This window comes from Mesorhizobium sp. WSM4847, from assembly GCF_055811335.1.
Genome location: NZ_JBVVPY010000017.1, coordinates 114,514 through 163,506, shown reverse-complemented (window position 1 = coordinate 163,506; position 48,993 = coordinate 114,514). Strand labels below are relative to the sequence as shown.

The following is a 48,993-nucleotide window of genomic DNA, read 5'->3' as shown; positions in this document are numbered from 1 at the left end:
CGAGGTGCCACGGTCGCCGACACGCTGGGCGGATCGGCCGATGCCACACACCAGCAGTCGCGTTCGGGCGAGCGCAACACCTAATGCGCAGATCTCGTGAGATCTCCGCGCAACTTCGCTTGGCGCAGATCACTGACATCGGCATTGGCGACGAAGTTGCAAAGACCTTGGGCAATGACAAGTCAGATCAGCGAGCAAATGAATACCTTCAGGCGCAGTCTCCATCCTGCTCAGGTTCGGCGAATGGCAAGCGCGACATGGCAGAGAACGGCGGCACATCAAGCTTCAGCCATGTCGGAATTCGCTTGCCATTCCCCCGTTTGCCTGCCGGCCGCGGTATCCCAGGCGATGACCCGGTAGGTCCCGCGAGCCAACCCGGGCAACTCCAAGGCGGCCGGAACCGACGCAGCATACCGTTTCGCCCGATCGTGTCGCGGCGAAGCAGCCAGACCTGGATGAGCACATGCGGGGTGCGGTTTGGCCACCGCATGCCGCCACCGGCGCCGCCGCTGCCAGGTGAGCCCATTGCAAATGGCGGAAATATTCTGTCGGCAGTTCCGGCGACGTGCAGATCGTCAATTTCGATTGGCAGAGACGGGATTTTGGTACAACGCTGTTGGAAAAAAGGTCGTGGCCGTGCAAAGTGACGCAAGGTTGACTGAACTCTCAGCAAGACGGCCTGTGTTGCCCATGGCTCTGCCGCTCCGTGACGCGGACTCGTCCTACTCCTGACATCGCGCAGCCGCTTCCAGCGGTGTCGGTGTCGAGCAAAGTGCATGACTGAGACTGAGGCTCCCACGCAAAGCACAGGCGACCAAGATGACATCAGATTCAGACAAGGCTGAGGCAGTTGAGCAATTGCTCGATACACCGGACCTTGCCACCGCGCTGGAAAGCGAGCAGTTCAAAAAATTTCTTGACCAGGTGCCGATCGCTATCGCCGTGTCGGACTTAGGCGCGAAGGAGCGCGTCGTCTATGCTAATCCAGAATTCGAAAAAGTGTCAGGCCTGAAGGCAGCCGAGCTTACCCGGCAAAACTGGGGAGCACTTTCCGGCATTGGCATCCACCAGCAGAAGGGCCGGCCTCTGCCCGAGGCCTTGGTCGAGGAAACCGATTTCGTCGGCACTTTCCGGCTGGAGCCCGTCGGGGCCAACCCGGCTCTTGTCGACGTTTATTCAAACATCATCGTGGACGATAACGGCACGAACTGCTTCCGACTGGTGGCTCTGGTCGACGTCTCATCCCATGGCGAATCTGAAGAAGCGCGCTTGGTGGAGGAGCGCGTCCGCGAGAAGGACACCCTGTTGCGCGAACTGCAGCACCGGGTGAAGAACAACTTACAGATGATCACCGCATTGATCCGTCTAGAAACCCGTAACGCGACCGAGCCCGACCAGAAAAGATTTGAGAGGCTCGCCGGCCGCGTCGACGCTCTGGCGATCCTCTACCAGACGCTATCGGCAGACGAGCAGAAGGATGAGGTCGATCTCGGCGTTTATCTTAGCCAGATCGCCTCCGCGGTGATGGGGTCGCATGCAGTTGAGGGGATCCGCCTCGACATGAAGGTGGATACCTATCCGGTATCGATCAACGTCGCCATGCCAACGGGACTGGTCGTGAACGAATTGCTCACAAATGCACTCAAGCATGCATTCCAAGGGCGTGAAGGCGGGACGATAACGCTGCACAGCATCGCCGATGGCGACGGCTGCCTGGTGATAGTTGCGGACGACGGTATCGGCCTGCCGGAAGGGGAGACATGGCCCAAGCCAGGCAAGCTCGGAGCCCTGATCGCGCGCTCGCTGACAGAGAACGCCAAGGCAAAGTTCAACGTCGCCTCGAGCGCCAGCGAAGGGACGAAGGTCACCATCGTCTTCACGCGATCGGCGGCAGCAAGCTGACAATTGCCAGAGGGCGGATGCTTCATGCTCCCGGCCTTTCCACCGCGGCCCCGGGGCGCTGTGCTTGGCACATTCACGTCGCCGTTCTTCAGGTATGCCGTACCGCGCGCGGCAAGAACGCCGCGTCGATCCCGCCGTTAGCACCTATGCTATCTTAGTGGGTCTGGCTAAAGCTGAGACTCAACCGGAAGGTGGCGGACCAAGGCCGCCAGAACCCGGCGAAAAATTCCGGCCTCTGGTTCGTGTGTGTATTCTTGGAGTTTGCCTTCTTCGCATCCATGCCAGTGCAGCACATTGTTCTTTAGTTCCAGCCGATAGCTGGTTTCTAGTGATATCTCCGCTTGAAAAAAGCGCCGAAGTTCACCGACTAATTCGGCATCCTCAAAGAGCACGCCCATCTCCGAGTTCAAAGACACTGACCGGGGATCAAAATTGAAGGAACCGACGAACCCAGCCCTGTCGTCAACCGTGAACGATTTGGTGTGCAGACTGGCACCCTTGGAGCCAAACACCGAAATTCCCTGACCGCGAGTGAAGGGCTGGAGCTCGAACAGTCTTACGCCATTCCTCAGCAATCGCTTGCGATAGTTTGCATAAGCCCCATGAACCGCGGCGACGTCTGTAGCGGCCAAGGAATTGGTCAAAACGGAAACGTCAACCCCATTGCTGACGAGGTCCATCAGGACCGCGGAGCCCCTTTTGCCAGGGATGAAATAGGGAGATACAATTTCCAGATTGTTGCGCGCAGACTTTATGAGGGGAAGCAACTCCTTGGTAAGCCAGCTGCGACGTCTCCAACCTCTCACCTTCTCTGGAGGATCGGAAATCACCCGAACTCGATCCACCCAATGCACGTCGTTGCTGGCCGCGATGAACTCTGCGATGGACCCTCGGTCACCGATCCCGTTCAAAAGCATTGATTCGGTTTCGAGATCGCTTCCCGAAAACAAATCGGAATGCTCGTTCCCCGCGGCTGGACCCAGGACACTGATTGATTTCGCGTCCTCGCAAGCCCAGAATGCCTCAAATATTTCGGCGGTTTGCTGCACGGCAGGACCGAGGAGCAGCACGTCTAAGTCGCGAAAATTGGTTTCTGCTGCGTCGAAATAGGCATCGCCAACGTTGCGCCCGCCTACGATAGCAACGTTGTCGTCAGCGATCCATGCCTTGTTGTGCATCCTCCGGGTCAACGCAAATAGTCGCAATACAATTTCCACAGCGCGCATGACGCTGCGTTGCCTGACGCCGCTCGGATTAAACAACTTCAACTCGATGTTTGGATGATTGCTCAAGGCCAGATAGGCCGCATCGTTCTTTCGCGGATTGGCGTCATCAAGGAGCATGCGAACTCGCACACCGCGCTCAGCGGCCCGGAAAACTTCCTGCAAGAGCAAGCGGCCAGTGTGGTCATCGTGCCAAAGGTAGTACATGAGATCGAGACTGCGAACGGCACTCCTTGCCGCCAGAACGCGCCCGGCGAAGGCGTCATAATTGTCCGGGACCAGCAGCAAGCCGCTCTTGCCTGCTTTGATGTTGTCGTGTGCAATCCGCGTAATGGATACTTCCATAAAATTTTCTACCCTTCAGCGATAGAAACCCGGCCTCGCTCAAAATCGTAGCAAGAACCCTTCAAAGGTAATCTGGTTGCAAATGTAGCTGTCGAATCCCCTGGAGACTTAATCGTGCCATGATCGGTAGATGATCGGAGGCGATCCGAGATAGCGATGTATGGTGCACTTCGAGGCTGGAAATCAGACTTGGTGGTTTGGCCAGGATCCAATCGAGCGCAAGCAAAGGGAATCGCGAAGGGAAACTGGACAGCACGGTGTGAATTGGACCAAAATGCAGCAGTAGCGCCAGCAACGAGGATCTGCTGTGCACCCGCCATTCGTTGAGATCGCCAAGCAAAATGGTTGGCCTTAGGACCGAACGCGTCGCCTCAAGCAGTGCGTTGGCTTGCTTGGTGCGCGACCGCCGGAGTGCCGAACCGATCGTCCTATATGCCAGAGGCGGCACGTCGACGGGCCGGATCAACCCGTGCGAACTCCGTCAGCGCTAGTGGGATCGATCTTCGTCAACCGCGATCTGGCCTCAATTACGCGCTGTTGCGCAGCCCGTATCCTGCTGCACAGCGCGATATTGATGCCGACACCGCAGTCATCATCCAGCATCTCGTTCGCACGCTCAAGGGAGCGCTCGGCCCGATTAAGCCGCTGTCGGGCTCGCGCCAGTTCCATATCTAAAAGTTCCATTATTCCGAATCCATTGCGGTCCCTTCGATTGGTAAACCGCTTGTGGTCGCCGTTGGTTCCGGCTGTTCGCGAGCGTGCAGCCCAGACGTAGATGTGGTTGGCAAAGTTCTGGAGCGAGAGTGGTGGCGCCGGTGGCCTGAAGGGCGCGACGAATGAAACGCCGGCCCAGTTCAACCCGCGCGACGTCCTTCAAAGCTGGGGGGATCGATCTTCACCAAGCGGTCTGCGGCCTCGACCGCAGTTCGTATCCTGTTGCGCAGCGCGAGGTTCTCGGCCAGCATTTCTTCAGTACGTTGAAGCGCGAGCTCGGTCCGGTGGATGCGCTGCCTGGCATTGGCAACTTCCGATGTCAAAATGTCGGCCACCGTCCCGTGGCCCTGGGGTTCCAAAGTGTCCATGGATTTCTAACACATGGGGGCCGATATCGTTCCCTGGTCAGTGACAAGTGCACTTCGGCCTGCTTCGCCGGCCGCTGCCGATTGCGGTGCGATCGGCAACGACGTCCTGCAGAAGAGCCGGACATTTCACATCCCCCTAATGTTGGGACAGCGCCCCTTCGCAACCGGCTAGCAGCATCGCGACTAGTTCCCAGTTAATCCGGCAGATCATCGATCGTCTGCCGACATATCCGCGCCATTGCCTGGACAACCGCCAAGGCTGCCATTGTGCGTTTGGTCCTGCCTCCGTTGCGATAGTTGCCGTTCCGCTTGCCTTCAGGTGCGCCACCGCCCGCACCGTGCATGCGACAGACTGCGCTGCCCCTCACCGCTGGCGATCGACACTGGCATCCTGTCCGCTTCGACCGAGCATGACACCGAGGCGCTAGGTTCATGAGGTTGACGTTATTTTTTTTCCGTCACCCTGCCCCCCATGCGAGACGTTGCCTACAATAGCTTGGCCGCCTTCGTTCACCGTGACGTGCTGCTGGCCGCCCGTGCGGTTCTTTAGGGCTTCCACCTGGGCCGCGAACGTCCTGGTGAGCTTCTTGAAAGCACGTTCGGCGCTGTCTTGCTGCGGGATAGTTTCGCAGTGAGCAAGGCGGCGGGCGAACGTCATGTCGCCATGTGCACCGCAGCCATCTGGGATGCCAGCATAGCTTCGATCTGATCCTGCGGTTCAATGCCTTTCACGATCGAGGCGACAAAGGCCGTGCCCTTATCGTCTGGCGTTTTGCCGTGGCTGCCGACATTCACCAGCTGGCGCAGGAGGCCATTGATGAATCTTCGTCCGATGATCCGAAGGCTTTCTGGGCTGCCGTATGGTCGATAGTGACGGTGCTTCCGTCGATCTTTAAGAGGCGCGACGGGTTCGATTGGTGCGCGTGATCGGGCGCGGCGAGGACTTTTGTTTTTGCCGTCATGGATTAGGCCGCCAATATTTCACGAATGCAATTCGCGGCATCGGAAGGCCAATCGATTTCATGCTGCACCATTGGTTTCGGGTTGACGGTAATTCCGGATTCGGCCGAAAACCTCGTCGGCAAACGCCCGAAGTTCCTGGTCAATGACCTCGTCGGCCAGGCCAGCGGACACCATTTGCGTCCGCATGCCCGCGATGACTTGTTTCCAATATTGGTTTCCGCCCTTTCCGGTTCGATCTGACAGCACTTCGACGGTCCGACGGATCTTCCCGACGCGTCGAACGGTCGGAAAAGGCAGAACGGTGCACACCGCATCGTCGATAGCATGAGGGCTCAGCCCGCGCATCGGTATCCCTCCAAGATATGTATAGGACTTCGGACTTTTCTGCTTCGTCGGCCATGCGGACCTTGAGGATGTGTGAAGCTTGACCGTAGTTGCAAAAAGTTAAACTTCAACTGGGCGCTGCATTCAAAACCCTCGTCCGTCCCTTCTCGGTATGATCAGGCTGCGTCGATAGCCGGCGCCGGGCCGATGCCGAGATAGGGGTCGCCGATCAGCTTGTCCGGGGCCAGGTCTCATCGGGTGCATAGGCCCCCAGAACTTCGCTGCCGTGATCGGCCAATCTCCAAATCCTAAGACTCAAAGCGAAGCGCTACTCTGTGACGTGAGGCTTATGCGCTTATACTCTACCCAACCGGAGCGGTTCATCCAAAATCCGTTTCGGGCGCAGACGCCGAGATCGAACAAATGCCTTTAGTCCGTCGGCATCCAACGCATGCCCGAAGGCATAACCCTGCAATATGTCGCAGCCCAAGCTCTTGAGTGTCTGTGCGTGCTCCATCGTCTCGACACCCTCGGCTACGACCTCGATACCCAGGGATTTGCCGATTTCAATGATCGATGAGACGACCTGCCTTCGTTGCGGCGATTTGACAATAGGAATGACCAATTGGCGATCTATCTTCAACCGGCGAGGCTGCAGCTTGAGCAAGCTGACTATAGAGGCGTAGCCCGTGCCAAAATCGTCTATTTCTATGTCAATGCCGAGCTCTTTTATCTGCTCAAGATTCCAGGTAACAAAATCATCATTTTCGTCAAGGAAAATTGACTCAACGAGCTCGAAGGCAACTGTTCCCTTCTTGATATTTAGTTCCCTAAGACTCTTTATGAGTTCCTCATCCTGAAGGCGGCGTGCCGAAACATTGACTGACACCCGCGGAATATGGAGATTCGCAGCAGACCACCCTTCGAGATCCAAAAGCGATTGCTCTAATATGTTTCGATCGATGATCGAGACGACATTCAATTCTTCCGCAATCCTTAGGAAGACGTCGGGCGCCAAAATGCCCTTCTCCGGATGCCGCCATCGCGCCAGCGCCTCAACCCCAACAATTTCAAGGGTTTTTGCGTCAAATTGCGGCTGGTAGAAGGGAATGAACTCGTTGCGCTCAAGGCCGCCGAGAATTTCGTCGGCAATCCGTTTTGTCTCGACGATCTCGCTTTGCATCGCCTCGGTGAAGAACTCGTATCGATTGCGCCCACGACTCTTTGCCCGGTAAAGCGCGATGTCAGCGTTGACCAGCAGGTGTTTGGCTTCGACATCTTTTCCGTTATCGACTGCAATTCCCACGCTCACGCCAAAACGGCATCGATGGCCCTGATAGTAGACCGGTTCCCGCATCTGGCTGATGACGCGGTCAGCGAGCAGCGCCAGTTGCTCGATATCGTCATGCACCGCGCACAGGACGATGAATTCGTCTCCTCCGATCCGAGCGACGAATCCCTCGCCATCGACCTTGGATCGGAGCACGGTCGAGGCGTGAACAAGCATTGCGTCGCCTGCGGCGTGGCCAAGCGTATCGTTAATGTGCTTGAACCGATCGAGATCTATGTGGAGCAGTGCGGCATACCCGCCGGTCCGCCTGGCGTTTGCCGCGTAGTCTTCCAGCACCCGGTCGAGGTAACGCCGGTTGGGCAAACCGGTCAGCGAATCGTGGAGCGCAATGTGCTCTATGCGCGCCTTGGCCGACTCGAGTTCTGCATTTTTCGACTCGGAAAGCTGTTTTGCGCGAACCAGGTCCTTGTTCAACAGGACATCGGCTGTCACATCCCATTCGGCGCCAATCATTTTTGGGGTGTCGTCTGCGGCCCGGTAAATTATCGCCTTGGATCGGACATGACGTATCTCGCCATCCGGCCGAATAATCCGGTATTCCGACAAATATGGCCCGCCGTCGGCCATCGCGCGGTCGAAATCGGCGTTGGCGCCAGCCAAATCATCCGGGTGGATTGCTCCCGCCCAGTCCAGGTAGCCGCGGCCCTCCCCAGCTGGTTTGCCGTATATTTCATTGACGCGGTCGTCCCACGTCAGTTCGTTGGTCGCGAGATCGTGTTCCCAAACGCCAATAGCCGACGCTTCCAGAGCGAGTTCCAGGCGTCTCGACAATCGACTCAGTTCCGCATAGTTGCGCTGTCTCTCGCCAATCAGGCGACCGGTCACCAGGAATGGGATCACAACCAATGCCCCGGCCACCGCCATGATGGCGCGCAAGAACCACGCGTTGTCGGGCGTCGAAGGCCAGCCGTTTTTGGGAATGGCTGCGATCCGCCACGAACCGGACGGGAGCAGAACGTCGGCTGTCACCGGATTGCTTTTGGCGACGCGCTCATTGCCGAAGAATTGCTCTCCGGTTGGACCGAGAGCGTCCTTACCGATCAGCGCTATGTCAATCCCGAGATCATCGTCAAGCAGGCCGCTCGCCTTATAGAGGCGCTGAACGTCGACGACGGCCGAAATGATGCCCCAGAACCTTTCGGTGTTGCCCGCACTGCGTACAAAGACGGGAATACGGCCGACGAAGCCTTGCCCTCCCTGCCTCAAGTCGACGGGACCGGCAAGAATTAGCTCGCGCTTGTCTCGCGCCCTGAGCGCGGCCAGACGCTGCCGCTCGTCCTTGCGGTAATCGAGGCCTATCGCCTTGTCGTTGCCATTCATCGGGTACATCAGAGAAATGACCAGATCGGGCGCGCCGGCAATATTCTTCAATTGCGAGCCCCTGCCAAACAGGTTGCTCGCCAGCGAGGCGAAGCGTTGCTGTCCCATATAGGGCTCAGTCACGACCGCCGCGACCAGTCCCTGCACCAGTTGAAGGTTTCCGTTGATGTTGCCTTCAAGCTTGGCGCGGATAAGATTGACCTTGGCCAGGACATCCGCTCGGGCGGCTTGATCCGAGACGACTTTGTTCTGGTGGTCCGCGAACGCTGCGCCAACGGCAATAACGATCACCGCCATTGCCGCCGGGATATTTGCCGACGAGAAAACGGCCTTCTTGATACCGCCGAACCTAGCGCGGAAAGGAGCCAATAGGCGATTCCTCAGATACTATTCAGGTTCTGGGCCAACCCGACCAAGGTATATTAGCTATCAATGTTTAATTTTGACCTTCACGGGTCCTAAAAAATTTTGCACCCTCCAACCGCCTGAGGTGGCCGGAGTGGCTGACACGGACCTGCGGCTCCGGCTGACGACTTAAAGCGCGTCGCGGCTGAATGGATTCATGCGACGCGCTTCAAGTTTTGTTTTATGCATGTCGTTACTGCAAAACCGCCGCACACCCTCGGTTCAAGCCCGATGGCATGCTTTTGCGCGACATGCATTAGTGGCCCTCAATCGCCTTGGCGGTAACCAGGTAGGGTATCTTGCCGACGCTACGCTTCGTCGCGCCAATGGAATAGGCCATTGGAATCTTGGGAGAGTTCTCTGGCAAGCCGTACATATCCTTGCCGGCCCTCACGGCAAATGAAAAGTGCTGCCACGAAACCGTGTCATGCTCATTGAGAAAATCCAGCGTCAGCCCAGCTGAAATCAGCGCGTTCACCACGTCGCTGACCGGATGAATCCACTCATAGTAGCGCGGATGTTTCAAGATGCGGTCGTCGCCGGTATAGGTGAGTTCTTCGTTCCATGCGAGTGGTCGAGCTATTGGCGTTCGCCAGTCATGCTTGAACTCCAGCGCCGCAGCCTTGCGGTCACACTGGAACATCAACGGATGGCCCTCGGCGAGATAGAGCCGGCCGCCGGGCCGCAGGAGATCGGCAACCACCCGCGCCCAGCGGAACACGTCGTCAAGCCAGTTTACCGAACCCCAGGTAACGTAAGCGATGTCAAAGGTCCGGCCAAGCGCTTCGACTGCCTCGAACAGTGGCGCCTCCACGAAGCGCACGTCAGTGCCTGCCTTTGCAGCGAAATCCCGCGCCGCTGCGATCGCCGTCGGTGAAAAGTCGAGGCCGGTCACGCTGCCCGCGCCCAGATTCTTCAAGCTGATTGTGTCGAGCCCGATATGGCATTGCAGATGGACGATATCCTTGCCGACAATGTCACCGACCTCGCGCGTTTCCAGCTCATAGAGATTGGATCCGCCAGCCAGTACATTTTCTATGTGGTAGCTGCCCGTTGTGTCGGTCGAATGCAGCTCGGCTCGATCATCCCAATTAAGGCGGTTCGCGCCCAGAAACGGTTCCAAATTGCCCCCTCAAGTCCCTGCCGAGACCAATATATATGGTAAACAGAACGTTAATATACCTTGCAGCTAAAGTGTCGCGCGTCAATCCGTGGCGGTACGGTGCACCACCGGGGCTGATCGATTGGTCAGCGAATTCGGCAAGCCTCTCCTTTCATCGCATGATGAGCGGGCCAGGCCGGTGCTCTCGAAGCGATGCACCTGTCATCGAACGCGATGCCAGATCAAAGCTGCTGCCTTACTGCGCGGCTTCGGCGAAGGGGGTCGGCACATAGTTGAGTATAGGGCCGAGCCAGCGCTCGACCTCGGCGAGCGGCATGGCCTTGCGGCGCGCATAGTCCTCGACCTGGTCGCGCTCGACCTTGGCCACGCCGAAATAATAGCTTTCGGGATGCGACAGGTAGATGCCGGACACGGAGGAGCCCGGCCACATCGCAAAGCTCTCGGTCAGGCTAACGCCGGCGTTGCGCTCGCCGTCGAGCAGGCGGAACAGCGTCGCTTTCTCGGTGTGGTCGGGCTGCGCCGGATAGCCGGGCGCCGGGCGAATGCCGCGATAGGGTTCGCCGATCAGCTCGTCCGGCGCCAGATCCTCATCCGGCGCATAGGCCCAAAAATCCTTGCGCACGCGTTCGTGCAGGCGCTCGGCAAAGGCCTCGGCGAAACGGTCGGCCAGCGCCTTGACCATGATCGACGAGTAGTCGTCGTTGGCACGTTCGAAGCGCTCGGCGATCGCCGCTTCCTCGATGCCGGCGGTGACGATGAAGCCGCCGAGATAGTCGGCCTTGCCGCTGTCCAGAGGCGCGACGAAATCCGACAGCGCGACGTTCGCCTTGCCGTCGCGCTTGGTCAGCTGCTGGCGCAGCGTGAAGAAGGTCGCCAGTTCCTGCGACCTGGCATCATCGGTGAACAGCCTGATGTCGTCGCCGACGGTATTCGCCGGCCAGAAGCCGATGACGCCCCTCGGTGCGAACCATTTTTCCGCGATGATCATTTTCAGCATCGCCTGGGCGTCCTCGAAGAGCTGGCGTGCCGCCGGCCCTTGCGCCTCGTCCTCGACGATTTTGGGAAAACGCCCCTTCAGCTCCCAGGTCTGGAAGAACGGCGTCCAGTCGATATAGCGCGCGAGCTCTGCCAGATCCCAGGCTTCGAAGGTTTTCAGGCCAAGGAAGGACGGTTTTGGCGGCGCGTAGGCCGACCAGTCGATCCGGTGGGCGTTGGCCCGCGCCTTGGCCAGCGGCAGGCGCTGCTTGTCGGCTTCGCTGCGCGCATGCGCATCGGCGACCTTCTTGTATTCGGCGCGAACGTTGTCGACATAACCGCCCCTGGTCTCGTTCGACAAAAGTGCCGACACCACGCCGACCGCGCGGCTGGCATCGGCGACATAGACGGTCTGGCCACTGATATAGCGCGGATGGATCTTTACTGCGGTATGCACGCGGCTGGTCGTAGCACCGCCGATCAACAGCGGAATGTCAAAACCCTCGCGCTCCATCTCGGCGGCCATGTGCGCCATCTCGTCGAGCGAGGGCGTGATCAGGCCGGACAGGCCGATGATGTCGACCTTTAGCTCGCGCGCCGTCTGCAGGATCTTTGCCGCCGGCACCATGACGCCGAGGTCGATGATCTCGTAATTGTTGCAGGCCAGAACCACGCCGACGATGTTCTTGCCGATGTCGTGGACATCGCCCTTCACCGTCGCCATCAGGATCTTGCCGGCGGTCTGGCGCTCGCCGGTGTCGACGCCTTTGGCGGCATTCGCCAGCTTCTCCGCCTCCATGTGCGGCAGCAGGCCGGCGACGGCCTGTTTCATGACGCGGGCGGATTTCACCACTTGCGGCAGGAACATCTTTCCCGCGCCGAACAGGTCGCCGACGACATTCATGCCTGCCATCAGCGGACCTTCGATGACGTGCAGCGGACGCTCGGCGGCGCGCCGCGCCTCGTCCGTGTCCTGGTCGATGAATTCGGTGATGCCGTTGACCAGTGCGTGCGAAATGCGCTGCTCGACCGGCCAGTCGCGCCAGGCGAGATCGCGTTCCTGCGCTTCCTTGCCCGCCGTGCCCCTAAAACGTTCGGCGAGTTCCAGCAGGCGTTCGGTCGCGCTGCCGCCGCCCTTCGGCTGGCGGTTGTTGACGACGTCCTCGCAGGCTTCGCGCAGTTCCGGATCGATGGTGTCATAGACGGCAAGCTGTCCGGCGTTGACGATGCCCATGTCCATGCCGGCCTGGATGGCATGGTAGAGGAACACGGCATGCATGGCCTCGCGCACCGGCTCGTTGCCGCGAAACGAGAAGGAGAGGTTCGACACGCCGCCCGATATGTGGACATGGGGAAGCGTCGCGGTGATCTGCCTGGCGGCTTCGATGAAGTCGACGCCGTAATTGTTGTGCTCGTCGATGCCGGTGGCGATGGCGAAGATGTTCGGATCGAAAACGATGTCCTCGGGCGGGAATCCGGCCTGCTCGGTCAACAGTCTGTAGGCGCGGGTGCAGATTTCGGCCTTGCGCGCCTGGGTGTCGGCCTGACCGTCCTCGTCGAAGGCCATTACGACCACCGCCGCGCCATATGCGCGGACGAGCTTCGCATGGTGCAGAAAAGCCTCCTCGCCCTCCTTCATCGAGATGGAATTGACCAGCGGCTTGCCCTGCACGCATTTCAGGCCGGCTTCGATGATCTCCCATTTGGAGCTGTCGATCATCACGGGAACGCGGGCGATGTCCGGCTCGGCGGCGATCAGGTTGAGATAACAGACCATTGCCTGCTTCGAATCGATCAGGCCTTCGTCCATGTTGATGTCGATGATCTGCGCGCCGTTGGCGACCTGGTCGCGGGCGATTTCGAGCGCGGCGGCATAGTCGCCCGCGGTGATCAGCTTCCTGAATTTCGCCGAGCCGGTGACATTGGTGCGCTCGCCGACATTGACGAACGGAATCTCGTCGGTCAGCGTGAACGGCTCGAGCCCGGAAAGGCGCATCTTCGGCTCGATGTCGGGAACAGCGCGCGGCGGATGTTTCTTCACGGCCTGTGCGATGGCGCGGATGTGGTCGGGCGTCGAGCCGCAGCAGCCACCGACGATATTGACCAGGCCGTCGCGCGCGAAATCCTCGATCTGCGCGGCCATGAACTCCGGGCTTTCGTCATATTGGCCGAATTCGTTGGGCAGGCCGGCATTCGGATAGGCGCAAACAAAGGTGTCGGCGACGCCGGATATTTCATCCAGATGCGCGCGCATGGCTTTGGCGCCCAGCGCGCAATTGAGGCCTATCGTGAACGGGTTGGCGTGGCGGACCGAATGCCAGAAAGCCGTCGGCGTCTGGCCCGACAGCGTGCGGCCCGACAGGTCGGTGATCGTGCCGGAAATCATCACCGGCAGATGCACGCCCTTTTCGATGAAGATCTCGTTGCAGGCGAAGATTGCCGCCTTGGCATTCAGCGTATCAAAAATGGTCTCTATCAGAATGATGTCGGCACCGCCGTCAATGAGACCGCGCAGCTGCTCGCCATAGGCAAGGCGCAATTCGTCGAATGTCACGGCGCGGTAGCCGGGATTGTTGACGTCGGGCGACATCGAGGCGGTGCGGTTGGTCGGCCCCAGCGCACCGGCGACGAAACGACGCTTGCCGTCCTCCTGCTCGGCCCTTGCCGCTGCCCTGCGCACGAGCCGTGCACCGTCGCGGTTCAGAGCGTAGACCGCGTCCTCCATGCCATAATCCGCCTGGGCGATGGAGGTCGAGGAGAAGGTGTTGGTTTCAAGAATGTCCGCCCCGGCGATGGCGTATTGATAGTGAATCTCCTCGATCGCCTTGGGCTGCGTCAGGATCAGCAGGTCGTTGTTGCCCTGCTGATAGCAGGCGCACTCTGCGAATTTGTCGCCACGGAAATGGTTCTCGTCGAAGCCCAGGCCCTGGATCTGCGTGCCCATGGCGCCATCGAGGATGAGGATGCGTTCGCGCGCCGCCGCCGTCAGCGCAGCAAGCACTTCCGAACCGTCGGGCTTGGCCGCGACGGGGCCGAACAGGTCGTCCAGAGACGATGGGTTTTGCGACATATTTCGTCCTCATGGCGACGGTCGCGCTTAAGCGACATAAAGACATCTTTATGTGAGTATACGGGATTTGTCTGCTGCTGTCACCCCTGCCGCCGGGAATGCTACCCGCCGGCACTACAACGCCGGCTGCGCAGTCTTCGCCGATGCCGCCCTGAGCAGCATCCCGAACAGGTCGCTCGGCTCGTCGGGGTCATTTCCGACAGCAGCACGGTAATCGTTGTGGACATCGGCGAGAGAGGGCGCGGCCATCGTCGATCAGGCAATCGCCGACGTGAGCGCCGGCAAGGTCTCCGACGCGGATCGGTTCGTTCATGATGTGGTAGGCGACCTCTCGCGTCAGGAGAAGATCTCCGCCAGTTCGTCGACGCTGGTGCCTTCCCTAACCTGCCGCAGCTCGACATAGCTGACTGCGGTGGCGATCGACATCACCATAGACGTTACACTCGTCACCAATGCATCCACCACCGCACCCACTATCCCCCCTCCAAACAGCGCGGTTGCAGTGCCGAGCGCCAACTCGATGGCAATGGCGATAATGATCAGGATAATGAACAGGCCGAACAGCGCCCAGCGGCTTCCCTTGGTCAGATCGTGGCTGCGGGCCATCGAGCCGAATACGCCGAGCCGCTCTTGCACCAGTGCCGGCACCGCGACCGACCAACGGAGCGCCAACATGATGCCAGGCACAATCAGCAGGATAAAACCGAGGCCCACGCCTAAACCAACCAACAGGGCAATGGCGAACGTCGGCAGGAGGAAGGAGACTGCTCTCGCGATGCAGTCACCGAACGAAGGCTGCTTGCCGTTCAGGTCCTCGATGGTGGCGCGCACCAGTGACGCCTGAACGGCGTTACGGCCGATGACGGCAAGCTGTCGTTGAAAACCCTGCCGATGCGAAACTTGTCTGGTCGTTCCAGTGTCGTTGAAGACATGATGTAACCCGTCCAGTCCAGGCGGATCCTGATGCGATGAACGCGGCCTTGCCGCTATGAGAAGATTTCCGCCAGTTCGTCGACGCTGGTGCCTTCCTTGACCTGACGCAGTTCGACATAGCTGACCGCCGTGGCTACCGACAGCACCATAGAAACCACGGTCGACAGCATGGTTGCCGCCACATCGGCGACAATTCCGTCTAGCAGGAGAACGATAGCCGCCATCACCGACTGAATGACCATCGTGATGATCATAAGGATAAGGAAAAGACCAAATAGCGCCCAGCGGCTGCCCTTGGTCAGGACGCGGCTGCGCGACATGCTGCCGAGCACACCTAGGCGCTCCTGTATCAGAACTGGAATAGCCACCGACCAACCAAGCCATAATATGATTCCGGGGACCAGCAGAGCTAATGAAGCAAGGCCCGCCCCCAGCACTACGAGCAGGCCGATCCCCAGGGTTGGGAGCAAATAGCGGATGGCTATCTGGATGCAGTCGCCAAAGGACGGCCGTTTGCCGTTCAAATCCTCGATCGTCGCCCGCACGAGTGCCGACTGGAGCAGCAGCGACAGGATAAAGGATACTAATCCGGCGGCAATGCCGACGGAAGAATTCCAAAACATCATACTAGGATCGGCCACCGCGGTCGGGTCGCCCAGTGCAGTCCCGCTCAAGGTCGATTCGGTCCAGAGTCGGAGAACTGTCGCCGGCAGACCTGAGAACAGCAGCGCGAGTCCAAGGTACAGACCGATATTGCGGCTGATGACAGCAAAGCTGTCGTTGAAAACCCTGCCGATGCGAAACTTGTCCGGCCGTTCCAATGTCGTTGAAACCATGATGCGTCCCCCGCTTAATCACCGCATATCGGCTGGTGATCCCCGCATCAAATGTGCCAACATTGGAGATCGACGTCTAGCCCACTTGCAATTGCCGTTGTGCATTGCCAGTGTCGACTGGGGACCACAGGTTGCAGGGGACAGTTGGCAGTGGCACAGCCAGGCACAGCGGAAGCCGAATGGCTGGCAAGAGCGCATGAGCAGTTGATCTCGGATAAGTCGATCCAGTTCGACCTGCCGGCCTATGTACCGCCTCAGCCGCCTGACTGGCTGAAGCCGCTGCTGGACCTGTTGTCGTCGCTCGGTCCCTATATGATCGATCTGTTCTGGGGCGCGGTGCTATCAGGTGTCGCGATTATCCTGCTCCTGGTCTTCCTCGAGATGAAAGGTATCGCCTGGCGCCTGCCTTGGCAGCGCGCACGGCGCGAAACCGACGCGGAGGAAGCATGGCGTCCCGACGCCGGCGCCGCGCAGATCCTGCTGTCGGAAGCCGACGCGCTGGCCGCGCGAGGCGACTATGACGAAGCGGTTCATCTCCTGCTTCGCCGCAGTGTCGCCGATATTGCCGGCCGGCTGCCGGATTTTTTGCGCCCGTCGCTCACGGCGCGCGACATCGCCGCTGCTGCTTCGGTTCCCGCCAAGGCCCGCGCGGCGTTTGCCGAGATCGCACGCATCGTTGAAGCCGCATTGTTCGCGCGCCGGCCGGTCGGCGCCGAAGGCTGGCGGCAAGCACGCGGCGCCTATGAGCGGTTCGTCTTCCGGGATGCCTGGATATGAGCGCTGCGACGGTCGAACCAGCGGCACAGGAACCGTTCAATCGAAGAACGCTGTTTTGGGGCATTTTCGCCAGCCTGCTTGCGGCAGCGGGTTTCTTCCTGCTGTCCACCTATGCGCCCGACTTCCGGCAACCCGGCAATGGCAGCGCCACGCCGCTGTCGAAAAGCGGCGTCGGCTATGCCGGCCTGGCGGAATGGTTGCGGCTCACCGGCGAGACGCCAGCCATGGCGCGGACCGATCAGGATCTCGGCACCGACATGCTGCTGATCGTCACCATTTCGCCAGAGAGCGATCCCGCCGCGCTCGACCACATCCTCGAACTTCGGCAGGACCTGAATACCCTCTTCGTGCTGCCCAAATGGCAAACCCTGCCGCTGGAAGAGCACGAAGGTTGGAAGATGAAATTCGGGCGATTGCCCGATCCCGTGGTGAACCAATGGCTCGGCCGGATCGCCAATGCAAAGATCGGCGTCGGCCAAAGCAAGGTGCAGCAACTCGACATCGAGGGCCAGCTTGTTGCCGCCCCCGATGAATTGCAGTGGGTGGCGGACGAGCATCCAATCATAGCAGCCGGCAACAACAAGGCTGTGCTCACCGAAGTGGACGGCAAGCCCTTTTATGTCCTGACTGACCCCGACCTGATCAACAACGCCGCGATTGGGAATCCCGACAAGGCGGCAGCCGCGCTCGACCTGATTGCATTGCTGCAACCCGAGAAGGGCCAGGTCATGTTCGATCTCACGCTGCATGGCGCGGGGCGAAAATACGACCTTGCCAAGCTCCTGGTCGAACCGCCGTTTCTGGCGCTGACGCTGACGATCCTGGCCGCGGCGGCGCTGGCTTTCCTGCGCGGCCTCGGCCGTTTCGGCCCGCCGCGCGCCGAGCAGCGCGCCATTGCCTTCGGCAAGCGTGCGCTGGTGGATACGACGGCCATGCTGTTGCGGCGCGCCGGGCGGCTCGAGGAACTGGGAGGCCGTTACGCGGCCTTGATGCGGGTGCGCGCCGGCGCACTGCTGGGAGCGCCGCAGGGGCTGCAAGGCGAAGCGCTCGACCGCTGGCTCGATTCTCGCGATAAGGACGAAGTCAGCGGATTCACCGCGCGGGCGCAAGCCGCCGGCGAGGCGAAAAACCTGACACAAATGCACGAGGCAGCCGAGCGGCTGCACGATTGGACGGCAAGGAGGCTCGGTGAACGTCGGTGATGTGAAGGCCCTGGCGACACGGATCAGGGAAGAAGTGGCCAAGGCGATCACCGGACAGCACGACACGGTCGACCTGATGCTGACCGCCCTGTTCGCCGGCGGGCATATCCTGCTGGAAGGCCCTCCGGGCACGGCCAAGACAATGACCGCTCGCTGCTTCGCGCAGGCTCTGGGTGTCGCCTACGGGCGCATCCAGTTCACGCCGGACCTGATGCCTGGCGATATCGTCGGATCGAACATCTACAATTTCCAGACTGGACAGTTCACGCTGACGCGCGGTCCGATCTTCTGCGATCTTTTGCTTGCCGACGAGATCAACCGCACGCCGCCCAAGACACAGGCAGCACTTCTGGAGGCGATGCAGGAGCATGCGGTCACTTTCGACGGCACCACGCATTCGCTGGGCCGCAACTTCATGGTGGTCGCGACCCAGAACCCGATCGAGCATCAGGGTGTCTATCCCCTGCCCGAAGCACAGCTCGACCGCTTCCTGTTCAAGCATCGGGTCAGCTATCCCGGTCCCGAGGAGGAACGGGCCATCATCATCCATCACGGCGGCGGCTCCGCCTCGCACGACATCGCGCAATACGGCATCAAGGCCCAGACGGATCGCAAGACGCTGGAGAAGGCACTCGAAACCGTCGGCTCCGTCACCCTCGTCGACGACGTCGTCGGCTACATCGCGGCGCTGGTGCGCGCCACACGCGACACCGCCGATTTGGAGGTTGGCGCCAGTCCACGCGCGGGCGCCATGCTGGCCAGGGCGGCGCGGGCGCGGGCAGCGCTCGACGGGCGCGCCTATGTGATCCCAGACGACGTCAAGGCGCTGGCGGTGCCGGCGCTGCGCCATCGCGTCATCCTGTCGCCGGCCGCGCAGATCGATGGCCGGCTGGTCGAGCAGATCGTCTCCGACCTGGTCGACCAGACGGAAGCGCCGCGTTGATCTATCCCAGCGGCCGAGCGGTGTGGGCGGCAGCGGCGGGCGCGGTGCCGGCCTTCCTGGTCGCGCTGGCGCTGCCGTCGCTGTGGTATCTCGGATTGCTGTGGATCTGCCTGCTGCTGGCCTTCCTGGCGGTGGACACCGCGGCGGGACGCGGGCGGAAATCGCTGGCCGCCAGCCTCCACGCGCCGCCGCAGGTCGGCGTCGGCGGCCAGTTCACCGTCCACGTCCCCGCCCGTTTTTCAGGCCGGATGCCAACCCTGGAGGCGCGCGTCGGTCATGATGCGCGCCTGGCGCCGATCGGCGGTACCGGCGGTCCCCTGGCTGCCACAAAGGATGGCGGATCTCTCGACCTGCGGTTCCAGGCGCTGCGGCGCGGCATCGCCAGCTTCGATCGTCTGTGGCTGCGCTGGCGCGGGCCGTTCGGATTGGTCTGGAACCAGGTCGTCCTGCCGATGGAAAGCAAGGTGGCAGTGTTGCCCGACGTCCGCAGCGCCCGCGACCAGGCGATCACGCTGCTGCAGCGCAACGCCCTGCCCGACGGGCATGCGCAGCGCCGGGCCGGCCACGGCCGGGAATTCGAGGCGCTCAAGGATTATCAGCCCGGCATGGGCCGGCGGATGATCGACTGGAAGCGCAGCGCCCGCCACGGCAGGCTTCTGGCGCGCGAGTTCCGTATCGAGGAGAACAACAACATCGTGCTGGCCATCGACAGCGGACGCCTGATGTGCGAGCCGGTCGACGGCCTCCCGAAGGTGGACCGGGCGGTGGCTGCCGCCTTGCTGTCGGCGTTCATTGCGCTCAAGGGCGGCGACATGGTCAGCCTGTTCAGCTTCGATGCGCGGCCGCGCGTCGCCAGCGGCGCGGTGCGCGGCTCGGCCAGCTTTGCAATGATCCAGAAGCGGGCGGTTGAGATCGACTATTCCAACGAGGAGACCAATTTCACCCTGGCGCTGACCACGCTTGCGGCACGGCTCGACCGGCGCTCGCTGGTCATCATCTTCACCGACTTCGTCGATCCGATCAGCGCGGAATTGATGCTGCGTACCGTCGGCCGGCTCACCGAGCGGCATCTGGTGTTGTTCATGATGATCAGAGATGTCGAATTGGAGAGCTTGGCCGACATGCCGCCTTCATCAGGCGAGGATGTCGCCCGCGCCGTCGTCGCCGGCGGGCTTTTGCGCGAAAGGCAGGTCGTCATCGGCCGGTTGCGGCTGCTCGGCGCGCATGTGATCGAAGCCGACCATCACAGGCTGGGGCCGGCGCTGGTCGAGCGCTACCTGCAGTTCAAGCGCGAGGATTTGTTGTGACTGCGCCAGTTCCCGGCGATGCTCGACGCGGCGATGCTGTACGCCAGTCGCTGGCCAGCTTCCGTCGGGAGCGCGAGGCCGACTGGAAGGCGTTCGAGGCGCTTCTCGCCCGCGTCGAGAAAAACGCGCCCCGAACACTGTCGGAAGAAGAGTTGCTGTCGCTGCCGCTGCTCTACCGTTCGGCATTGTCTTCGCTTTCGGTGGCGCGAGCGACATCCCTCGACAGCGCACTGATCGCCTATCTCGAATCCCTGTCGCTGCGGGGATATTTTTATCTCTATGGGGCACGCCGCGGACTACCGCAGCGTGTTGGCGATTTCTTCCTGCATGACTGGCCCGGTGCCATCCGTGATTTGTGGCGCGAGACGCTGGTGTCGGTGGCGCTGATGTTTGTCGGCATCGGCGCCGGCGCCTGGCTGGTAGCGTCCGACAAGGGCTGGTTCGACGCGATCATCCCGTCGGGCCTGGCTGCCGGCCGCGGCCCTGACGCTTCGGCCGAGATGCTGCGCAGCATGCTTTATGATGGCGACAATGGCTTTCTCTCAGGCTTTGCCGCTTATCTTTTCACCCACAACGTCCAGGTCGCAATCCTCGCCTTCGCGCTTGGATTTGCTTTCGCGGTGCCGACGGTGCTGCTGATGCTGTTCAACGGCTGCATACTGGGGGCGATGTTCCAGGTCTACTGGGCAAAAGGGCTTGGCATGGAACTTGGCGGCTGGCTGGCCATTCACGGCACCACCGAATTGTTCGCCATCGCACTGGCCGGCGCTGCCGGCATGCGGATCGGCACGCGCATCGCCTTTCCCGGCGAGTTGACCCGCATGACGGCAGCCGCCCATGCCGGACGCATAGCGGCGACCGCGATGGTTGGCGTTTCGGTCATGCTGCTGTTTGCCGGACTGCTCGAGGGCATCGGCAGGCAGACGATCACCAGCGACGTCACCCGCTATGCCATTGGCACCGGCATGCTCGCACTGTGGATCGGCTACTTCTACCTGTTCCAGGTGGTGCGCAATGGCGACCGCTAGGCGCGCTGCGCTGGCGACGATGCGCTCGCTGATCACGCCTGAAGGTGTCGATCTCCAGATAAAGCTGGCCGACGCCGGCACCCGCGCTGCCGCTTTCCTGCTCGATGTCGTGTTTATCGCCACGGCTGCAATCGCGGTCACGATAGTTGCGCTGTTCGGAGTAACAGGTTTCGGCACCGATAAATTGCAGCCGCTTTTCATCGTCTGGATCATCGTGATCTTTTTTCTGCGAAACGTCTACTTCATCGCCTTCGAGGCGGGCCGGCGTGCGTCCACGCCCGGCAAGCGGATCATCGGCATCAGGGTGGCATCACGCAACGGAGCCGGCCTGTCGGTCGATCAGGTCATCGCCCGCAATCTGATGCGCGAGATCGAAGTCTTTCTGCCGCTGTCGATTATCGCCGGACGGAGTGGAATGGGCGTCGCCGATACGCTGACGACAGTCTTCGGACTGATATGGGCGCTGCTGTTCGCCTTGTTCCCGCTCTTCAATCGCGACCGGTTGCGGATTGGCGACCTCCTGGCGGGAACCTGGGTCGTCGAGGCGCCTAAGCGCACGCTGATGGAGGATCTGTCGGCACGAAAAGATCCGGTCGCCAGGACTTTTCAGTTCAGCCACGCCCAGCTCGATGCCTATGGCATCGCCGAACTGCACAAGCTGGAGGAGGTGCTGCGCCGCGACGACTATTTCGCGCTGCGGGCGGTGGCTGAGACGATCGGACGCAAGATCGGCTCAACGCCGCAGGCGCATGACGCCCGTCCGTTCCTGACCGCGTATTACGCGGATCTCAGGGCGCATCTCGAACGCAAGCTTCTTCTCGGCACCCGCAAGGCCGACAAGCACGCGCGCGGTAGCAACGCTGGACCAACGAGGCTGCCATGAACACATCTCTATCCGAGCTTGAACTTCAAGGGATGGAAGCCCGAGCTGCCGCGGCCCAAGCTGGCCCGTGGAAATCATGGGTCGAGGGCCGGGACTTTCTAGGCGGCTCAAATTTCATCCAGACCGGCCAAGGGGCGGATCGCGGCGAAGACATCGAAATGACCGGCGCGACGGTCGCGGACCAGGATTTCATGGCAGCCGCGCGCCAGGATGTTCCTCGCCTGATCGCCGAAGTGCGCAGACTGCGCGCGCTCCTCAATCGAGCAAATTAGAGCAGCAAGGCTGCCTCCTAGCCCACCCACTTCTCATAGTCGGACACGAGCAGGTGCAGCGGCGCTACATCCTCGTTGATGTCCGCGAAGCGGCCGATCGGTTCGCGGAAGACATTATCGGTGAGATCGTCGTTGACGGTCGACACCTCGCCGATCAGCACATCCTTGCCCTCGGCCCAGAACGCATGCCAGACGCCTGGCAAAAGCGTGACGCTCTCGCCCGGATCGAGCTTCAGCAGCCCGCCCGCCGGCAGCCTGTGGATGGTTCCGTCGACAGGCACCGACACCTCGGCCTTCGGATCGATGCCGCCATCGCGATCGTGCATGAACAGTTCCAGCACCAGCTTGCCGCCACCACGGTTGATGATGTCCTCGGCCTTGATATTGTGGCGATGCATTGGCGACAGCTGATCCTTGCGCGAGATCATGATCTTTTCGGCATAGAGCATGCCCATGCCCTTCTTCATGTCCTCGTAGCGACCGTTGCGAACGGTGAACAGGAAGAGGCCGAGCTCGTCGAACTTGCCCTGGCCGTAGTCGGTGATGTCCCAGCCGAGCCGGGAGGAGAAGATGGCCGACGAATCCTGCCGGCGAGCCTTCATCTCTTCCGGCGACCAATAGGCGAAGGGCGGCATGATGTAGCCGAACGAACGGATGAAGGCATCGGCGTCGCGGATGATGTCGTTGATAGCGGAGCGTTTCATGGTCGTGGTTCCTTCCAGTCGGCCTAGGCGATCTCCAAACCGAATAGCCGAACGCCGGTACGGTGTCGACGTAAACTGCATGAGCTGGCCTCATGACATCCGGTCCGATCAAGGTCATAACGGCAACCAGTTTCCTGATGGTGGCATTCCATGCTGAGCATAGACGAACTCGATACGCCGGCGATCCTGATCGACGTCGACCGCGCCGAAGCCAACATCGCGCGGGCGCAGGCCCACGCCGACCGCCAAGGGCTGAAGCTCAGGCCGCACATCAAGACCCACAAACTGCCTTACTGGGCAAAGAAGCAGATCGCAGCGGGTGCGGTCGGTATCACCTGCCAAAAGATCGGTGAAGCCGAGGTGATGGCCGATGCTGGGCTCACCGACATTTTTCTGCCTTACAACATTCTGGGCAGGGCCAAGCTGGAGCGCCTCAAGGCGCTGCACGACCGCGTGACGCTGTCGGTGACGTCAGACAGCATGGAGACGTTTGCGGGTCTCGCCGCCACCTTCACCGATCCAGGCCGGCCGCTACAGGTGCTGGTGGAGTGCGATACCGGCATGGGCCGCTGCGGCGTCCAGTCGGCCAGCGAGGCTGTCGCGCTGGCCAGGGAGATCGACAAGGCCAGGGGGCTCGCCTTCGGCGGGCTGATGACCTATCCGGCGGCAGGCCGCGCCGCCGAGGCCGAGACTTGGCTCGCCGATGCGCGCCAGGCGCTCGCCGCATCCGGCCTCGCCTGCGAACGCATCTCCAGCGGCGGCACGCCGGATTTGTGGCGCGCAAGCGAGGCTTCCGTCGTCACCGAGTACCGCCCTGGCACCTACATCTATCTCGACCGCTACCAGGTCGCCAAGGGCGTCGGCAGCCTCGACGATTGCGCGCTGACGGTGCTGTCGACGGTGGTCAGCCATCCGACGCCGACACGGGCCATCCTCGATGCCGGCAGCAAGGCCTTGTCCAGCGATACGCTGGGGCTGCCCGATTTCGGCGAATTGCTGGGTACTCCCGGCGCCACCGTCACCAGCCTCAGTGAGGAGCACGGCAACGTCACGCTTTCCGGCGACGCCAGGCTGCGTATCGGCGAGCGCGTGCGCATCGTGCCCGACCATTGCTGCGTCGTCACCAATCTGTTCGACGAAGTTCACTTGATCGCCGGAGAACAGGTGCTGGAGACGCTGCCGGTGGCGGCGCGCGGCCGCATGGGATGAGAAGCGGTCCGCGGAGCGGACGGAAAGCCAATTGCTTGGCTTTCGAGCTTTGACCCCCTGAGCCTGCGAGGGGCAAAGCTGAAGTGAGTCAGGCTGATTGCCGTTCGGCCTGCCGTGCCGCGACGCGGCGCATGGCAATGACCCGGCGACGCAGGATTTCCGTGCGCATCGCCATCAGATGCAGCGCGAAGAACAGCACGGTAAAGCCCAAAGCCATCACCAGCAACGGCCGCAACAGGCTGGGATCGATGGTCGGCCCCCCGAGCCGGATCACCGAAGCCGGCTGATGCAGCGTGTTCCACCAGTCGACGGAGAATTTGATGATCGGGATGTTGATGAATCCAACCAGGGTGATGACTGCAGCGGCCCAGGCGGCGCGCGCGGCATCATCGAGGGCCCGCGTCAGCGCAATGATGCCGAGATACATCAGGAACAGCACGAACACCGAGGTCAGCCGCGCATCCCACACCCACCAGGTGCCCCACATCGGCTTGCCCCAGATCGAACCGGTGATCAGCGCGAGCGCTGTAAAGACGGCGCCGATGGGTGCCGCCGATTTGAGCGCGACGTCGGCCAGCGGATGGCGCCACACCAGCGTGCCCAACGCGGAAACCGCCATCAGCGTGAAACACATCATGGCCAGCCAGGCGAAGGGCACATGGATGTACATGATACGTACGGTGATGCCTTGCTGGAAATCCTCCGGCGCCGTGAAGCTCATGTAGAGCCCGGCGGCCAGGAGGAGTGTGGCGATGGTTGCCAGCCACGGCACCACCTTGTCGGCCAACCCGACAAACCGCGTCGGGTTGGCGAAATCCATCCAGCCGCTGAGGCGCGAAGTCATGTCACTCATGCAGCTTTACATAAACCGGTGACAGGCTTGGGGCAACTACAGCACCGTGTCGCAGGCGGGGTCTTGCCTTCTCCCCCCGTGGGAGAAGGTGGCCGAGCGAAGCTCGGTCCGATCAGGGGTGCTGGCCTGAGGGAGGCCGGCGCCAAGCTGGAGCACCCCTCATCCGTCGCCTTCGGCGACACGTTCTCCCACAAGGGGAGAAGGGAAGAACTCAGGCGGCCGCGTCCGTGATGGTTCGGCTGAGGCGGCGGACTTCCTCGTCGTTGAGCAGGCCGCCGGCGCGCAGCAGGCTGGCGAAGCGGCCATTGCGCATCGACAATTCTGCAAAGCCACCCATTTCGACCACCTTGCCCTTGTCCATGAAGACGACCAGATCGGCATCGCGAACAGTGGTCAGGCGGTGCGCGATGATGAAGGTGGTGCGGCCGCGCCGCAATTCGTCGATCGCTTCCTTGACGCGGTCTTCCGTCTCGACGTCAAGCGCGCTGGTCGCTTCGTCGAGCACCAGGATGGGTGAATCCTTCAGCACGGCGCGCGCGATTGCGATACGCTGGCGCTCGCCGCCCGAAAGCTGTCCACCGCGTTCGCCGACGACCGTATCGTAGCCGTTGCTCTTCGACAGGATGAAATCCTGCGCGGCAGCGGCGTTCGCGGCGGCGTGGACCTCATCATAGGTCGCCTCGGCGCGCCCGACGCGGATATTGTCCTCGATCGAGCGGTTGAGCAGGCCCGCATCCTGGAACACGGTGGCGATCGAGTGGCGCAGCGACTTGCGGGTCACCGTGCGGGTATCGATGCCATCGATCAGGATCCGGCCGCTGGACGGCGAAAAGACCCGCTGCAGGAGATTGATCAGCGTGGTCTTGCCTGCGCCGGTCGGGCCGACGATGGCCACGGTCTGGCCGGCATGGACCTCGAACGACACGTCGTTCACGCCCTGCCCCGAATTGGCGAATTCGAAGTTGACGTTTTCGAAACGCACATGACCAGTGACGTTGACCAGGTCACGCAACCCGTCCGGCTCGGCGGCCTCGGCCGCGGAGTCCTCAAGGCGATAAAATTCCTCGAGCTTGGCCCTGGCTTCCGAAATCTGGTTGGCGAAGGCCGACATCTGGTCGAGCCGGGCGATCAGCAGCGTGGCAAAGCCGGTAAACGCGATGACGTCACCGATCCGCAATTGGCCATGCATGACCAGATAGGAGCCGATCAACAGCACGACCATCATCGAAATGGTCGACGACAGACGGTGCAGGGCGTTGGCCAACGCCCACCAGTCGAGCACCGGATACTGGGCATCAAGCAGGTTCTTGACATAGCGCTTCAAGGCGTCGGTCTCGTGGCCGATGCGATTGTAGCTCTGCAGCACGGCGACATTGCTGACCGAGTCGCTCACATGCGCGAACACCTGGTGAAAATGCCGCTCCACGGACGCCTGGCCTTCCCTGGTGCGACGCATCACCAGCCGGCCAATTCCGACGTAGAGCGCGCCCAGCGCCAGCAGGACCATCGACATGCGAATGTCCATGCTGAGCGCCGTCGGCACCAGCAGAACCAGCGCGACAACCGTGGACAAATGCTGCCTCATGAACTCGAGCCAGAGGCTGAACAAGGTCTCGACCGCGCGCAGCAGCGTATGCAGGGAATTGGAGGTGCCGCGCTGATGATGCCAGGCAAGCGGCATGGTGATTACGCGCTCGAATGATTGGCAAAGAACCTCGCTGCGCCGCGCATGGGCAAAACGGTCCGCGCCGCGCGCCACCAGAACGAAGGCGATGACGTTGAAGACGCCGATACCGGCCCATAGTCCGAGCGTCGAAAAGACCGAGCCGCTATCGGAAATGGCATCGATCACCCGTCCGAACATGATCGGCTCAAGGATGGCGATAATCGCAAGCGCGACATTCGCCCCACAGATAAACGCGACGCGTTTTCTGTCGGCAGCGAGATAACCGAGCGCTCTCCAGTAGATTTGCAGAAGGGACACTTCAGCTACTCCGGCAAATTGTTATTGTGCACTGCATCATTTTCTGACTCGTACTCGTTGACGTGTCGCGAAACAATGCCCTCGTACCCCTTCAGTTCCCAATTCGCGAACAAAAGATGGCGACGCTGCGAAATCTGTCGTGATCACCTAACGGTTTGAGAAAAAAGGTAAAATGTCAGCCTTGCGGCAAAATCGTGGCAGGCCGGAAGCACTGCCGAAATTTTAATCAGCAACTTGGCATGTACGAATCCCAAAAGCCTGCATCGGCTTTTGGGACATCTCATGCGCAATAGAATTGCTCGAGCAACTTTAAATAACGCACATCCTCAAGATGTACAAAGACGCTCCAAATCCTTGAAGCTACGCCGGTATCCTGACGACCAGATCGGCCTTGTCGCCGGCTTTCGGTTCGAAAGACGAAGCCTTCGTCTTTTTACCATTTACCTCGAGCGAGACGGCTTTGGCCTTCTTGTCACGGACAACCTGAACCCTGAGCTCGGCCCCCAGCACCTTGAGCGTTGCCGCATAGCCATCCCAATGGCTGGGCAGTTTCGGCCTGAACTGGATGCGCTCGCCCCTGCGCTCGATGCCGAGGATGCCTTCGACCGCCGCGCGATAAAGCCACCCGGCCGAGCCGGTATACCAGGTCCAGCCGCCGCGGCCGCCCTTGCCTTGCCCGGCGTAGACGTCCGCCGCGACGACGTAAGGCTCGACGCGGTAGTGCTCGGCAGCGGCCTCGTCGAGCGCATGGTTGGCCGGGTTGAGCATCGAGAAGCAGCGGTAGGCGTCGTCGACGCGCCCCATTTCGGCGAGCGCAATGACGAACCATGTCGCTGCGTGGGTGTACTGGCCGCCGTTTTCACGGACACCCGGCGGGTAGCTCTTGATGTAGCCTGGGTTCTGTTCCGTCCTGGAAAAGGGAGGGGTGAAAAGCTTTACGATGTTGAGCTCGTCGTCGACGAGCATTTTCATCGCCTGCTGCATCGCCATCGTCGATCGCGCCGGATCGCCCTCGCCCGACAGCACGCTCCACGACTGGGCAATCGAGTCGATCTTGCATTCCTGCGAGCTGCGCGACCCCAGCGGCGTGCCGTCGTCGAAGCTGCCGCGACGGTACCATTCACCGTCCCAGGCCGTGCTTTCCAGCGCCCGCTTCAGCACGCCGGCGTGTTTTGTCCAGGCTTGCGCATGCTTGGCGTCGCCTTCCGCCTTGGCGACAGCTGCAAAGTCGCCCAGCGTTTTCAGCAGGAACCAACCCAGCCAGACGCTCTCGCCCTTACCGTGCTCGCCGACACGGTTCATGCCGTCGTTCCAGTCACCGCCGAGGATCAGCGGCAGTCCGGCGGGGCTGCTGCGCTTGATGGCAAGGTCAAGTGCGCGCGCACAATGATCATAGAGTGAAGCGGTCTTCTTCGATATCTCCGGCGTGAAAAAGGCGTCGTGCTCACCTTCTTCCAGCGACGGCCCTTCGATGAAGGGCAATTGTTCCCTGAGGATCGCGGTATCGCCGGTCACCAGCAAGTAGTGTGCCGTGGCGTGGGCGAGCCAGACCACGTCGTCGGAAATCATGGTGCGGACGCCTGCCTCGGTTCGCGGCAGCCACCAATGCTGCACGTCGCCTTCGGGGAATTGCCGCCGCGCCGCGTTGAGGATCTGGTCGCGCGCCAGTTTCGGATCATGGAGAAGCAGGGCCAGCGTGTCCTGCAACTGGTCGCGGAAGCCAAAGGCGCCGCTCGCCTGGTAAAACGCCGAGCGGGCGCGGATGCGGCAGGCAAGGCTCTGATAGGGCAGCCAGTGGTTGACCATCGCGTTGAGCGCCCTGTCCGGCGTCTCGACCTGGATGGTGTCGAGAAACCCTCGCCAGGTGTGTTCATTGTCAGTCAGCCGCTGATCGAAATCCTTGCTGCAGTGATGCTGGACCAGCGCGCTGACTTCCTCGGCAGAGGCTGCATCGCCGAGCAGCCAGAGCAGCGTCACGTCGCCGCCGGCAGGGATGTCGACGTCGCGTGCAATTGCCGCACAAGGATCGTCGCCCGCCTCGACGCGGCCCGACAGGCTTGCGCCGCTGAGCACGGCTTGCGGGAGTTCGCTGGTGCCGTGGCGGCCAATGAACTCGCCGCGGTCGGCCGTCACCGAGTGTGCTGCGCCGTCGGCGGCCAGGAAGGCGACCCGATCGCTGAAATCGAGCCCGTAGGGATTTTGCGCCAGCAGCGCGCCCGTCGCGGCATCCCTGGACGGAACGATGGTCGCCGCCGTGCGCGAACGATGGCTGCCAAGAACCCATTCCGCATAGGCATAGACGCGCAGTCGCGCCGGCGCCGAACCGGAATTCTGGATGCGCAACCTGGAGATTTTCACCGGATCGACGGAATCCACCACATGGGTAAGGTCCATCGACAGAGGCCCGCGCTTCGAACGGAAGGTCGAAAACCCCTGCCCGTGCCATGTTTCGTAGGTCATGGCGGGATCGCGGACGACGGCGGCCAGCGGCGAGAACGCCCGGCCGCTGGCATGATCGTAGATATAGATGCCCTCGCCTGGCCGGTTGGTGACCGGGTCGTTCGCCCACGGCGTCAGTTGATAGTCGCGGCTGTTTCGGCTCCAGCTGAAGGCAGCGCCTTCAGCCGAAACGTGGAAACCGAACGAGGCGTTGGAGACGACGTTGATCCAGGGCTGCGGCGTCGTGCGCCGGCCAGCAAGGCGCACGACATAGTGGCGTCCGTCGCCCTCGAAACCGCCAAAACCGTTCCACTGGTTGAGCCCGCTGCCGTCGGCACTGCCGTCGAACGAGGCTTGGGCCCACGTCTGTGGCGCCGGCGGAGACGGTTCACGAAGCGCTGCTGCACCCGCCGGCTGCAAGGCGTCCCGCGCTTGCAGCGCAGCGGCCTCGGCGCGCTCGATCTGATCGAAGATGGTGCCGTTGCGCGTGTGCAGAACGACGCGAGCAGTGGCCAGCAGCGTCTTGTAGGTCGCCTCGTCCATGAGGTCGCGGCGCACCGCGAAGATGTGCTGGCGGGGTCCTAGCTCCTTGCCGCGCAGGCGGCTGTTTTCGCACAGCGTCTCGACCGCCCGTTGCAGGTCCTGCACGTAGGACGAAGCCTGCTCGTTGATGACGACAAAGTCGATCATCATGCCTCGGGCGCGCATGTATTCCTGGAAGCGGAGCGCCTGGGCAACGATTTCGAGATCGGCGACATCGCCGATCCTGACCAGGAAAATCGGAAAGTCGCCGGATATGCTGGTCGGCCATAGGCCCGATTGCCTACCGAGCCCGGAAGCGATCGATTCGGCCGGAAGCCGCAGGAACGGATCCGGATAGATCAGGTAGCGCGCCAGATTCTGCACATTGGCGGCATCGGCAAGGCTGAGACCGAGATGCCGGGTCTGCACCTGTGAGCGGGTCCAGGCGAGCATCGCCTGGCGCGCGAAGGCTTCCGGATGATCAAGCCGCGCAATGGCTTCTTCGAGTTCGGCACGGTTGGCGCCGACGGCAGTCCAGAAGGTCAGCGCTATCTTCTTGTTGGCCGGCACGCGCACCTGTCGGCGAAGTGCCGCGACCGGATCCAGCGTGAAGCCGGAATGGCCGCCAAGCTTGGCGCCGGGATCGAAGGCGGCGGCCTCGGTAATGGTGCGGCCGCGGCCTATGAAGGCGCGCCGGTCGGTTTCGGCCTCGGCGTCGCGCGTCGACCCAGACGGGTCGGTGACGAAATGCACCATGGCGACATCAGGCTCGTCCGTTTCCCGCTTACGTCTGGTGGCGAAGATCGCTGCGTTATTCGCAGCGATTTCGGTTTCCACGAACATTTTCGAGAACGCCGGATGCGCGTTGTCGGATGCTTCGGAGCCCAGCACCAGTTCAGCGAACGAGGTCACTTCGATATGCCGGTCGACCGGGCCGTCATTGTAGAGCGTCACCCGCCGGCCTTCGCCATTTCCTTCCGAAATGACGATGCATTCGACCTCCGAACGCAGTGATCCCACTGACTTGACGAAGCTCGCCTTGTCGTCGGAGAACAGCGTCCGCACCTCTTCGTGGGTGGCACGCTTCGGCTCGGCGGTGGCCGACCACCAGTCGCCGGTGCCGGAGTCGCGCAGGAAGATGTAGGAGCCAAGCCGATCTTCGGTCGGGTCCGGCTGCCAGCGCGTGACGGCAAGCTCGCCCCAGCGACTATAGCCGGAGCCGGTCGCGGTAACCATGACCGAGTAGCGGCCATTGGACATGACGCTGGTCGAACGCAGCGCCTTGAGCGGGTTGAGCACGATGCGCGTATCGGGGCTTTCGGCTTCCGTTTCGTCCTTCGACCGTTCGTCGGCCTCTGTCCTGACGGTGGCGGTCGGGATGTCGCGCGGCGCTCTTTCCTGCAGCAGCAACTCGGCCGACTCGATCACCGGATCGCTGTGGAAGCGGTCGCGCAGGCGTCCTTCGAAGATGGCGTCGGCGACGGCGGCGATCGACATGCCGGAATGGTGGGCCATGTAGTTCAGCACGACGACATGGTCGGTGCCCTCCGGCACGCGTTGCGGCGTGAAATCGACCGCATCGTAGAAGCCGTGCCGGCCAAGGGCGCCGAGTCGCCGCAGCCTGGCCAGGTTCTGCACCGATTCACGCGGGGTGAACTGCGCCGCCAGCACGGTCGCATAAGGGGCAATCACCGTGTTCTGGCCGAGACCTCGCTTCAGGCCCAGCCCGGGCACGCCGAAATTGGTGTACTGGTAGGTCAGTTCGCGATCGCGGGCGTTGTAGGCCGCTTCCGAAATCCCCCAGGGCACGTCCTTCGAGCGGCCGTACTGGATCTGGCGCTTGATGATGAGCTTGCTGGTCTGGTTGAGGATGCTGCCTTGCGGCTCCTTCATCACCAGCGGCGGCATCAAATACTCGAACATCGAGCCGGACCAGGACATTAGCGCGCCCTTGAACCCGATCTCGACGATCGGCCGGCCGAGGTGGAACCAGTGCTCTGTCGGCAGATCGCCCTTGGCTATGGCGAACAGGCTGGTCAGCCGCGCCTCGGAAGCCAGCAGGTCGTAGCAGCTTTCGTCGAGCTGATGCTCCTCGACCCGGTAGCCGATCGACAGAAGCTTGCGTTCCTTGCGCATGAGGAAGGAGAAATCCATCTCGAAGGCAAAGCGGCGCGTACGCTCGCGCAACGACAGAAGCTTGGCCCGCAGCGCCTCGACGGCAGTGTCGTCGCTATGCGCGTCATGGACATGCGCTTCGCAGGTGGCTTCCAGTCTCGCCGCCCAGTCGGCGATGGTGTCGCTCTGCGTCGATGCGGCCTCAGTATGGATGGCGATGGCGAGCTTGCGGATCTCGCCGGCCAGAACGGCCAGGTTGATGGTGCGGATCGACGCCATCTCGGGCTGTGCCTTGATCGATTCGACCGCGCGTCGCATGCCATCGAGGCGATCGGCAAGTCGCTGGCGCAACGGCCGCAACTGACGGCGGTCGTCAGGCAACTCCGCCAGGCTTTCGTCGAGGATCGTCACCGTATCGAGGATACCCTCGAAGTCGCCCTGAAGGTGGACTGCAGGCGCTTCCGCCCATTCGGCACAGGCTGCCGCCACCGCCACCAGATGGCCGGCGAGATTGCCGCTATCGACGGCGGAAATGTACAGCGGATAGAGCGGCTTCAGCGTCGTCGTGTCATACCAGTTGAAGAGATGGCCGCGCTCACGCGGCATGCTCTCGATAGTCGACATCGTCGCGTCGATGCGGGTGGTGGCGTCGGACAGGCTGATCCAGCCGAAATCGCGCGCCGAAACAACTGACAGGAGATAGACGCCGATATTGGTCGGCGAGGTGCGGGGGGCCACGACAGGCGCCGGGCTTTCCTGGAAATTATCGGGCGGCAGATTGTGATGCTCGGCCGTCACGAAGGTCTCGAAATAATGCCATGTGCGCCGCGCAATCGTGCGCAGCACATGGATGTCCGCCGCCGATATGCGCAAACGGTCCTCGGTTTCGGCCGAGCGGCTGATAAAGAAGGCGAAGGCCGGCGAGCCGATCCAGAACAGCGCGAAGAAGAAGGCGACGAAAGCTCCGGTGGAATCGGCCACAACAGGGATGGCGAGGCCGACGACGCCGACGATCACAGCGCCGTACATCATGCCGTAATAGGAGCCGAGATCGTTGTCGCCGATCTTGTGAGCCTGCGAGGCAGTGCGCCATTCGAGCATGTTCTTCCGGCTAACGAACAGGCGGTAGAGCGTGCGAATGATGGCATCGCCCATCATCCAGGCCAGATGCGCCATCAGCACGATCTTCAGAGCCACCAAGGCGGTGCCGAAGACGACGTCGCGCGCCAGCGCCGAGAAATGACCGCGCGGCGTCTGGTCGCCGCTTTTCGGCAGGATGGCGTGGACGATGTCGAATGTGGGCGCCATGAAAAGTGTGAGGATCAGCAGCGCCTGCCATTGCGCGGCCTGGGTGAAGGGCAGCAGCGTCCAGCCGGCGATCGCAGCCATCACCCAGAAGATCGGCGTGAGCGACCGGCGCAGATTGTCGACCATCTTCCAGCGCGACAGCGCCGGCACGCCGGAACGCGGATTGAGAATGAAGCCCAGAAGCTGCCAGTCGCCGCGCGCCCAGCGATGGTGGCGCGACGCGTCGACCGAATAGCGGGTCGGATAGTCCTCGACCAGTTCGACGTCGGTGACCAGTGCCGCGCGCGCCAACGCGCCTTCGAGCAGATCGTGGCTGAGGACGGTGTTTTCTTCGATGCGGCCCTTCAGCGCCGCCTCGAAGGAGTCGACGTGATAGAGCCCCTTGCCGGTGAAGGAGCCGTCGCCGAAGACGTCCTGGTAGATGTCCGAGACGGCAAATACGTAGGGATCGAGGCCGCGATTGGCAGAAAAGACCCGCTGGAAGAAGGATGCGTCGTCGCCGCTGGTCAGCGACGCGGTGATGCGCGGCTGCAGGATGGTATAGCCGGCGGTGACGACGCGCTTTGCCGCATCGTAATGCGGGCGGTTGAGCGGATGGCAAAGCTTTCCAGCCAAACTGGCGACGGCATCGCGGGTGGTGCGCGTATCGGCATCCAGCGTCATCACATGGATGACGTTTTCCGGCAACGGCACGTCCAGCGGCAGAAAGGTGGTGTCGCTGTCGCCACGCAGCAGAAGATTCAGTTCGTGGAGCTTGCCGCGCTTGCGTTCCCAGCCCATCCAGGCGCCCTGGGATTCATTGTAGAGCCGCCGGCGGTGCAGGACGTAGAAACGCGGCGCGCCTTCGCTGGGATAGCGGGCGTTCAGCCGCGCGATCTCGTCGCGAGCATATTGGAGGATCTCGATATCCGCCGCATCGATTTCGGTTTTGCTGTCCGGCCAGTCCGAAAGCAGAGCGAAATGGATTTCGTCCGCCGTGTTGGCCAGGTGGTGCACTTCGATGTTGCGGATGTTCTCCTCGACGTCGTCGCGCGAGCCGATCAGCGACGGCACCACCACCAGCGTGCGCGCCTCGGGCGGCATGCCGCGTTTATAGTCGTAGCCGACGAGGCGCGTCGGCTTCAGGAACAACGTTACAACGGTGTTGAAGAAGGCAAGCGCGCCTTCGCTGGCCGGCACGGCAAACAGCGCCAGCATCAGGACGATCGACGGTATGGACAGGCCGAGACTGGCAAGGGCGTTGCCGGAGAGGACAAGAAGCAGGACCGTCAGCGCGAACACCGGCACGACAATGCCCAGCCATCCGGTCTTGCAGAACGCCCGTTTGATCGTGACGCTGACCGTTGGCCGATAGCCGATCGCCTTTTCCAGTTCCAGCCGGCGCGGGCCGACCAGAAAGAACCCGACGTCGGTGTGAGCGTTCGGACCGGTGACGGTGGTATCGGCAACCGCGGCATGGCCGGCGAGTTCGATCGCCTTTTCAGCAACACGGAATTCGGAACGATCGGAGCGGCGCGCCATTTCCTCGATCGCGGTCCGGTACTGGTCGCGCGAGAAGAAATCGAGTGCGGCGAAATCGGTGCGCTCGCGCAGCAAGGTGTCGATGCGGCTGACATCTTCGAACCAAACCGTCCAGTCGATATCGTTGATGAGCCTGAGGCCGCGGATGATGTTGCCGGTGGTTACGTTGCCGCTGGACAACGTGCGATGCTCGCTGATGATGATTTCCTCGGCGTCGGAGCCGGACCTTTCAAGCTCGCCCTCCAGCCATTCCAGCGCCCTGCCGGCATTTTGCGACCCGTCGCGCAGACGGTAGAGCAATTGAGTGGCAAAGGTGGTGTCTTGTGCATGGGCGACGTAGTTCGACAGGATCGCCTGACGGTCGGCGGTTTCATCGAGTGCCAGCACGCGGTCTGCGACCTCGTTGGCAATCTGGCGCATCTGCCGGGTACGACTGACCCGAACCGCGATCCGGCGAAGATTTTCGATCAGAACGAAGCGCAGCAGCGATGGCAGCGCCCAGAGCTCGCCGATCTTCAGCGGCTCGACAGCCTGAAAGCCTTCGACGATCGCCTTGAACATGGTCGCCGAGACCGAACTGTCCGAATGGGCGACATAGGTCCAGGCCAGCGCAAGGGCGCGCGGCACGCTGGCGCCGTCGGACAGTTTCAGGGTCGGCAACTGACGATAGAAGCGGCGTGGCAGGTCGCGCTTGACCTGGAAGATGGTTTCCTCGACCAGATAATTGTTGTCGAGCAGCCATTGCGCCGCCGGTGTGATCGTCTCGCCTCTCGCCTGTGCGGCATTGGTCGAACGGTAGACTTCGAGGATCTTGCTGGCGCTGTCGCGGACGCGTGGCTGGAAATCGAACGGCTCCAGGCCGAACAGATCCTTGACGTCGCCCTTGGCGAGGCTTGCACCCAGCGTGCGCAGGCGTTCTTCCGGCAGGAAATTGGAGCGTATCGGCTCTTCCGTGATGGCCGGAAAGCTCGCGCTCGTCTTTTCCATTTGGGTGGGGTCTGTCTGGATATTCATTGAAAATTCCGCGTGGGGGACGCGTTAGCGGCGTCACCGCCACGGCAATGTCCCTAGAACCGATTGAAATGGAATTGGTTGCATCGAAACAAGGGCCGAAAGTTTATTTTCGCACCAAGGCCCTGCAGACGAACCACCTCCCTCCCGCCGGGAGTTGATCGACGGAAGGATTCAGGCTTTTTCGTGATCTGGGCTTGAGCTTACGGCATATTTCGCTGGTGTTGTGATCATGTTTCGAAACAGGCGTTAATCGTTTGCCGCAACGCGATCGATGCGGATCACGAACAGCGTCGGTGGTCGCGCAGGCTCCAGGCGCTGTGACAGAGCGTCGTCCGGCCCGAGCAACAGCGCGTCGCGCGATCCGATGCGGACAAGCGCCGCGCCGGCCACCGAGATCTCGCCGTCAACACACAGGATGAGGGTCGCATCGGCGGCTGACTGGATGTCCGTCGGGGCTGAAATCACCAGGCGTTCGACGGCATGGGTCATCCGTCCACGCCGTGTCATGACGTTGAGATCGGTGATCGGACCGGCGATCAGCGCCGCTTGCGTCGGCACATCGGCCGGAAACGAAAGCGGGGCGGAAGTTTTGGTCAGCGTAGCTGCCGGGCGGCCGGCCAAATCAAGGATAATCCCCTCGCCTTCCAGCACGGCCAAGCTCCGGTCCACTCCGGCAAATTCGGAGAATGATCCACCGCTTTCGACGCGCGCCATGGAGACGCGCCAGTCGAAATCGTCGAGCGCAGCACCTGCGGGCGAGACGGCGATTTCCGTCGTCACCCCGCCGCCGTTCTTCCACGGCATGGATCGGTATTCGGCTGCCCGGAGGATACGCAAGGCGCGGTTCAGCCGAGGATGCCTGGCAGGTTGAGCTGGTGCTCCCTGGCGCAGTCGATGGCGAGGTCATAGCCGGCATCGGCGTGGCGCATGACGCCGGTTGCGGGGTCATTCCATAGCACCCGCTCCAGGCGTTTGGCCGCTTCGCGTGTGCCGTCGGCAACGATGACCATGCCGGCATGTTGCGAAAAGCCCATGCCGACGCCACCGCCATGATGCAGCGATACCCAGGTTGCGCCGGAGGCGGTGTTGAGCAGCGCATTGAGCAGCGGCCAGTCGGACACGGCGTCCGAGCCGTCCTTCATCGATTCCGTCTCGCGGTTCGGCGAGGCAACCGAGCCTGAATCGAGATGATCGCGGCCGATGACCACCGGCGCCTTGAGCTCGCCTTTCGCCACCATCTCGTTGAAGGCGAGGCCGAGCCGGTGGCGGTCGCCGAGACCAACCCAGCAGATGCGCGCCGGCAGACCCTGGAAGGCGATGCGCTCACGCGCCATGTCGAGCCAGTTGTGCAGGTGGGTGTTGCCGGGCGTCAGCTCGCGCACCTTGGAGTCGGTCTTGTAGATGTCCTCGGCATCGCCGGAGAGGGCTGCCCAGCGAAACGGACCGATCCCGCGACAAAACAGTGGCCGGATATAGGCCGGCACGAAACCCGGGAAGGCAAAGGCATTGTCGAGCCCTTCCTCCTTCGCCACCTGGCGGATGTTGTTGCCATAGTCGAGCGTCGGCACGCCGGCATTCCAGAACGCCACCATCGCCTCGACATGTTCGCGCATCGACGCGCGCGCCGCCTTTTCGACCGCCTTCGGGTCGCTGGTGCGCTTCTCGCGCCATTCGGCGAGCGACCAGCCCTTGGGGAGATAGCCGTTGAGCGGATCATGCGCCGACGTCTGGTCGGTGACCAGGTCGGGGCGCACGCCACGCCGCACCAGTTCCGGCACGATGTCTGCGGTGTTGCCGACCAGGCCGACCGATTTCGCCTCGCCGGCCCTGGTCCAGCGCTCGATCCTTTCCAGCGCCTCGTCGAGCGTGTCGGCGCGTTCGTCGACATAGCGAGTGCGCAGCCGGAAATCGATGCGGTCGGGATCGCATTCGACCGCCAGGCAGCAGGCGCCGGCCATGACCGCGGCCAGCGGCTGGGCGCCGCCCATGCCGCCGAGGCCGCCGGTCAATATCCATTTGCCCCTGAGGTTGCCGTCGTAATGCTGGCGGCCGGCCTCGACGAAGGTCTCGTAGGTGCCCTGCACGATGCCTTGGGTGCCGATGTAGATCCACGAGCCGGCCGTCATCTGGCCGTACATCATCAGGCCCTTCTTATCGAGCTCGTTGAATTTCTCCCATGTGGCCCAGTGCGGCACGAGGTTGGAATTGGCGATCAGCACGCGCGGCGCATCGGTGTGGGTACGAAACACGCCGACCGGCTTGCCCGACTGCACCAGCAGCGTCTCGTCGTCTCCAAGCGTCTTCAGAGAGGCGACGATGCGATCAAAGTCGTTCCAGGTGCGCGCCGCGCGGCCGATGCCGCCATAGACGACCAGTTCGTTGGGGTTTTCGGCGACGTCGGGATCGAGATTGTTCATCAGCATGCGCAACGGCGCTTCAGTCAGCCATGTGCGGGCATTGAGCTCGCTGCCGCGCGGGCTGCGGACTTCGCGGATGTTGTGGCGAGGATCGGTCATGGCGTCACTTTTCCTTTCGAATGAGCTGCGCGGCGATGCGTCAGCGCCCGGCCCAGGCAATCGCGCTTTCCAGGATCCGCTTCAGCGTGGCGCGGATCGGCGCGGCGAATGCCGGGTCGTAAGGCACCGGCCAATTGTCGGGCGTACCTTTGCCCTCGGGCTCGCGCATATAGCCGCGGTTGGACAGTTCCATCTGCAGCGCATGAACGCCGTTTTGCGGCTGGCCGAAATGGCGCGTGATCCAGCCGCCTTTGAAGCGGCCGTTGACGACAAAACTCTCGCCGGTCTCGGCGAGGATCTGGCCGACCATTGCCTGCAAGCCCGGATCGGCGCTTTTGCCGTCATTGGTGCCGAGGTTGAACACCGGCAGAGTGCCTTCGAACAGCCGCGGCAGCATCGAGCGGATCGAATGGCAGTCATAGAGGACGATCTTCCGGTGCACGGCGCGCAGCCTGTCGATCTCGGCCTGCATGGCGGCATGGTAAGGCACAAAGTACTTTTCGCGGCGCTCGTCGACCTCCGAGGCATCAGGCTCTTCCCCGACACGATAGAGCGGATCGCCGTCGAAGGTCTCGGTCGGGCACAGGCCGGTGGTTGCCTGGCCGGGATAGAGTGAGACGCCGGAGGGATCGCGATTGACGTCGATGACGGTGCGCGAGATCGCGGTATGCACCACCGTCGCGCCGAGGTCTTCGGCAAACTCATACAGCTTGTCGATCCACCAGTCGGCGTCGCGGCGGCCGAGCCAAGGCGACACCAGCCGGTTCTCGAGGCCGGCGAGATCGATGCCGGTGTGCGGGATCGAGACCAGCAGGGGGGCGGTGCCGCGCTTTACAGTGAGCCAGGAGGGCACGTTCATGAATGGTCTCCCTGCGCTGGCGCTTTGCGGCGACCTATAGAGGCGCACATCCTCACGACGCGATTCCCGGCAGCGCCACCGCGCCCGCTGCCTTCACGGCAGCGCCGCTGCGCACCATGGCGATGGCCTTTTCCATGTCGGGGTGGAAATGCCGGTCATTGTCGAGATGCGGCACTTCGGCCCTGACCAGCCTGCGTACCGCTTCGAGCGGCGCACTCGATGCCAGCGGCGCATGGAAATCGCAGCCCTGCGTGGCGGCCAGCAATTCGATACCGATGACGGCCGTCGCATTCTCGATCATGCCGATCAGCCGGCGCGCGCCATGTGCCGCCATCGAGACGTGGTCTTCCTGATTGGCCGAGGTCGGGATCGAATCGACACTGGCCGGATAGGCCTTTTGCTTGTTTTCCGAGACGAGTGCCGCCGCCGTCACTTGCGGGATCATGAAGCCGGAATTCAAGCCTGGCTTCGGGGTCAGGAAGGCCGGCATGCCCGACAGCGCCGGATCGACCAGCATGGCGATGCGCCGTTCCGACAGCGAGCCGATCTCGCAGACGGCGAGCGCGATCATGTCGGCGGCGAAGGCGACCGGCTCGGCGTGGAAATTGCCGCCGGAAAGTGCTGTGTCGTCCTCGGCGAAGATCAGCGGATTGTCGGTGACGCCGTTGGCCTCGGTGCCCAGCGTGCCGGCGGCCTGGCGCAGCACGCTGAGCGCTGCACCCATCACCTGCGGCTGGCAGCGCAAGCAGTACGGGTCCTGCACGCGTTCGTCTCCGACCCGGTGCGATTCACGGATGGCACTGCCGGCCATCAGGTTGCGCAGCGCCTCTGCCGTCTCGATCTGGCCAGGATGCCTCCTGAGCAGGTGGATGCGCGGATCGAAGGGGGCGTCGGAACCCTTGGCGGCATCGGTCGAGAGCGCACCGGCGACCAGCGCCGACTGGTAGAGCACTTCGGCGTCGAACAAGGCGGCCAACGCATAGGCGGTCGAGAACTGCGTGCCGTTGAGCAGCGCCAACCCTTCCTTGGCGCCAAGCGTGACCGGCTCCAGCCCGTGCGAGACAAAGGCGACCTTGGCCGGGAACCGGCCATGCGGGGTAAAACATTCGCCGACGCCGATCATCACCGCTGTCATGTGCGACAGTGGCGCAAGGTCGCCGGATGCGCCGACCGAGCCTTGCGCCGGCACCACCGGAATGACGTCGTTGGCGAGCATCGCTTCGAGCAGCTCAATGGTCTGCGGCCGCACGCCGGAGGCGCCCTGCGCCAAGCTGGCCAGCTTCAGTGCCATCATCAGCCGGCAAACAGCGACCGGCATCGGTTCGCCGACGCCGGCGGCATGCGACAGCACGATGTTGCGTTGCAGCGTTTCGAGATCGGCGGCGGGGATACGGACGCTGGCCAATTTGCCGAAACCGGTGTTGATGCCATAGACCGGCTCACCCTTGGCGACGATGCGTGCAACGGCCTCGGCGCTGGCCTTGATCTTTGGCCAGCAGGCCGCGTCCAGCTTCGGCATCGCGCCACGATAGATTTCGCGCCAGTCGGCCAGCGTCGTGTTGCCCGGCTTGAGTTTGAGTTCACTCATTGTCCCCTCCAGATGCGGGCATGCAGCGGGTTGAAGCCCATGCGGTAGACGAGCTCGGCCGGGCGTTCGATGTCCCAGATCGCCAGGTCGGCCGATTTCCCAGCCTCCAGCGTGCCGGTTCGTCCGAGCAGTCCGAGCGCGCGGGCGGCCTCGCGGGTGACACCGGCAAGGCATTCGTCAACAGTCAGACCAAACAAAGTCGCCGCCATGTTCATGGTCAGCAGCAGCGAGGTCAGCGGCGAGGTGCCGGGATTGCAGTCGGTGGCGACCGCCATTCTGACGCCGTGCTGGCGAAATAGGCCGATCGGCGGCTTCTTGATCTCACGGATGAAATAGTATGCGCCGGGCAGGATCGTCGCCACGGTCCCGGCCCTCGCCATCGCCGCCGCACCCGCCTCGTCAGTGTATTCGAGATGGTCGGCCGACAGGGCGCCATAGCGCGCCGCAAGTTCTGCGCCGTGCAGGTTGGACAATTGGTCGGCGTGGAGTTTTACCGGCAGGCCTGCTGCTTTCGCCGCGTCGAACACGCGAGAAATCTGCTCTGGCGAAAAGGCGAGGCCCTCGCAAAAACCATCGACCGCGTCGGCCAGGCCCTCGGCGGTGACGGCCGGCAAAATCTCGTTTGCGACCAGATCGATAAACGCGTCCTTGTCGCCTTTCGCTTCAGGCGGCAGGGCATGCGCGCCGAGGAAGCTCGTTGTTACCGTTACTGGACGGTTTTCGCCCAAGAGCCGCGCGGCGCGCAGCGATTTCTTCTCGTTTTCGAGATCGAGTCCGTAGCCCGACTTGACCTCGATGGTGGTGAGGCCTTCAGCGATCAGCGCCTCGAGGCGCGGCAGCGACTGCGCAACCAATTCCTGCTGGCTGGCAGCGCGCAGCGCCTTGACCGACGAGACGATGCCGCCGCCGGCCCTGGTGACCTCTTCATAGGTGGCGCCGGCCAGCCGCATCTCGAATTCATTGGCGCGATTGCCGGCGTGGATCAGATGAGTATGGCAGTCGATCAGGCCGGGTGTGATCCAGCGGCCTTCGCAATCGACAATCTCGGCGTTCTGGCTGAAGGCTGCCGGCATGTCGGCTTCCTGGCCGGCATAGACGATCAGACCATCGCGCGCGACGATCGCGCCGTCTTCGACGATACCCAGTCCGGCGGCGCTGTCGGCCATGGTCGCCAGTCGCGCATTGCGCCAGAGGCGGATCTCCCCTGCCCGGCTTTTGCTCTCTCCAGCCATCATCTTTTCCGTTTCAATCGGCGGTGGTTATGTATATACATATTGAAACGCACTGCAAGTGGTATCATTGCACGGGACAAAGGGAATCGGAGAGAAAACGTGACTGCGATCTTTGCGGAACAGGCGCTTCTGCCCGACGGCTGGCATTCCAATGCCCGGATCGTCGTCAGTGATGGCCACATCGCCACGGTCGAGCCGAACAACGCATCCCAGCCCGGCGACGAACGCCATGCCATTCTGCTGCCAGGCATGCCGAACCTGCACAGCCACGCCTTCCAGCGCGGCATGGCCGGTCTAGCCGAGCTGCGCGGCCCTTCAGCCGACAGCTTCTGGAGCTGGCGCGAGGTGATGTATCGCTTCGCGCTGTCGATGACGCCGGATCAGGTCGAGGCGGTCGCCGCGCAGCTCTATGTCGAGATGCTGGAGGCTGGGTTTTCACGCGTCGGCGAGTTTCACTATCTGCATCACGACCGCGACGGCCAGCCCTACGCCAACGTCGCCGAAATGGCCGACCGCATCACCGCCGCGGCTGCCGACACCGGCATCGGGCTGACGCTGCTGCCGGTCTTCTATGCACATTCCTCTTTCGGCGGCGCAGCACCGAACGAAGGCCAGCGGCGATTCATCAACGATATGAATCGGTTCTCGCGGCTTGTTGAGAAATGTCACGAAACCGTTCGCACCTTGAATCACGCGGTCGTCGGCATCGCCCCGCACAGTCTGCGCGCCGTGACACCGGAGCAGTTGGAAAACATTGCGACAATGGCACCCGGCGGACCGATCCACATCCACATCGCCGAGCAAGTGAAGGAGGTCGAGGACTGCCTTGCCTGGTCCGGGGCGCGGCCGGTCGAATGGCTGCTCGCCAATGCCAGGGTCGATAGTCGCTGGTGCCTGATCCACGCCACCCACATGACCGAGACCGAGACGGCGGCCTTGGCGAAAAGCGGAGCAATCGCCGGCCTCTGCCCGATCACCGAGGCCAATCTCGGCGACGGCACCTTTGCAGCACCTTTGTTCAAACAGCATGGCGGCCGCTTCGGCGTCGGCTCCGACTCCAACGTACTGATCGGCCTGCCGGACGAATTGCGGCAGCTCGAATATTCGCAGCGCCTCGCCCACCGCGCCCGCAACCTGCTGGCGGTCGCCGGCGGTTCGACCGGGCGTGCACTGTTCGATGCCGCGCTCGACGGCGGCAGCGCAGCGCTCGGCGCAAGTCCCTCGCGGATCGCCGCTGGCGCCCCAGCCGATTTCATCTCGCTCGATGAAAAGCACCCGTCGCTTGCCGGCAAGACGGGCGATGCAGTGCTCGACACCTGGATCTTCGCCAACGGTTCCAAGGTCGATTGTGTCTGGGTGCATGGCAAGAAACTGGTCAGCAGTGGCAGGCACGCAAGGCGCGATTTTATTGCCGAGCGTTTTCGCAAGGTGATGACGGCGCTTTCGGCATGAGCATGATCCAGACAATGGATGCGGACGGCGGCGAGCCCCTCTCGCTGCATCAACGCATCCTGTCCGACATCAGCGAACGAATCCTGTCCGGCGCTTGGGCGCCCGGCTACCGCATCCCGTTCGAGCACGAGCTGACGGCCGAGTACAAATGTTCGCGCATGACGGTGAACAAGGCGCTGTCGCAGCTTGCCAAGGCGGGGCTGATAGAGCGCCGCCGCCGCTCTGGCAGCTTTGTCCGGCGGCCGCAGTCGCAAGCCGCGGTGTTGGAAATCCATGACATCAGGATCGAGGTCGAGGCGCTCGGCCTGCCCTATCGCTACGAGCGTGTGGCACGACATAAAAGACGCAGCAGCGCCGAGGATCGCGCCTTGCTGGAACTCGACTGCAACGGGCCGGTGCTGGCGCTGGAATGCCGGCATTTCGCCGGCAAGCGGCCGTTCGCCCACGAACAGCGGCTGATCAACCTGGCCGCTGTGGCCGAGGCCGCCAACGAGGAATTTTTTGCCGTCGCGCCTGGGCCGTGGCTGATCGCCCGCGTGCCATGGAGTGCCGCCGAGCACCGCATCCGCGCCGTCGCCGCCGACAGACACATTGCGACCGCACTCGAAATCGAGTCCGGCGCCCCCTGCCTGGTGGTCGAGCGACGGACATGGAGCGCCGAGCACCCGGTCACCCATGTCCGTTTCACCTATGCGGCCGACAGCCACACGCTGGTCGCGCGGTTCACACCGTCGCAGGGGTAACCCTCCCCTCGAGGGCCCTCGAGGGGGAGGGTAAAGAGCCGCATCTCAAATGGCGGCGGTAACGATGATCTCGACCAGGTATTCCGGCCCGGCAAGCTTGGCCTCGCCGGTGGCGCGGGCCGGGGTATGGCCCTGTGGCACCCACTTGTCCCATGCCGCGTTCATCTCGGCAAAGGTGCTCATATCGGCCAGCCAGATGATCGCCTGCAGGATCTTGGTCTTGTCGGTGCCGGCCTTGGCCAGCAATTCGTCGATGGCCGCCAGGATGTCCCTGGTCTGGGTGCCGACGTTTCCGCCTGGTTCGCCGACCTGACCAGCCAGATAGACGGTGTTGCCATGGATGACGATCTGGCTCATGCGTGGGCCAACATCGATGCGACGAATGCTCATTGGATGTTTCCTTCCTTTGTGGGTCGCGCCTCTTTAGAGTCGCGGCTCGCTGGCGGCAAGGTTGCATGAGCGAATCCTCTTGAGCCAGCAGGCGTGGGGCGAAAATAGGCACACGCAAATTGCTCCGGTCGCCGCAATTCCGCCGGATTGACTTGTTGACTAATGTAATAACATCACATATCCACCCCGCTGCCGTACTAGTGGTGTCCCACGGATCGTCACATGACCAAAACCTGCCTGACATTCCGCGACCTGACGCTGGGCTACAACAGCCATCCGGCGATCCATCATCTCGATGGCACAATCCGCCGCGGGTCGCTGACAGCAGTCGTCGGCGCCAATGGATCGGGCAAGTCGACCCTGATGAAGGGTATCGTCGGCGTGTTGAAGCCGATGGCCGGCACGGTTGTCCGGGCGCCCGGCGTGCGCGCCGCCTATCTGCCGCAACAGTCGGAACTCGACCGCTCCTTTCCCGCCCGGGTCGTTGATCTGGTTTCGCTCGGCCTGTGGCCACGGCGCGGGCTGCTCGGCCGCTACACTAGGGAAGATCGCGAATCGGTCAGCCAGGCGCTGATGGCCGTCGGCCTCGGCGGCTTCGAGAAGCGCCCGATCGACACGCTGTCGGGCGGCCAGCTGCAGCGCACGCTGTTCGCTCGCGTGCTGCTGCAGGACGCCGATCTCATTCTGCTCGACGAACCGTTCAACGCCGTCGATACCAAGACCGTCGGCGACCTGATCGCACTAATCAAGCGCTGGCATGGCGAGGAACGCACGATCCTGGTTGTCGTCCACGATCTGGAACTGGTGCGCCAGAACTTCCCCGAGACGCTGCTGCTGGCGCGCCAGCCAATCGCCTGGGGCGAAACCAGGGAAACACTGCGGCCGGAAAACCTGTTGCGCGCGCGCCGCTTCCACGAAGCCTGGGAGGAGAACGCGCCCTGGTGCGAGCCGGACAAACACGGTGATCACGGTCACGGCCCCGGGCACGACCCTGGGCACAACCATGCGCACGACCATCATCACGGCTCCGGGCCGCGGGCAGCATGATGGACACGCTCTACGGTCTTCTCGTTGCTCCGTTCGCCGAATTCGCCTTCATGCAGCGGGCGCTTGCCGGCTCGCTGATGCTGTCGCTCGGCGCCTGCCCGGTCGGCGTGTTCCTGATGTTGCGGCGCATGAGCCTTTCCGGCGACGCCATGGCCCACGCCATCCTGCCGGGTGCTGCCGCCGGTTTCCTGTTTTATGGGCTGGAAATCCTGCCGATGACCATCGGCGGGCTGATTGCCGGCATCATCGTCGCGCTCGGCGCCGGCGCCGTCTCGCGCTTCACCATCCAGCGCGAGGACGCTTCGATGGCGGCCTTCTACCTGATTTCGCTGGCGATCGGCGTGCTGATGGTGTCGATCCGCGGCTCCAGCGTCGATCTCATGCATGTGCTGTTCGGCACCGTGCTTGCGCTCAACAATGAAGCGCTGACACTGATCGGCGGCATCGTGCTGGTCACGCTGGTCAGCCTCGCCATCTTCTGGCGGGCGCTCGTCGCCGAATGTCTCGACCCGCTGTTCCTGCGTTCGGTCAGCCGGCTGGGCAGCCCGGTGCATTTCATCTTCCTCGGCCTCGTTGTGCTCAACCTGGTCGGCGGCTTCCAGGCGCTCGGCACGCTGCTATCGGTCGGGCTGATGATGCTGCCTGCGGCTGCCGCCCGCTTCTGGACCATGCGCGTCGAGCCGATGTGCGTGCTGGCGGTGCTGATCGGCTTTGCCTCTTGCGTCGCCGGGCTGCTTTTGTCCTACCACGTGTCGCTGCCTTCCGGCCCGGCCATCATCCTGTCGGCCGGCGTTGTCTATTTTGCCTCGATCCTGTTCGGCACGCGCGGCATCCTGCGCGCCCGCATTATCCATCACCGCCACAGAACCGCCTGATCCCAAAGGAGTGCTGTCCATGCTGAAATCGATCCGCGCCGCCCTGGCAGTGGGCGTTATGACATTGTCAGCCTTTGGCGCGTCGTCGGCCCTCGCGGAGCCGTTGAAAGTGGTCGCCAGCTTCACGATCATTGCCGATTTCGCCAAAAATGTCGGCGGCGACCGGATCAATCTGACCACCATCGTCGGGCCGGATGGCGATGCCCATGTCTACGAGCCGAGCCCGGCTGACGCGGTGGCGATGGCGGGTGCGGATGTGGTGCTGGTCAACGGCCTGCATTTCGAAGGCTTTTTGCAGCGCCTGGTCGACGCCAGTGCCTCCAAGGCGAGGATCGCCGTTTTGACCAGGGGCGTCACGCCGATCAACTTCAAACCCGAATTCGCCGATGCCGACGCCGCTGAAGGCGCCCATACTAATGGCGAGACCGATCCGCATGCCTTCCAGTCGATCGGCAACGCCAAGATCTATGTGAAGAACATCGCCGATGCCTTCTGCACCGCCGACGCTGGGGGTTGCGACAGCTACAAGGCCAATGCCGCCGCCTATACCGAGAAACTCGACGTGCTTGAGGGCGAAGTGCAGGCGGCGATCCAGTCGATCCCGGAAGAGAAGCGCGTCGTCATCACCTCGCATGACGCCTTCGGCTATTTCGAGAAGGCCTATGGCCTCACCTTCCTGGCGCCCGAAGGGGTGTCGACCGAGTCGGAGCCGTCCGCTGCCGACGTCGCCAAGCTGGTCAGCCAGGTGAAGCAGGACAAGGCGGCGGCGGTCTTCATCGAGAACATCACCAACGCGCGGCTGATCGAGCAGATCGCCAGCGAGACCGGCACCAAGGTTGGCGGCACGCTTTATTCGGATGCGCTGTCGCAACCCGACGGCCCGGCATCGACCTATATCGACCTGATGCACAACAACATCGCCCAGATCAAAGGCGCGATCCTCGGAAGCTGATGCCTTCCTGGCCAGCCGGGCCGCGCCGGCTCTGTTGGATTCTCCGTCGAAAATAACTATCTGCGCAGTGGGATTTCATTCTGCGCGGATTGCCGATCTCGTCGGGGAGTCTTAAAGACTGCGGCCAAACCAGTTTTGCGAGGAAATATGGAATATCGTCAGATCACCGAGGACTATTCGGTCTCCGGCCAGATCCAGCCCGAAGAAGTCGCCGCCATCAAGGCCGCCGGCTTCAAGAGCGTCATCTGCAACCGGCCTGATGACGAGCAGCCCGGCCAGCCTTCGGCGGACACCGTCAAAGCGGCAGTCGAAGCCGCCGGGCTTACCTTTCGCTACATCCCGGTCGTCAGCGGCCAGATCACCGCCCAAAATGTCGAGGACCAGGCTGAGGCGCTCGATGAGCTCGAAGGCCCGGTGTTCGCCTATTGCCGTTCCGGCGCACGCTGCACCAACCTTTTTGGGCTGATCCAGCAGTCGAAGGGCTAAATCGGCAGCGCGCCGGTTTCCTTCAGCGTTTCCAGCACGATCGCCGTCTTCACATGCTGCACGGATTCGTGCGGCAGGAGCACGCCGTTGACGAATTCCGACAGCGATTTCAGGTCGGGCGTCACCACTTTCAGGATGTAATCCATCTCGCCGGTCAGCGCGTGCGCCTCCTGCACCTGCGGCAACCGCGCCACCAACTCGCCGAAGCGCCGCGCATTGTCACGGTTGTGGGTGGCGAGCGTCACCGAGATGACGTTGACCAGTGAGAAGCCGAGCTTGTCGCGGTCGAGCACCGCGCGATAGCCCCTGATATAGCCGTCCTCCTCCAGCCTCTGGCGGCGGCGCGAACATTGCGACGCCGACAGGTTCACCCGTTCCGACAAATCGTTGTTGGTCAGCCGTGCGTCGCCCTGCAAGAGAGCCATTATCTTGCGGTCAAACTGGTCTATGCGCGCCTCATCCATGATTTTTTCATCCACCATGCACAATTCCCGCATGATTTATTCGTTTAAAGCGTTTGAATGCAAGCACCATGCGCCTGCTCCGCGCTATAGTAGCGTCAAAATGGCCCTTTGCGGCCAAGCAGCTTAGGAGGACAACACCATGGGTCCCTTCCCGCACGATGCACCGCCCGCAACGATCAGCAAGGCCAATCCCGCCGGCACCGACGGCTTCGAATTCGTCGAGTTCGCGCATCCCGAACCGGAAAAGCTCGCCGAGCTTTTTACCCGCATGGGCTATGTACCGGTAGCCAAGCACCGCACCAAGAACATCACCGTCTGGCGGCAGGGCGACATCAACTATGTCGTCAATGCCGAACCCGGCTCGCATGCGATGAAATTCGTCGACAAGCACGGCCCCTGCGCTTCCTCGATGGCCTGGCGGGTGGTCGATGCCAAGCACGCGTTCGACCATGCTGT

40 protein-coding genes (1 of these 40 only partly in view) are annotated in these 48,993 nt (G+C 62.3%); 17 read left to right on the top strand and 23 right to left on the bottom strand.

From position 1 onward, the window contains the following. Positions 1–819 precede the first annotated feature (819 nt). Positions 820–1,902 carry a sensor histidine kinase gene (locus AC0L28_RS23620; protein ID WP_473480485.1) on the top strand — a complete coding sequence of 361 codons (1,083 nt, stop codon included), beginning with the start codon at positions 820–822 and terminating at the stop codon, positions 1,900–1,902. A 167-nt stretch (positions 1,903–2,069) separates the two neighbouring features. Here AC0L28_RS23620 and AC0L28_RS23615 read toward each other — a convergent pair whose 3' ends face one another. Both AC0L28_RS23615 and AC0L28_RS23610 read right to left on the bottom strand, forming a co-directional pair. Then, positions 2,070–3,470 (bottom strand): phospholipase D family protein, encoded by a 1,401-nt coding sequence (locus AC0L28_RS23615; protein ID WP_027153939.1) that lies wholly within the window; start codon positions 3,468–3,470, stop codon positions 2,070–2,072. 61 nt (positions 3,471–3,531) lie between these two features. Further along, positions 3,532–3,918 (bottom strand): endonuclease/exonuclease/phosphatase family protein, encoded by a 387-nt coding sequence (locus tag AC0L28_RS23610; RefSeq protein ID WP_473480497.1) that lies wholly within the window; start codon positions 3,916–3,918, stop codon positions 3,532–3,534. Between AC0L28_RS23610 and AC0L28_RS23605 the strand changes: the two genes are divergently transcribed. Further along, entirely contained in the window at positions 3,903–4,145 is a 243-nt protein-coding gene (locus AC0L28_RS23605) for a hypothetical protein (RefSeq protein WP_287174308.1), read from the top strand. The two genes, AC0L28_RS23610 and AC0L28_RS23605, sit on opposite strands and share 16 nt — an antisense overlap. 179 nt (positions 4,146–4,324) lie before the next feature. Here the strand turns inward: AC0L28_RS23605 and AC0L28_RS23600 are convergent, their stop codons facing one another. The 10 genes from AC0L28_RS23600 to AC0L28_RS23555 all read right to left on the bottom strand — a co-directional run bounded on the left by AC0L28_RS23600 (position 4,325) and on the right by AC0L28_RS23555 (position 15,852). Beyond that, complete coding sequence (locus AC0L28_RS23600; protein WP_023803181.1) at positions 4,325–4,552, bottom strand: hypothetical protein; 228 nt, start codon at positions 4,550–4,552, stop codon at positions 4,325–4,327. 430 nt (positions 4,553–4,982) lie between these two features. Next, positions 4,983–5,210: a hypothetical protein gene (locus AC0L28_RS23595; RefSeq protein WP_473480483.1), complete on the bottom strand. Its 228-nt coding sequence runs from the start codon at positions 5,208–5,210 to the stop codon at positions 4,983–4,985. After that, entirely contained in the window at positions 5,207–5,347 is a 141-nt protein-coding gene (locus AC0L28_RS23590) for a hypothetical protein (RefSeq protein ID WP_473480481.1), read from the bottom strand. Before AC0L28_RS23590 ends, AC0L28_RS23595 begins: the two co-directional genes overlap by 4 nt. Continuing rightward, a complete protein-coding gene (locus AC0L28_RS23585; protein WP_473480479.1) occupies positions 5,344–5,514 on the bottom strand; it encodes a hypothetical protein in 171 nt (56 codons plus the stop codon). Before AC0L28_RS23585 ends, AC0L28_RS23590 begins: the two co-directional genes overlap by 4 nt. Positions 5,515–5,572: 58 nt before the next feature. Next, on the bottom strand, positions 5,573–5,860 hold the full coding sequence (locus AC0L28_RS23580; protein ID WP_128170271.1) for a DUF6074 family protein: 288 nt from the start codon (positions 5,858–5,860) through the stop codon (positions 5,573–5,575). 334 nt (positions 5,861–6,194) lie between these two features. Continuing rightward, the gene (locus AC0L28_RS23575) at positions 6,195–8,807 is read right to left on the bottom strand and encodes a bifunctional diguanylate cyclase/phosphodiesterase (RefSeq protein ID WP_473480495.1); all 2,613 of its coding nucleotides are present in this window, start codon (positions 8,805–8,807) and stop codon (positions 6,195–6,197) included. Positions 8,808–9,171: 364 nt separating this feature from the next. Continuing rightward, entirely contained in the window at positions 9,172–10,038 is an 867-nt protein-coding gene (locus AC0L28_RS23570) for a class I SAM-dependent methyltransferase (protein ID WP_023803186.1), read from the bottom strand. Positions 10,039–10,273: 235 nt separating this feature from the next. After that, a complete protein-coding gene (metH, locus tag AC0L28_RS23565; RefSeq protein ID WP_473480476.1) occupies positions 10,274–14,083 on the bottom strand; it encodes a methionine synthase in 3,810 nt (1,269 codons plus the stop codon). Between the two features lie 336 nt (positions 14,084–14,419). Continuing rightward, positions 14,420–14,914: a glycerophosphoryl diester phosphodiesterase membrane domain-containing protein gene (locus AC0L28_RS23560; protein ID WP_128170268.1), complete on the bottom strand. Its 495-nt coding sequence runs from the start codon at positions 14,912–14,914 to the stop codon at positions 14,420–14,422. A 155-nt stretch (positions 14,915–15,069) separates the two neighbouring features. Next, on the bottom strand, positions 15,070–15,852 hold the full coding sequence (locus tag AC0L28_RS23555) for a hypothetical protein (protein WP_128170267.1): 783 nt from the start codon (positions 15,850–15,852) through the stop codon (positions 15,070–15,072). A gap of 150 nt (positions 15,853–16,002) precedes the next feature. Here AC0L28_RS23555 and AC0L28_RS23550 point away from each other — a divergent pair, with 150 nt between their 5' ends. Genes AC0L28_RS23550 through AC0L28_RS23520 form a run of 7 tightly spaced genes read left to right on the top strand, consistent with a single transcriptional unit; the run spans position 16,003 to position 22,264 of the window. Then, entirely contained in the window at positions 16,003–16,629 is a 627-nt protein-coding gene (locus AC0L28_RS23550) for a DUF4129 domain-containing protein (RefSeq protein ID WP_287055356.1), read from the top strand. Further along, a complete protein-coding gene (locus AC0L28_RS23545; protein ID WP_473480474.1) occupies positions 16,626–17,831 on the top strand; it encodes a DUF4350 domain-containing protein in 1,206 nt (401 codons plus the stop codon). Before AC0L28_RS23550 ends, AC0L28_RS23545 begins: the two co-directional genes overlap by 4 nt. Next, the gene (locus tag AC0L28_RS23540) at positions 17,818–18,774 is read left to right on the top strand and encodes an AAA family ATPase (RefSeq protein WP_023803193.1); all 957 of its coding nucleotides are present in this window, start codon (positions 17,818–17,820) and stop codon (positions 18,772–18,774) included. Before AC0L28_RS23545 ends, AC0L28_RS23540 begins: the two co-directional genes overlap by 14 nt. After that, positions 18,771–20,081, top strand: a complete 1,311-nt coding sequence (locus tag AC0L28_RS23535; RefSeq protein ID WP_128170264.1) for a DUF58 domain-containing protein — start codon at positions 18,771–18,773, stop codon at positions 20,079–20,081. Before AC0L28_RS23540 ends, AC0L28_RS23535 begins: the two co-directional genes overlap by 4 nt. Continuing rightward, on the top strand, positions 20,078–21,109 hold the full coding sequence (locus AC0L28_RS23530) for a stage II sporulation protein M (protein ID WP_128170263.1): 1,032 nt from the start codon (positions 20,078–20,080) through the stop codon (positions 21,107–21,109). Before AC0L28_RS23535 ends, AC0L28_RS23530 begins: the two co-directional genes overlap by 4 nt. Then, entirely contained in the window at positions 21,096–21,992 is an 897-nt protein-coding gene (locus AC0L28_RS23525; protein WP_128170262.1) for an RDD family protein, read from the top strand. Before AC0L28_RS23530 ends, AC0L28_RS23525 begins: the two co-directional genes overlap by 14 nt. Next, positions 21,989–22,264 (top strand): hypothetical protein, encoded by a 276-nt coding sequence (locus AC0L28_RS23520; RefSeq protein ID WP_287257741.1) that lies wholly within the window; start codon positions 21,989–21,991, stop codon positions 22,262–22,264. Before AC0L28_RS23525 ends, AC0L28_RS23520 begins: the two co-directional genes overlap by 4 nt. A 17-nt stretch (positions 22,265–22,281) precedes the next feature. Here AC0L28_RS23520 and AC0L28_RS23515 read toward each other — a convergent pair whose 3' ends face one another. Beyond that, entirely contained in the window at positions 22,282–22,968 is a 687-nt protein-coding gene (locus tag AC0L28_RS23515) for a D-lyxose/D-mannose family sugar isomerase (RefSeq protein ID WP_128170261.1), read from the bottom strand. Between the two features lie 150 nt (positions 22,969–23,118). On the opposite strand from AC0L28_RS23515, the gene AC0L28_RS23510 reads away from it, so the two are divergent. Continuing rightward, the gene (locus AC0L28_RS23510) at positions 23,119–24,177 is read left to right on the top strand and encodes a D-TA family PLP-dependent enzyme (protein ID WP_128170260.1); all 1,059 of its coding nucleotides are present in this window, start codon (positions 23,119–23,121) and stop codon (positions 24,175–24,177) included. Positions 24,178–24,265: 88 nt separating this feature from the next. Here the strand turns inward: AC0L28_RS23510 and AC0L28_RS23505 are convergent, their stop codons facing one another. From AC0L28_RS23505 to hutI, 8 genes are all read right to left on the bottom strand, one after another. After that, positions 24,266–25,030: a heme ABC transporter permease gene (locus AC0L28_RS23505; RefSeq protein ID WP_023803199.1), complete on the bottom strand. Its 765-nt coding sequence runs from the start codon at positions 25,028–25,030 to the stop codon at positions 24,266–24,268. A 211-nt stretch (positions 25,031–25,241) separates the two neighbouring features. Then, positions 25,242–27,014, bottom strand: a complete 1,773-nt coding sequence (locus AC0L28_RS23500) for a glucan ABC transporter ATP-binding protein/ permease (protein WP_128170259.1) — start codon at positions 27,012–27,014, stop codon at positions 25,242–25,244. A gap of 360 nt (positions 27,015–27,374) precedes the next feature. After that, positions 27,375–35,933, bottom strand: a complete 8,559-nt coding sequence (locus AC0L28_RS23495; protein ID WP_473480470.1) for a glycoside hydrolase family 94 protein — start codon at positions 35,931–35,933, stop codon at positions 27,375–27,377. 246 nt (positions 35,934–36,179) lie between these two features. Continuing rightward, positions 36,180–36,770, bottom strand: coding sequence for a HutD/Ves family protein (locus AC0L28_RS23490; protein ID WP_128170257.1), 591 nt, complete (start codon positions 36,768–36,770; stop codon positions 36,180–36,182). Between the two features lie 8 nt (positions 36,771–36,778). After that, complete coding sequence (hutU, locus tag AC0L28_RS23485; protein ID WP_128170256.1) at positions 36,779–38,449, bottom strand: urocanate hydratase; 1,671 nt, start codon at positions 38,447–38,449, stop codon at positions 36,779–36,781. Between the two features lie 40 nt (positions 38,450–38,489). After that, a complete protein-coding gene (gene hutG / locus AC0L28_RS23480; RefSeq protein WP_128170255.1) occupies positions 38,490–39,308 on the bottom strand; it encodes an N-formylglutamate deformylase in 819 nt (272 codons plus the stop codon). A 52-nt stretch (positions 39,309–39,360) separates the two neighbouring features. Next, positions 39,361–40,896 (bottom strand): histidine ammonia-lyase, encoded by a 1,536-nt coding sequence (gene hutH / locus AC0L28_RS23475; protein WP_036262624.1) that lies wholly within the window; start codon positions 40,894–40,896, stop codon positions 39,361–39,363. Further along, positions 40,893–42,128 carry an imidazolonepropionase gene (gene hutI / locus AC0L28_RS23470; protein ID WP_473480467.1) on the bottom strand — a complete coding sequence of 412 codons (1,236 nt, stop codon included), beginning with the start codon at positions 42,126–42,128 and terminating at the stop codon, positions 40,893–40,895. The genes hutH and hutI overlap by 4 nt, the downstream gene beginning before the upstream one ends. A 99-nt stretch (positions 42,129–42,227) precedes the next feature. On the opposite strand from hutI, the gene AC0L28_RS23465 reads away from it, so the two are divergent. Together AC0L28_RS23465 and hutC are read left to right on the top strand one after the other, a co-directional pair. Beyond that, the gene (locus AC0L28_RS23465) at positions 42,228–43,580 is read left to right on the top strand and encodes a formimidoylglutamate deiminase (RefSeq protein WP_287257744.1); all 1,353 of its coding nucleotides are present in this window, start codon (positions 42,228–42,230) and stop codon (positions 43,578–43,580) included. Beyond that, positions 43,577–44,323, top strand: coding sequence for a histidine utilization repressor (gene hutC, locus AC0L28_RS23460; RefSeq protein ID WP_473480465.1), 747 nt, complete (start codon positions 43,577–43,579; stop codon positions 44,321–44,323). The genes AC0L28_RS23465 and hutC overlap by 4 nt, the downstream gene beginning before the upstream one ends. 45 nt (positions 44,324–44,368) lie before the next feature. Here hutC and AC0L28_RS23455 read toward each other — a convergent pair whose 3' ends face one another. Then, positions 44,369–44,713 carry a RidA family protein gene (locus AC0L28_RS23455; protein ID WP_023803210.1) on the bottom strand — a complete coding sequence of 115 codons (345 nt, stop codon included), beginning with the start codon at positions 44,711–44,713 and terminating at the stop codon, positions 44,369–44,371. Positions 44,714–44,935: 222 nt separating this feature from the next. On the opposite strand from AC0L28_RS23455, the gene aztA reads away from it, so the two are divergent. The 4 genes from aztA to AC0L28_RS23435 all read left to right on the top strand — a co-directional run bounded on the left by aztA (position 44,936) and on the right by AC0L28_RS23435 (position 48,073). Next, a complete protein-coding gene (aztA, locus tag AC0L28_RS23450; RefSeq protein ID WP_023803211.1) occupies positions 44,936–45,760 on the top strand; it encodes a zinc ABC transporter ATP-binding protein AztA in 825 nt (274 codons plus the stop codon). Further along, positions 45,760–46,635: a zinc ABC transporter permease AztB gene (gene aztB, locus AC0L28_RS23445; RefSeq protein WP_023803212.1), complete on the top strand. Its 876-nt coding sequence runs from the start codon at positions 45,760–45,762 to the stop codon at positions 46,633–46,635. Before aztA ends, aztB begins: the two co-directional genes overlap by 1 nt. 19 nt (positions 46,636–46,654) lie before the next feature. Next, positions 46,655–47,587: a zinc ABC transporter substrate-binding protein AztC gene (gene aztC, locus AC0L28_RS23440; RefSeq protein ID WP_287257745.1), complete on the top strand. Its 933-nt coding sequence runs from the start codon at positions 46,655–46,657 to the stop codon at positions 47,585–47,587. Positions 47,588–47,734: 147 nt separating this feature from the next. Further along, on the top strand, positions 47,735–48,073 hold the full coding sequence (locus AC0L28_RS23435; protein ID WP_287257746.1) for a protein tyrosine phosphatase family protein: 339 nt from the start codon (positions 47,735–47,737) through the stop codon (positions 48,071–48,073). Here AC0L28_RS23435 and AC0L28_RS23430 read toward each other — a convergent pair. Next, the gene (locus tag AC0L28_RS23430; RefSeq protein WP_023803215.1) at positions 48,070–48,537 is read right to left on the bottom strand and encodes an Lrp/AsnC family transcriptional regulator; all 468 of its coding nucleotides are present in this window, start codon (positions 48,535–48,537) and stop codon (positions 48,070–48,072) included. The genes AC0L28_RS23435 and AC0L28_RS23430 overlap by 4 nt on opposite strands. Positions 48,538–48,676: 139 nt before the next feature. Here AC0L28_RS23430 and hppD point away from each other — a divergent pair, with 139 nt between their 5' ends. After that, positions 48,677–48,993, top strand: the start of a protein-coding gene (gene hppD, locus AC0L28_RS23425) for a 4-hydroxyphenylpyruvate dioxygenase (RefSeq protein WP_128170248.1). 796 nt of this gene lie beyond the right edge of the window; the window shows 317 of its 1,113 coding nt (coding positions 1–317); its start codon is at positions 48,677–48,679; the stop codon falls past the right edge of the window.

What these genes read in the sequence shown, in the direction of transcription:
- AC0L28_RS23510 (WP_128170260.1), top strand. Translation starts at nt 23,119, where the DNA reads ATGCTGAGCATAGACGAACTCGATACGCCGGCGATCCTGATCGACGTC.
- hutI (WP_473480467.1), bottom strand. Translation starts at nt 42,128, where the DNA reads ATGGCTGGAGAGAGCAAAAGCCGGGCAGGGGAGATCCGCCTCTGGCGC.
- AC0L28_RS23430 (WP_023803215.1), bottom strand. Translation starts at nt 48,537, where the DNA reads ATGGATGAGGCGCGCATAGACCAGTTTGACCGCAAGATAATGGCTCTC.
- AC0L28_RS23600 (WP_023803181.1), bottom strand. Translation starts at nt 4,552, where the DNA reads ATGGACACTTTGGAACCCCAGGGCCACGGGACGGTGGCCGACATTTTG.
- metH (WP_473480476.1), bottom strand. Translation starts at nt 14,083, where the DNA reads ATGTCGCAAAACCCATCGTCTCTGGACGACCTGTTCGGCCCCGTCGCG.
- AC0L28_RS23520 (WP_287257741.1), top strand. Translation starts at nt 21,989, where the DNA reads ATGAACACATCTCTATCCGAGCTTGAACTTCAAGGGATGGAAGCCCGA.
- AC0L28_RS23555 (WP_128170267.1), bottom strand. Translation starts at nt 15,852, where the DNA reads ATGGTTTCAACGACATTGGAACGGCCGGACAAGTTTCGCATCGGCAGG.
- AC0L28_RS23615 (WP_027153939.1), bottom strand. Translation starts at nt 3,470, where the DNA reads ATGGAAGTATCCATTACGCGGATTGCACACGACAACATCAAAGCAGGC.
- aztC (WP_287257745.1), top strand. Translation starts at nt 46,655, where the DNA reads ATGCTGAAATCGATCCGCGCCGCCCTGGCAGTGGGCGTTATGACATTG.
- hutU (WP_128170256.1), bottom strand. Translation starts at nt 38,449, where the DNA reads ATGACCGATCCTCGCCACAACATCCGCGAAGTCCGCAGCCCGCGCGGC.
- AC0L28_RS23525 (WP_128170262.1), top strand. Translation starts at nt 21,096, where the DNA reads ATGGCGACCGCTAGGCGCGCTGCGCTGGCGACGATGCGCTCGCTGATC.
- AC0L28_RS23495 (WP_473480470.1), bottom strand. Translation starts at nt 35,933, where the DNA reads ATGAATATCCAGACAGACCCCACCCAAATGGAAAAGACGAGCGCGAGC.
- AC0L28_RS23545 (WP_473480474.1), top strand. Translation starts at nt 16,626, where the DNA reads ATGAGCGCTGCGACGGTCGAACCAGCGGCACAGGAACCGTTCAATCGA.
- AC0L28_RS23605 (WP_287174308.1), top strand. Translation starts at nt 3,903, where the DNA reads ATGCCAGAGGCGGCACGTCGACGGGCCGGATCAACCCGTGCGAACTCC.
- AC0L28_RS23515 (WP_128170261.1), bottom strand. Translation starts at nt 22,968, where the DNA reads ATGAAACGCTCCGCTATCAACGACATCATCCGCGACGCCGATGCCTTC.
- AC0L28_RS23505 (WP_023803199.1), bottom strand. Translation starts at nt 25,030, where the DNA reads ATGAGTGACATGACTTCGCGCCTCAGCGGCTGGATGGATTTCGCCAAC.
- hutH (WP_036262624.1), bottom strand. Translation starts at nt 40,896, where the DNA reads ATGAGTGAACTCAAACTCAAGCCGGGCAACACGACGCTGGCCGACTGG.
- hutC (WP_473480465.1), top strand. Translation starts at nt 43,577, where the DNA reads ATGAGCATGATCCAGACAATGGATGCGGACGGCGGCGAGCCCCTCTCG.
- AC0L28_RS23455 (WP_023803210.1), bottom strand. Translation starts at nt 44,713, where the DNA reads ATGAGCATTCGTCGCATCGATGTTGGCCCACGCATGAGCCAGATCGTC.
- AC0L28_RS23575 (WP_473480495.1), bottom strand. Translation starts at nt 8,807, where the DNA reads ATGGCGGTGATCGTTATTGCCGTTGGCGCAGCGTTCGCGGACCACCAG.
- AC0L28_RS23595 (WP_473480483.1), bottom strand. Translation starts at nt 5,210, where the DNA reads ATGACGTTCGCCCGCCGCCTTGCTCACTGCGAAACTATCCCGCAGCAA.
- AC0L28_RS23435 (WP_287257746.1), top strand. Translation starts at nt 47,735, where the DNA reads ATGGAATATCGTCAGATCACCGAGGACTATTCGGTCTCCGGCCAGATC.
- aztA (WP_023803211.1), top strand. Translation starts at nt 44,936, where the DNA reads ATGACCAAAACCTGCCTGACATTCCGCGACCTGACGCTGGGCTACAAC.
- aztB (WP_023803212.1), top strand. Translation starts at nt 45,760, where the DNA reads ATGGACACGCTCTACGGTCTTCTCGTTGCTCCGTTCGCCGAATTCGCC.
- AC0L28_RS23585 (WP_473480479.1), bottom strand. Translation starts at nt 5,514, where the DNA reads ATGACGGCAAAAACAAAAGTCCTCGCCGCGCCCGATCACGCGCACCAA.
- AC0L28_RS23620 (WP_473480485.1), top strand. Translation starts at nt 820, where the DNA reads ATGACATCAGATTCAGACAAGGCTGAGGCAGTTGAGCAATTGCTCGAT.
- AC0L28_RS23580 (WP_128170271.1), bottom strand. Translation starts at nt 5,860, where the DNA reads ATGCGCGGGCTGAGCCCTCATGCTATCGACGATGCGGTGTGCACCGTT.
- hutG (WP_128170255.1), bottom strand. Translation starts at nt 39,308, where the DNA reads ATGAACGTGCCCTCCTGGCTCACTGTAAAGCGCGGCACCGCCCCCCTG.